The following is a 45,437-nucleotide window of genomic DNA, read 5'->3' as shown; positions in this document are numbered from 1 at the left end:
TTACGCGGATCGACCGGTTCGGCAGGTTCGCTTCCGGCCTGCTGCTCCTGCTTACGGGCTTTGGCGCGGGCGATGGCCGCTTCCACCGCGGCTTTACGCGGATCGACCGGTTCGGCAGGTTCGCTTCCGGCCTGCTGCTCCTGCTTACGGGCTTTGGCGCGGGCGATGGCTGCCTCCACTGCAGCTTTACGCGGGTCGTCGCCGGGTATCGCGCTGTCAGCCATCGGATGAGCGGCTTGTTTAGCGCGCGCTTGCGCTTTACGCGCTTCACGGGCCGCGATGACGGCGCTATTGTCTGGCAGACTACCCGCCTGAATAACCACCGGTTGCGTGGCCTGCGCCTGTTTCTCTTTTACCCGCGCCAGCGCAGCGGCAATGGCATCCTGATCTTTTGCCGCTGGTTGTACCGCTGCGCTCTTATGACGTGCAAGGCGGGCGGCTTTTTCGCGCTCCAGTCTTGCCTGACGAGCCTCAAAACGTGCTTTGGCTTCGGCGGCGCGTTTTTCTTCAAGCCTGATCGCATTAATCTCCGCTTTTTCCTGACGGAAATATTGGACGAGCGGAATATTACTCGGGCAGACCCAGGCGCAGGCGCCGCATTCTATACAATCAGCAATATGGTGAGCGGTAGCCTTGTCATGCTGCTGCCCTTTGCTGAACCAATAAAGCTGCTGCGGTAAAAGGTCGGCAGGGCAAGCGTCAGCGCAAGCGCTGCAACGAATACAGCTTTTCTCTTCCTGAGTCGCTCCCATTTCAGTCACGGATGGCGCCAGCAGGCAGTTGGTGATTTTTACGACCGGTACGTCAAGCCAGGGAAGGGTGAATCCCATCAACGGGCCGCCCATGATGACCATCTGGTCAGCAGAAGGGCAGAACCCGGCATCGTTAAGCAAATGACGAACGGGAGTGCCGAGCCGAGCCCAGACGTTACCCGGACGGCTTACCGCTTCACCCGTTAAGGTGACAACGCGTTCTGTGATCGGTTCGCCGTCAACCACGGCGCGTTTAACGGCATAAGCCGTACCGACGTTTTGCATCAGCACGCCAATATCAGAGGAGCGCCCGCCGTGGGGAACCTGTTTTCCCGTCAGTATTTGGGTGAGCTGTTTTGCGCCGCCGGAAGGGTATTTGGTTGGGATCACACGTAACGAAATATCGTGGGCGTCAGCCAGTACGGCGCGCAGCATGGAAATAGCCTGCGGTTTGTTATCTTCAATGCCGATTAATACCTCACGCGGTTGCAGAATATGCGCCAGGATGCGAATACCTTCCACAATCTGCGCGGCGCAGTCCTGCATCAGACGATCGTCCGCCGTAATGTAAGGTTCGCACTCTGCGGCATTGATAATAAGCGTAGTGATTTTATCGCCGCCGCCCTGCAATTTAACGCCGGTGGGAAAACCCGCGCCGCCAAGCCCGGCAACGCCATACTGATGAATGCGTTCAATGAGCGCTTCACGGCTGTGGGCGCGGTAATCAGACCAGCCCTCGCGTTCAATCCAGCGGTCCTCGCCGTCGGCATCAATGATGACGCTTAACTCCGCCAGCGCCGAAGGATGCGCCGTCGAGTGGGGGGCAATAGCGATAACCGTCCCGGAGGTGGGCGCGTGTACCGGCAGCATTCTCCCACGTCCACGGGTAAGCGCCTGGCCGCGTAGCACGCGATCGCCGACGCTAACGCACAGCTCGCCCTCAGCGCCAATGTGCTGTTTTAAAGGGATAACAAAGCGCGGCGCTAAAGGCACCTGGCGCAGCGGCGTGCCGTTTGACTGGGACTTCATTTCGGGCGGATGAATACCACCGTCGAAATCCCAGATTTTATCTTTTCTGAAAGCGGAAAATAGTTTAAGCATGTTGTTCCACGGGAATGATGCGAACGGGAATGGTGTTCAAATCCCATTTCCAACTGTCGGGCGTCTCATTCACCGGACGTAATTCGATGCAGTGCGTCGGACACGGATCGACGCACAGATTACAGCCAGTACAGAGATCGCTCATGACCGTGTGCATGGCGCGCGTTGCGCCAACGATGGCGTCAACCGGGCAGGCCTGAATGCATTTTGTGCAGCCAATGCAGTTATTTTCATCAATAACTGCCAGCATACGTACTGGCGCAGCCTGCTGTTCTTCACCATCGCATGGTTGCGGCTCTACGTTTAGCAACTCTGCCATTTTCAGCATGACGGCTTCGCCGCCGGGCGCGCAACGATTGATTTTCTCGCCCTGGAGACCCACGGCTTCGGCGTAGGGGCGACAGCCGGGATAGCCGCACTGGCCACACTGGCTCTGCGGCAAAATCGCATCGATTTTTTCAACAACCGGATCATCTTCAACCGCGAATCGGCGGGAGGCATAACCCAGAATGGCGCCGAACACCAGGCCCAGAAGGGTCAGGGCGCCAACGGCAATCCAGATAGTATTCATTACAACTTCACCAAACCACTAAAGCCCATAAAGGCCAAAGACATTAATCCTGCGGTAATCAATGCTATCGCGTTACCACGAAAAGGGGCGGGCACATCCGCCACGGCAAGGCGTTCGCGGATGGCGGCGAACAGAACCATCACTAATGAAAAACCGACGGCGGCGGAAAATCCGTACAGCGCCGACTGAAGAAAGTGATGACCGAGATTAATATTCAGTAACGCTACGCCCAGAACCGCACAGTTAGTGGTAATCAGTGGTAAGAAGATGCCTAACAAGCGGTATAACGCCGGGCTGGTTTTCCGCACAACCATTTCGGTAAATTGCACGACCACAGCAATGACGAGGATAAAGGCCAGCGTCCGCAGATAAATCAGATCCAGCGGAATAAGTATCCAGGTGTCGATAAGCCAGGCGCATATCGACGCCAGCGTCATGACAAAGGTCGTCGCGAGGCCCATCCCCATGGCGGTTTCCAGTTTTTTGGATACGCCCATAAAGGGACAAAGGCCCAGGAATTTGACCAGTACAAAGTTATTGACCAGTACAGTTCCGACAAAGAGCAGCAGGTAATCAGTCATGTTTCGGCCTGAAATAAAAAAGCCGCCTATTATCTGTCAAACTACCACAGGCGACAACAGGTTAACTGTAGGGTTATTACGGATTAACAAACGTTGTTTTGACGCGCGCTGAACGTTTGAGATAAGGCACAATGAGCGCCGTCGCCAACAGTGGGAAGAGTAACTGACGCACGGCAAAGGCATCTGAGACGGGCGAAAAGGCAAATGCTTTAACCGCCAGTAACACCGACACCAGCAGCCAGATAATGTAATGCTTCGGCACGCAGCGTCTGCGCTTGAAGAATGCGATCGTCAACCACAGGGTATAGTACCACATGGCGATAGCGGTAATAAATGAAATGCCCCATAGCAGTAAATTACCGGTTTCCTGTCCGCTAAGCGTCTTGAACGTTTGCGGTGTGGCAAGCGCCATAACGTAGAGTAATAACGCCAGCGAGGCGCTCAACAACGCGACTAACAGCCAGGCTAACGGGCCAAGAAGCCAGCCTCCAATTCGTTGTGGCGGTGTTGTAGTCATATCTTCTCCGGGGTTACGCGCATTAACGGTCATGCCGCTCATTTTGGGGCAAATATTATAAGGTTTTTGATGTTAAACGCTACTTTCTTTATTGCACATAGCGCCAGACGGATTGCGGAACCTGACCTACATCAAACAGGCGTCCTCCGGAAACCAGTTCGGCACGGCGGTGATCTGCAGCGCGATACATATTAACAATGTCCATGTCATCAGTAAGGGTATAGTTAAGGTGGTCGAACAGTTTTTCCAGACTTTCGAGCGAACTAATTTTGCGGAATTTTAATAGATAATCCTGAACAGTCATATAAAGTTGATCCATATTTAATATAATGCCAACGGAGTAGTCACTGATAAAAAATAAACAAAACCGCACCAGTGAGAGGTCAGGGGTGCAGGTAAAAAGGGAATATTCTTACCGGTAAAGAGTCAGGCGCCACAGGGCGCCTGGGGCGAAAGGTTAACGCGCTTTCCTACAACAGGCAATAAACGTCAGACCAGATAGGACATATTTCGTTTTTTTTGCCGGTTTTTGACTTTCTTTGCACGCCCCGGGGCGCCGCTGACCGTACCACGCGAAAATGCCTTTACATTATCTGACGCTTACTTCTTCTGAACGGAAGCCGTGGGCTCTGGTGGTTGGTAATTGTCAATATGGTTGGCAATACCTAAAAGAATGACTGAGATAACGAGAACTATCCACCCAGTTAATTCAATAAGACGATTCATTATTGACGACATTTGCTTTGATTTATCCATAAACACAGAGGGTAAATGTTACTTTCCTGGCGAACGGTCGGCAAGAGGGAGGGAAACGATTTCAGCCTCTGTTCTGTAACAAGTTAATCATTTGATGCTACGTTGATGGTCAGGACGCTATTGCGGCTAATCGCACGATGGTGTGGAATAGCGATATCTAAAACCGGAGGCAGTGAGATGAATGACAAAATCCGCGTTGGGTTAATCGGTTATGGCTACGCCAGTAAAACCTTTCATGCGCCCTTAATTATGGGAACGCCAGGGCTAGAGCTTGCGGCGGTATCCAGCAGCGATGAAACAAAAGTGAAAGCAGATTGGCCGGCGGTTTCCGTGGTCTCTGAGCCCCGACATTTATTTAACGATCCGCATATCGACCTGATCGTGATCCCGACGCCCAACGATACCCATTTCCCGCTGGCGAAAGCTGCGCTGGAAGCCGGTAAGCATGTGGTGGTTGATAAACCCTTTACCGTGACACTGTCACAGGCGCGAGAATTGGATGCGCTTGCGCGGAGCACTGGCCGGGTACTTTCCGTCTTCCACAACCGACGCTGGGACAGCGATTTTTTGACGCTGAAAGCCTTGCTGGCGGATGGCGTGCTCGGCGAGGTGTCCTTGTTTGAGTCCCACTTTGATCGCTTTCGTCCCCAGGTGCGCGACCGCTGGCGCGAGCAAGGCGGGCCGGGAAGTGGTATCTGGTACGATCTGGCGCCGCACTTGTTGGATCAGGCCATTCAACTTTTTGGCCTGCCGGTCAGCATGACGGTGGATTTAGCGCAGCTGCGTCCGGGCGCGCAATCTACAGATTATTTCCACGCGATTTTATCCTACCCCCAGCGCCGCGTGATTTTGCACGGTACGATGCTGGCCGCGGCGGAATCCGCGCGATACATCGTTCATGGTTCGCGCGGTAGCTATGTAAAATATGGCCTCGATCCCCAGGAAGAACGGTTAAAAAACGGCGAGCGTTTACCGCAGGAAGACTGGGGATATGACATGCGTGACGGCGTATTGACCCTGGTTGAGGGAGAGAAGCGCAAAGAAGAGAACTGGCTTACGTTGCCGGGTAACTATCCGGCATATTATGCCGCCATCCGCGATGCGTTAAACGGTAATGGTGAAAATCCCGTGCCGGCAAGCCAGGCGATTCAAATTATGGAGTTGATTGAACTGGGCATGGAATCGGCAAAACATCGTGCGACGCTGTGTCTTGCCTGAGATGTCGCATTTCTCCGCCTGTGATAGCATTAAACCGCAGGCGGAGAGAGGACGTTAGCATCAATAAAGCAATCTTACGCCGCGGCCACTTTTTCGCGCAGCGCACGTTTTTCGTCATCGCTCAGAAAGGCGATTTCCAGACCGTTAATCTGCGCCTGGCGAATCTGTTCGCGGCTCAATCCTGCCGCTGGCGCGGCGACGTGATATTCATGGATAATATCTACGCCCTGAACAGCCGGATCGTCCGTATTAAGACTGGCGAGAACGCCATGCTCAAGGAAGGTTTTGAGCGGATGATCTGCCAGCGATGCGACGGTACTGGTCTGAATATTCGAGGTCAGACAGGATTCAATACCGATACGCTGCTGTGCAAGAAAATCCATTAACGCGCGATCTTCGACAGCTTTTACGCCATGTCCGATACGTTCGGCCCCCAGTTCGCGAATCGCCTGCCAGATACTTTCCGGCCCTGCGGCTTCGCCAGCGTGAACGGTAATATGCCAGCCCGCATCGCGCGCCCGATTAAAGTGCGACAAAAACAGACTGCCGGGAAAGCCCAGCTCATCACCGGCTAAATCCAGCGCGGTGATTTTCTCTCTGTGCGCCAACAGCGCATCAAGCTCCTGTAAACATGCCGCCTCGCCGAAGGTACGGCTCATAATGCCAATGAGTCGCGCCTCGACGCCAAACGTGTTACAGCCGTCGCGTACTCCGTCGATAACGGCTTCAACCACGCCTGCGATCGGTAACTGATGCGCCATCGCCATATAGCCGGGCGAAAAGCGAAGCTCGACGTAATGCAGGCCGTTACGTGCGGCATCTTCAATATTTTCAAAGGCCACACGGCGGCAGGCGTCAAGCGATGCCAGGACTTTTACCCCCCAATCGAGCTTCGTGAGAAAGCTTACTAAATCGGGTTCGGTTGAGGTGACCTGGACATGCGGAATCAGCGTTTCCAGCGTTTGGGCGGGAAGGGCGATGTTGAACTGCCGACTAAGATCCAGAATTGTTTGGGCGCGAATGTTGCCATCAAGGTGGCGGTGGATGTCAGTCAAAGGAAGCGTAATATCAATCATGGGCGCACTCAATTTTTAATAAAAGTGCGCACCATTATACTACAGATTGATAATGCTCTGGAAATTTTGCAAAAACGGAGCCATTACGTTGCAACTTCGCGAGAGCGCGGGAGAAATTTTGTATCATTCTCTTTAACGCGCCCCGGTTAGCTCACGGGGGGCTCTGTTATCGCATCTTAGGATAAAGGGTCAACACCCCGTTTGTAGACGGTATCAGCGAACGGTGCGGATAGCGTTAATCAATCCGTTGACGCCTTTTTCAAGTTTCAGGCGAGGGCATCCGGCATTCAGACGCACAAATCCCCGGCCTTCTGCGCCATAGGTATCGCCGGGCATAATGGCGACTTTCTCCTGATGAATGAGCGTGTGCTGTAATTTTTGATCGTCAATGCCGAGTGAACGGAGATCAATCCAGGCCAGATAGGTCGATGGCGGCGCTTGCCAGTTCAACGTCGGAAAGGCGCCATTCAGCGCCTGCTCAATATAGTGCATATTAGCCGCCAGCGAGGCGCGTAACGCATCCAGCCACGGCGCGCCGTGCTGATACGCGGCAATATGCGCCGTGAGCGAGAGCACCGCTGGCGAAGAGAGGCCGTCGCGCCCTTTTAAGGCGGCCAGGTAGCGTTCACGGCTTTCACTATTTTCAATGATTCCATAAGCGCCGGTTAATGCCGGAATGTTGAAGCTTTTCGAGCCGGAGGAGAGCAGCGCCCAGTCTCCGCGCGCGACATTGCTCCAGGGAATATGCGGCTGGTTTCCCCATACCATATCCATGTGAATTTCATCGGAAATCACCCGTACGCCATGGCGCTCGCATAGCGTTGACATCGTTTCCAGCTCGTCACGCGTCCACACTTTACCGGTGGGATTTTGCGGGCTGCACAGCAGCAGGATTTTGCTTTCCGGACGCACCAGCGCCGCCTCCAGTTTGGCCATATCGCAATACCAGGCGTTGCCTTCTTTCTCCAGCGGGACGGGAGTGACGATGCGATGGTTGCCTTCAATCGCTTTATAAAAAGCATCGTAAGCGGGGGTATGAACTACCACGCCATCGCCTTCGTTGGACCACTGGCGGATAAGCTCGGACGCCATATAGATAACGGAGGGGCCGTATACGAGGGAGTGGGCATCTATCGTGGTCTGATGGCGTGTCGCAAACCAGTGGGTAATCGCCCCTAAAAACGCCTCATTTTTTCAGCGGCTATAGCCCAGCACACCGTGGGAAAGGCGCTGGTTTAGCGCCTCCAGGATACACGGCGCGGTGGCAAAATCCATATCCGAAATCGTAAAGGGGAGCAGATCGGCTTCGCCAAAACGATCGGCGACATAATCCCACTGCGTACACCATGTCCCGCGACGGTCAACTTCCTGTGAAAAATCGAACATATCTCTTCCTTATGCCTGAACGGTATTCATCAGACCAACCATTTCATCTTTTACCGACTGAACCTGCGGGCCGATAACCACCTGCAAATTATGCTGATTGAGCTGTACGACGCCTATCGCACGATTGTCCTTCAATGCCTGGACATCGACAAGCGACATATCTTTCACGGACAGACGTAGGCGGGTGATGCAGTTGTCCAGACTCACGATGTTTTCCGTGCCGCCTAATGCCGCCAGGATAGCAGGCACGTTGTAGCCGGATTTTCCTGGCGCGCCAGCGATCGCTTTTTCAATGCTGGTGGCGATCTCCGCTTCGCGCCCCGGTGTTTTGAGGTTAAAGCGTGTAATGGCGAAGCGGAAAATGAGGTAGTAAACCGCAAACCAAATCGCCGCCACTACCGGAACCAGATACCATTTTGTTGACAGACCATGCAGGATGCCAAACACCACAAAGTCAATAATATTGCCATCCGTATTGCCGATAGTGACGCCGAGAATAGCCATGATGGTGAAGCCCAGCCCGGTCAGCAGAGCATGAATAACGTACAGCACTGGCGCTACGAACAGGAACAGGAATTCCAGCGGCTCCGTTGTACCGCCGACAACGCAGGCGATTAAACCGGAAATCAATAATCCTTTAATTTTAGGGCGGTTTTCTGGACGGGCACAGTGGTACATTGCCAGCGCGGCGCCCGGCAACCCACCGAGAAACGCCGGCATTTTGCCTTGCGATAAGAAACGAGTGGCGCTTTCAGAGAAGCCGTGCGTCGTTGGGCAACTGAGTTGGGCCTGGAAAATAGTCAATGCGCCGCTCACGGTATGCCCGCATACCTCTTGCGTACCCCCCGCCTCGGTGAAGCGAATCAGCGCTACCAGAATATGGTGCAGACCAAAAGGCAACAGCAGGCGCTCGCCGGTGCCGAAAATCATCGGTCCAAAGTCGCCGGCGCTATTGATGATATGACCCAGTCCACTAATTCCCATCGCAAAAACCGGCCAGACGAGCGGGATAACCAGGCCGACAAGCCCCATCACAACGGCGGAAACGATAGGTACAAAACGCGTACCGCCGAAAAAAGCCAGCGCATCCGGCAAACGAATGGTATGAAACCGTTCATGCAGCATCCAGACAATAATACCAGCGATAACGGCGCCGAGGATGCCGGTATCGATAGAGGGGATGCCCAGAATATTTTGTACGTTATTGGCTTTCAGCACCGCCGCATCGGTGGTCGGCAGAATGCCTTTTGCCGTGAGCCAGAAGTTGACTGCAAGGTTCATGACCGCATAACCGACAAACCCGGCAAACGCGGCGACGCCTTTGTTTTCCCGCGCCAGACCGAGCGGAATCGCGATACAAAACATCACCGGCAGGAAGCTAAAGGCAAAAGAACCTACTTTACTCATCCAGGTGAAGATAGCCTGTAGCAAGGGATTACCCAGCACGGGGAGCAGGGTGATAACGTCGTGGCTACTGAGCGAGCTGCCGATACCGAGCATAATGCCGCAGAACGAGAGCAAGGCGACGGGCAACATAAACGTTTTGCCCAGTTGCTGGAAAAATTCCCATAGCGTTATTTTTGGCGTGGTTTTCGTCGTCATCTAACGACTCCTTGTTAATAAAGGCCGGTGTCAGGTTATGATGGCGAAAAGATAAAACGTTTTATCAAATTTTAGTGCGGCATTAATCACATTACTGACCGATAATAACGCGTATAAAGATAACGGATAGGTAAAACGTTTTATCTGTCAGATTCTGGAGCGATTTGTTGACATGGCTATCGCCAAAAAAATCACTATCCACGATGTTGCGCTGGCGGCTGGTGTGTCGGTGAGCACCGTTTCCTTAGTGCTGAGCGGCAAGGGGCGAATATCGGCCGCGACCGGCGAGCGCGTGAACGCGGCAATTGAACAACTGGGTTTTGTGCGTAACCGCCAGGCGTCCGCGCTGCGTGGCGGGCAAAGCGGCGTTATCGGTTTGATCGTGCGTGATTTATCGGCACCCTTTTATGCCGAATTGACCGCCGGGTTAACGGAAGCGCTGGAAGCGCAAGGCCGTATGGTTTTTCTCCTGCACGGGGGGAAAGATGGCGAACAGCTAAATCAGCGTTTTACCATGTTGCTCAATCAGGGTGTGGATGGCATGGTGATCGCCGGTGCGGCGGGCAGTAGCGAAGCGCTGAGAGCGCAGGCCGACGCACAAGGAATTCCGGTCGTGTTTGCGTCACGCGCCAGCTATCTTGATGATGCCGATACCGTTCGGCCTGACAACATGCAGGCGGCGCAGCTCCTGACGGAGTACCTTATTCGTCAGGGCCATCAGCGCATCGCCTGGCTGGGTGGACAAAGCGCATCTTTAACCCGCGCGGAGCGCGTGGGCGGCTATTGCGCGACGTTGTTAAAATACGGTCTACCGTTTCACAGCGAGTGGGTCGTGGAATGCGCTTCCAGTCAGAAGCAGGCAGCAGAAAGCATTACCGCGCTGTTGCGATACAATCCGACCATTAGCGCTGTCGTTTGTTACAACGAAACCATTGCGATGGGGGCGTGGTTTGGCCTGCTGAGAGCCGGACGACAGAGTGGCGAGAGCGGTGTCGATCGTTATTTCGAGCAGCAGGTGTCGCTGGCGGCGTTTGCTGATGTGGCGGAGAACGCCCTCGACGACCTGCCGATTATCTGGGCCAGTACGCCGGCGCGAGAAATAGGCTATACCCTGGCCGAACGAATATTGCAGCGTATTGCTCACGACGAGCACCATGTGCGGAGTCAAACGATAGCCGCTCGCCTGGTAACGCAAAAGTAGAGGCTGCGCGTCGTTCGGCGCAGACCGGGTGCAGCGTCGCGACACCCGGCAAGGCGATTATTGTTGAGGCAGCGCCGGAACGTCCGGTACGGAAAGCGCTGGCATTCCAAACAGGCCGACAAAGTCTTCCAACGGCATTTTTTGTCCGTTGAGCGTGATCTGGCCATTGGCGTACTGCAAACTGGAGGCGATAGTATTATCCTTCAGCGTTGTCAGTCGGAACATCTGACCCATTGCGGACAGCCCCTGCACCTGTTGTTTTGCCAGTTTTTCCGCATCATCCTGCTGATAGCCTTCCAGCTTTGCTATCTGCGTCATAAACTCGACCGCCATGTCCATCGGAATTGCCAGTTTCGCATCCAACGATTTCACGGAGCGGTCGACTTCCTGCGCCAGCGTTTGCGGTTGTGCCGTTGTGGTTGCCGGATCTTTGAGGAACAGCGACAGATTCAGCGTGGTTTCCCCTTTGGCGTTTTTCCAGCTAAGCGGCGCCAGAGTCAGTACCGGATCGCCTTTTAACAGCACGGGGAGAGCGCTAAAGAACGCTTCAGTGACTTTTTGCTGATAAAGCTCAGGATTCTGCGCCACGTCCGGCTGATTCAACAGCGCCTGCGTTTGCGCATGATATTGCTGACTAAACTGGTGCCAGGCTTCGCCGTCGATTTGACCGACTTTCAGCGTTAATTTACCGCTGCCTAAATCCTGATTCTGCACTTTCAGGCTGTTAAGCGAGTAATCCAACTGGCTGTTAATGGTTTTTCCGTCGTTGACGAGATCGGACTTGCCGGCAATTTCCATCCCTTCCAGCACCGCCATCTCTTTACCCTCAATGGCGATGGACAGTTTATCCAGCGTTAACTTTTGGTCGCCTACACGCTCGCCAAAGCTTGCCAGCTTACTGGTACCGTCTGTTTTCAAATTATTAAAGGTGAGTTGGACCTTCTGATTATATTCGTTAACGGCATCGACCAGGCCGCTCTGCGCTTCGCCCGACAGCGAAACCACATTACCGTCTTTATCGGCGTTAAGCTGGAACTCGCCGCCGCTAAAGGCGACCTTTTCACCGGCATTCTCGTAGTTTAACGGCTTGAGAGAGATATCGGAGCGGGTATCGCCGCCATAACCAATGCGGGTATTGATAACAAAGGGCGTGTCGCCTTTCGCGATATCAAAGAGGGGTTTTGCCGCATCGTTATTCACCAGGGTGGTTTTTACCGACGCCATAGAAGGGATCAGATTGAGCGTTTTGAGCTGGGCGAGCGGGAAGGGACCATGTGAAACGGACTCGTCCAGCACAATGCTTTGCCCGGGTTTCAACCAGGTAGTGTCTGCGCCGGCAACCGGTTTGACAACCAGTTGCAGATGGCTACTGAACACGCCACGCTGGTAGTTTTGATAACTTAATTCGACACCGGCCTCCGGCGCAGTACGCTTGAGCTGTTCATTGGCCTGAGTCACCATTTCTGAAAGATGGTTCTCCAGCTTTTTCCCCGTATACCAGGCGCCGCCTGTCCAGACGATGCCAAGTGCAATCACTACACCTGCAGCTACCAGTGTTTTTTTCATATCAATTGTCCATAAAAATGAAACCAGGCGGATTAAACCGCCTGGAGGAGTTTTACGTCTGTTATAAGCTTAGCAAGAGTTGTTAAAAAATTCAGTACGTTGCTACAGCTTGTTATAAACACGCGCTAAACGGCCTGTGCCGCTGGCGTTAACCGGAGACTCATCCGCGCCGATAAAGGCAGATTCACCCGGCTTCAGTACCAGACGCTGTTCATCTTTACGTAACACCGCCTCACCCTCAACGCAGAACAGAATCGCGGCGCTGTGTTGGCCGATGCTCGTCTCCTGAAGCGCCAGGTCGTGCAGTGAAAAAGCAAAATCGTCAACCGGAATTGGGAAGTCCAGCTCCGCGCCGCTTTTTACCGGGGCAGTCAGCAACTCGCCGGCAGGCTTAGGTTCGAACTTCACGTTCGCGACCAGCTCAGGGATGTCGATATATTTTGGCGTAAGGCCAGCGCGCAGAACGTTATCGGAGTTCGCCATGACTTCCAGCGCAACGCCCTGCAGATAAGCGTGAGGCGTTTCGGCAAACAGGAACATCGCTTCGCCGGGATTCAGTTTGACCACATTCAGCAACAAAGGAGAGAAAAGCCCGCTGTCGTCAGGATAATACTCTGAAATCACGCGGATCGTTTGCCACGGTTCGCCTTGCTGGCTGTTAAGCGCCGCTTTGAGTACGGCTAACGCGCGGGATTTTTCTTCGCCTTGCATATTCAACAGGCTGGCGAAAAGCTGGCTCAGACGTTCAGCGTTCGGCACCTGCAAAAAGTGGGCGATAGCGGAATGCGCGCCGGCGATAGGTTGCAGTAAAGAGACAATGTCAGAAAATTCGCGGAACGCGTTCATCGCCAGGAAAGGCGTCAGGGCAAAAACCAGCTCTGGTTTATGGTTAGGATCTTTATAGTTCCGCTCTGCGGCATCCATGGGGATACCCGCCGCATTTTCTTTCGCGAAACCGATTTCGGAGTTGCGTTTATTCGGGTGCACCTGAATAGAGAGCGGTTGTGCGGCGCACAGTACTTTAAACAGAAACGGCAGTTCGCCGAAACGGTTGGCTACCGCTTCGCCCAGCATGGCGGTTTTATTCTTTTCGATGGCGTCACGCAGGGAGACGGTTTCGCCGTTGGCGGTGGTGATTCGCGAGCTGCTTTTGGGATGCGCGCCCATCCAGAGTTCAGCCATTGGCTGCTGCTGCGGATTGGCGATGCCATAAAGTTCCGTTAACGCAGTTTTACTTCCCCAGGCATAGTTTTGCACTGAGTTAATGAGTTTTTGCATTATCAAGCCCTGTTTCAATGTGGAGATTAATGGGAGGTATTAAACCAAGAAACCCGCATGAAGTAACCTCCGGGCGTAAAAAGTCGTACTTGTCTCAGTTTTTGTTAAAAAATTGTGTAGGATAGTGTTACTCGCTTTGAGTCGGGCAATGGAACACCTGCCCAGAGAATAACCATACCGAGCGGTAAGTGAGAGCACAATGTCAAACAAACCCTTCTTTTATCAAGACCCTTTTCCCCTCAAAAAGGACGATACCGAGTACTACTTGTTGACCAGCGAACATGTTTCCGTCGCCGAATTTGAAGGACAAGAGATCCTGAAAGTCGCGCCGGAAGCGCTAACGCTGTTGGCGCGTCAGGCCTTCCACGATGCGTCTTTTATGCTACGTCCCGCGCATCAGCAGCAGGTGGCGGATATTCTGCGCGATCCGCAGGCCAGTGAAAACGACAAATATGTCGCGCTGCAATTCCTGCGAAACTCCGATATCGCGGCCAAGGGCGTGTTGCCCACCTGCCAGGATACCGGTACGGCCATTATTGTCGGCAAAAAAGGCCAACGCGTCTGGACTGGCGGAGGTGATGAAGCGGCGCTGGCTCGCGGCGTATATAACACCTATATCGAAGATAACCTGCGCTATTCGCAAAACGCGGCGCTGGATATGTACAAAGAGGTCAATACCGGTACTAACCTGCCGGCGCAGATCGATCTCTACAACGTCGATGGCGATGAATATAAATTCCTCTGTATCGCTAAAGGCGGCGGATCGGCGAATAAAACCTACCTCTATCAGGAGACAAAAGCGCTTCTGACGCCGGGTAAGCTCAAAAATTATCTCGTTGATAAGATGCGTACGCTGGGCACCGCCGCCTGTCCGCCGTATCACATTGCGTTTGTCATTGGCGGCACCTCGGCGGAAGCGAACCTGAAGACCGTTAAGCTGGCCTCGGCAAAATACTATGATGCGCTACCGACCGAAGGCAATGAACACGGGCAGGCCTTCCGCGATATTGAGCTGGAAAAAGAATTGTTGCTTGAGGCGCAAAATCTTGGCTTGGGCGCGCAGTTCGGCGGCAAATATTTCGCTCACGATATTCGTGTCATCCGATTGCCGCGCCACGGGGCATCGTGTCCGGTAGGTATGGGCGTGTCCTGCTCCGCGGATCGAAATATTAAAGCGAAGATCAACCGGGAAGGGATCTGGATCGAGAAGCTGGAGCGCAATCCCGGTAAATATATTCCCGAGGCGCTGCGCCAGGCGGGAGAGGGCGAGGCGGTGCGCGTTGATCTTAACCGTCCCATGAGCGAGATACTGCAACAACTGTCGCAGTATCCGGTATCAACGCGCCTGTCGCTGAACGGCACGATTATTGTGGGCCGCGATATCGCGCACGCTAAACTGAAAGAACGGATGGACAGAGGCGAAGGTTTGCCGCAGTACATCAAAGATCATCCTATCTATTATGCGGGGCCGGCAAAAACGCCGGAAGGGTACGCCTCCGGGTCGCTTGGGCCGACTACCGCAGGACGGATGGACTCTTATGTTGATCAGCTCCAGTCGCAGGGCGGCAGTATGATCATGCTGGCGAAAGGCAACCGCAGCCAGCAGGTGACCGATGCCTGTAAGAAACATGGCGGCTTCTACCTGGGCAGTATCGGCGGCCCGGCAGCCGTTCTGGCGCAGGGCAGTATCAAGCGCCTGGAGTGCGTGGAATATCCTGAACTGGGTATGGAGGCTATCTGGAAAATTGAAGTGGAAGATTTTCCGGCCTTTATTCTGGTGGATGATAAAGGCAACGATTTCTTCCAGCAGATTCAGTCATCGCAGTGCGCGCGCTGCGTTAAGTAATGTCGCCGCCCTGCGGGGCGGTAACATGATTCGCTATTTTGCCGGAGAACGGCGCAAGCGCCTTATCCGGTCTACACCGTTGTGTTGTTATCGTTAATACTCATAAGACCGCAAACATGTGAGCAATGTCGACACATGATCTCATCAACTTGAGTAAGGAGCAGGTAATGGTAACGGTACGCCGCGAGAAAGATTCAATGGGCGCGATTGAAGTCCCGGCAGATAAACTGTGGGGGGCACAGACTCAACGTTCGCTGGAGCATTTTCGGATTTCCACGGAGAAAATGCCCGTCTCGCTCATTCACGCTCTGGCGTTGACCAAGCGCGCCGCTGCGAAGGTCAACCAGGACTTAGGGTTGTTGGCGGCGGAAAAAGCCAGCGCGATTATCCAGGCGGCTGATGAAGTGCTGGCGGGAAAACATGCTGATGAGTTTCCGCTGGCGATTTGGCAGACCGGGTCCGGTACGCAAAGCAACATGAATATGAATGAGGTGTTAGCGAACCGCGCCAGTGAAATTTTAGGCGGCGTTCGCGGTATGGAACGCAAGGTGCATCCCAATGATGACGTCAATAAGAGTCAAAGCTCAAACGATGTGTTCCCAACCGCCATGCACGTGGCGGCGTTACTGGCGTTGCGCGAACACCTTATCCCGCAATTATCCGCATTAACGGATACGCTTCGCGATAAATCCCACGCTTTCGCCGATATTGTCAAAATTGGCCGTACTCACCTGCAGGACGCGACGCCGCTCACCTTAGGCCAGGAGATTTCCGGTTGGGTAGCCATGCTGGAACATAACCTCAGACACATTGAGCACAGTTTACCGCACGTCGCGGAACTGGCGCTCGGCGGAACCGCAGTAGGGACAGGGCTTAATACCCACCCGGAATATGCCCGGCGCGTGGCCGAGGAACTGGCGACGATTACCGCAGCGCCGTTTATTACCGCCCCGAATAAATTCGAAGCGCTGGCGACCTGTGACGCGTTGGTACAGGCGCATGGCGTATTAAAAGGACTGGCGGCCTCGCTGATGAAAATCGCCAACGATGTTCGCTGGCTGGCGTCCGGCCCGCGCTGCGGCATTGGCGAGATTGCTATCCCGGAGAATGAGCCAGGCAGTTCCATTATGCCTGGTAAAGTGAATCCGACCCAGTGTGAAGCGGTAACGATGCTATGTTGCCAGGTGATGGGTAACGATGTGGCCATCAATATGGGGGGCGCATCGGGCAACTTTGAGCTCAACGTCTATCGTCCGATGGTTATCCATAATTTTCTGCAAACGGTGCGCCTGCTGGCCGATGGCATGGCGAGCTTCAATCAACACTGTGCGTCAGGAATCGAGCCAAACCGCGAGCGTATTACGCAGTTGCTGAATGAGTCGCTGATGCTGGTCACTGCGCTGAATACGCACATCGGTTACGATAAAGCGGCGGAGATTGCGAAGAAGGCGCATAAAGAAGGGCTGACGCTCAAAGCCTCAGCCGTGGCATTAGGATACCTTAGCGACGAGGAGTTCGACGCCTGGGTACGTCCGGAATTGATGGTTGGCAGTATGACGCCGGGACGTTAATCCGCCACATACAGGTGCAGTCGCGGAATAATCAGTCGCAGCGGTTGCGCCTGTGGTTTAAAACGGTGCTGAATATTATCGGCGTCATAGTTTTCCAGCCCGCCAATATCTGGCACGCCAGCGCCGTTGTCCGTGTTAATTAATGCGATAATCGGCGTGGGGCAGGCGTGTTGCACCTGTTTCTGCTGGCCTTTATACCAGATGCGAGCGATCGGCTGTACTTTAACCGGACGCTTAATCTTGAGTCGGGCCTGCTGCGGTAAGGCAGCGATATCCTGATATTCCCGTTCCAGCTTGAATTGCCATTGTTCGCGCGTCCACGGCGGGACGCTGCGCGGCGACGCGAGGCTTTTTTTCAACTGGCTCAGAACCTCATCCCGGCTTAAATTTTTAATAATATGTTTATTTGCCCAGCCGAAACGTATGGTGGCGGGGTTATTGATAAGCGTCAGCGTGCGGTAAGCGTTCAGCGTAATTAAGCCGGGTAGATGCCGATGCACCCACTCAAAACGTGCCGCTGAGGGAAGACCGGACTCTACCGTAACCATCTGCTCGAAGGTGGTTTTCAACTGGTTAATGCGCTGTATCTGATTTTCCAGATCTAACTGTGTCGCATTATCCACTTGATAGCATAAGACGCCAGGCAGGCGGACGGCGGCTTTACTGCTGCGGTTTTCGGACTGCTGTTGAATAAACAAATGGCGATAGTGACGTAGCGCCAGCGCTTCGGCCTCTTTCCCCAGATGTTGCGTTACCTCGATAGTATCCAGCGGCGCATGTTCCGCCTCTTTGGTCACCTGCGGCAGTGAAAAGACACGGGCGATAAGTAGCGAATGCTGCTGTAGATTATCCGTCAGCACCGCCAGGTGTTGTTCTATCTGGCGAAAAGTGCCATTCAGGCGTTCAACGAGATCGTAGCGGGACATGGTATCACTCACTTTAGTTACAACATACTATCTGTATAGCACAGTTCCCGCCGCTCAACCAGCGTGCAAAATACGTCAGGCAGCGGTCATGTCGGGCATCGCGTGCCAGACCGGCCAGTGAAAGCTAAATTTTGCGCCGCCCAGTTCGCTCTCGTCACAGACGACGCTACCGCCCATCGCCAGGGCGATAGAGTGTACGATGGCGAGTCCAAGCCCGCAGCCGCCTGTCGCCCGGTCTCTACTGGGGTCGAGTCTGACAAAAGGTTCAAATACGTGCTCTCGCGCATCCGCTTCAATGCCGGGGCCATCATCTTCGACTATCAACGTTGCCTGACTGCCGTCGAGTAACAGACTGACCTGAACGGTGGTACGACTGTAGCGCAACGCATTATTCAGCAGGTTATCCAGCACTCGCGACATTAACCGCATATCAAGCGCGCCATAATCGCCAATTACAGATGTGAGAAGGTTTACGGCACGTTCCGGGTTCACGCTCTGCACATCCTGCAAATGCGCTAGCAACCAGGCGGGGAGGTCGGGTTCGGTCAACATCAGTTCATTTTGTGGTCGGTCAAGGCGCGCATAGGTGAGCAGTTCTTCAATCAGCGCTTCCAGTTGACCAATATCGCGATTGAGCGCCTGTGATTCCGGCGGTGTCAGATTTTCACTCATTTCAAGCCGATAGCGTAAACGTACCAGCGGCGTGCGAAGCTCGTGGGCGATACCGTCAATCAGCTGTTTTTTACTGGCGATCAGAGCATTAATGTTATCCGCCATCTGGTTGAACGCGACACCCAGACGTTCGAAACTGGAGCCATTATCGAAGTGCAGGCGTTCAGTCAAGTGACCCTCGCCAAAGCGCTGCGCGGCGGATTCGAGCCTGAGCATTTCTTGCCAGTGCGGGCGCATCCAGATAAACACAGGAAAGGCGAGAGAAAAGGCAATGAGCGCCATTAAAGCGATATCCAGCAGTCGCATTTGATGCAGGAAATAGAGATAGGGAACCGGGCCAACCGCCAGGACGTAATGGCTGCGCGGGATACGCTGAATAAAGGTGTATTGATCGTCAAGCGCGACGATATCGCCTTCACGCAGTCGCTGCGTGGTGGTGGCATCAAGCTTATAGTGATTTAACGGTTCAACGCGTAAATCGAAAGAGAGGTTCAGGTCCATCTCTTTTAACGTTTTCCCCCATTCACGCGGCGGAATTTCCCGCAGTTCGCTGCGCATCAGATAGAGCGAACTTTTCATCAGATCGTCGAGCGATTGCCTGCCCGCGCGTTCGGCAGTGAATTTGTACACCAGTCCGACCAATAAGGTCATGACCAGAAAACAGACGAACAGCAAAAGGTAAAACTGCACAAACAGCTTTTTCATCAACGCCCACCGGATATCAATACATTAACTCTATCGCGGCGCTGGCGGAAAAGATTTCCCGTCAGCGCCGCTGGTGGGTTATAAAAGCAGGCTTTGCGTCAACTGACAACCTCATTGTCCGGCGTTAAGGTCCGGACTTTCGTGAACAATGCGTCCATCGACAAGCGTCAAAACAGCGCGAATGGTATCAATTCTGTCTTCCGGCATCGTCATAAATGGCTGATTGAGTACCGCCAGATCGGCCTGTTTTCCGACGCTAAGCTGGCCCCGGTGTTGTTCGGCAAAGGCGAGCCAGGCGGCATGACGTGTATATAACGCTAGCGCTTCCAGACGCGTGAGCCGCTCGCTGGCGGGTTTACGCACGGAACCGCCTGACGCTATACCGGTGATATGATATTCGATAGCGTGCCAGACACCGGCAATGCCAATACGCGTCGAATCGGTGCCGCCAGCTACGACAAGCCCTTTATCCAGCGCCAGTCGAACCGGCGGCGAATTGTCCGTCGCGCCGGGTGGATTGGCGTCACGGATGGCAAGCCCCTCAAAGTAAGGCCCCATTTGCACAGTGTATGCCAGACCCAGCTTACGCATTCGCTCAAGCGTCTGTGGCGAACCGGTATTCAGGTGCGCAATAGACCAGCGGAGAGGGCGCAGATCGTACTGCTGCGCTACCTGCTCAAAAATCGTCAATATCGCGTCGGCGCTGTCATCGGTATAGGCGTGGATCTCAAGCGGTATTCCCCGTTTTGCCGCAAACGTCGCGACCTGGCGAAGCGCGGTTTTGTCCTGCTCTGAGGAAGAAAATCCTGGGGCCATCCGCACGCCGTCATTCATTCCGGCCACCAGGCTTTCCCCCAGGCCAAGAAAAGCCAGTTGCCCGTCATCGGCACGCGCCGGGCGAAAGGCCATCAGGTTGCTGAACCACTGCGCTTCATGACCTTTCGCTTCTGGCTGTACCGGAATGCGATACCCCACGCGCAGCGGTAAATCCCCCTGGTTTCGCATTGCAAATAAAGGCTCATAAGCGGCGGCAGGCCCGGCAGAGGGGTCAATGATGCCGGTCACGCCGCGAGCGTTCATATCAGCGAAAAATTGCCGCAGACCACCCTCACGATCGGCGTTACTACTTATGCTGGCAAAAAGCTGATTGAACGCGGCGATGTCAGCAAATAATTTCCCCGTGGCGCTACCTTTTGCGTCGCGCTCTACGCGGATTCCCGCTAAATCAGGAGGAGGGGTGTCGTTAAGGCCAAGTACGTCTATACCGCGCTGATTCACTAACGCATAGTCGTACAGATACTGAATATAAGCCGGATGATCGGGAAGGGCGTGGCTCAATTCGGCTACCGTCGGCGCCCGGTTTTCTGCAAATTGCGCCGGTATCCACGATCCCACTACGGCTACCCATTGATCGTGGGGACGACGGTTAGCGTCGGCGCGTAATTTATCCAGCGCGTCTTTAAGCGAAGGGCTGTCGTACCAGTAGGTTTCGAATGTCCAGGTTTGTCCGCCGCGAATGGCGTGGATATGGGTATCGGTCAGGCCGGGTATCACGGTTTTACCCTGTAAATCGATGGTACGGGTATGGTCGCCGCGCCATTCATTTGTCGCCGTATCATCGCCAATCGCCACAATCCGCGAGCCGGAAATCGCCAGCGCGCTGGCCTGCGGCTGGGCATCATTCAGAGTGATGATATTACCGTTATGCAAAATAATATCCGCTGCCGGGCGGGCGGCGGTGGCTGCGCCTGTGGCCATGAGCAGAAAGAGAAGCGCGGTTCTGGAAAGCAGAGGCGGGATGATCATTAGCATGTTCCTTTTGTCGGGCGATAAGCAAACCATAGAGAGCGAACAAGAATTGTTCAATCTGTGCCCAGGGAACAGTGCGTTCTGTTTTTAGAACGGTGGTGATAGAAAAAGAAAAGCCCGCCGAAACGGCGGGCTTGGGAAGAATTAATGAATAATTAGAACTGGTAAACCATACCCAGCGCGACGATATCATCAGTGCTGATACCGGCATCTTTATAGAACTGGTCGTCATCATCCAGCAGGTTGATTTTATAATCAACATAGGTGGAGAAGTTTTTGTTGAAATAGTAGGTAGCACCTACATCAGCATATTTAACCAGGTCTTTATCATCGCCATTAACGTTGTTATAGGTCAGATCTTTACCTTTAGACATCAGGAAAGAAACCGCCGGGCGCAGACCGAAATCAAATTGATATTGGGCTGTAACTTCGAAGTTTTGCGTTTTGTTTGCTACGCCGCCAGCATAACCCGTGTCCGTTTTACCATAAGGCGTCATATTACGGGTTTCAGAATACATAGTCGCTAAATAGATGTTGTTGGCATCATATTTCAAACCAGCTGTCCATGCATCCGCTTTGTCGCCGCCAGCAATCGTGCCGCCAGCATTGACTTGCTCATTAGTACGATCGGAAGTGGTATACGCAGCGCCTGCGCTGAAGCCCATGCCAATATCATAGGTAGTAGAAATACCGAAGCCATCACCGTTATCGTAACGAATATCGTCGCCATTATTACGGTTATTGGTACCGATATTTACATCGTCAGCGCTTTGGCTTTCATTTTTACCCTGATATTGCAACGCGAAGTTCAGACCGTCTACCAGACCGAAGAAATCAGTGTTACGGTAGGTGGCCACGCCGTTAGCACGACCGGTCATGTAGTTGTCAGCGTAAGTATAGGAGTCGCCGCCGAACTCAGGCAGCATATCGGTCCAGCCTTCCACGTCGTACAGGACGCCGTAGTTACGACCATAGTCGAATGAGCCGTAGTCGCCGAATTTCAGGCCGGCGAATGCCAGACGAGTCCAGGAATTAGCGCCTTCGCCTTCGGTAGTGTTAGCCTGAACGTTATATTCCCACTGGCCGTAACCGGTCAGTTGGTCGTTAATCTGTGTTTCGCCTTTAAAGCCGAAACGCATATAGGTCTGATCGCCATCTTTAGAAGAGTCATCAGAGAAATAGTGCAGGCCGTCTACTTTCCCGTAAAGGTCCAGTTTGTTGCCGTCTTTGTTATAAATTTCAGCGGCGTGTGCTGCGCCAGCAGCCAGCAGAGCCGGGATGACAAGTGCCAATACTTTTCTTTTCATTTTTTATCCTTAAAAACTTAACTTATTTGCAAAAGATTGAACTTCTACAGATTCGTTGAATCAAAGGCATCCTAATCTGAATAATATTATTTCAGCAAATGCTAACTTTTCTTATATGTTATTAATTAATACAAAAGTTACTATCGGAAACGCACATATTTATGGTGAATATATTTGTTATTATATATTCATGATTATGATTTGTTTGGTTTCACAATTTGCGAAAAAAGACGGCAATATAGCGCCGGGCAGACATTCTGTTATCAATTTTGTGAACTGGCTTCGAGTTTTTTTAATTTAATTTTCTTGGACGAAAAAGACGTAATGAAGAACCGCAACGCAGAGAAAACGGTAATAAAGGGGCTGTTCTGACTAATAAAAATAGCATCCATGTATACAATGTCTGTTTTTTGAACAGTGGCGGTGATGAGCATCGCCACTATGACTTGATAAAGGCAGGTAAAATCTGTCGGCTAACTTATCCCGTCGTTTCGTCCCAGGCATGAGGGGCAAAAAGATAGCCTTTATTGCGAATGGTCTTTATACGATAGGGCTCAGCAGCGCTATCCAGCAGTTTCTTACGCAGGCGGGAAATCGCCACATCCACGCTGCGATCCAGACCATCATAATTGACGCCGCGCAGCGTTTTTAGCAACGCGTCGCGATCCATAATTTTTCCGGCGTGTGTCGCCAGTTCCCAGAGCAATTCAAAATCGGCGGTGGAGAGCGATATGAAATCGCCGTTGAGCTGGACCGCCCGGTTTAGGGGATCGATGGTTAACGCGCCAAAACGCAGCGCTTTATGCGGCGTAAGCGCGCTCTCCTGAAGGCTTTTTGCCTGTTGCGTTTGTTCGCTTTGCCGCAGGTGTAAGCGCAGACGCGCCAGCAAAACGGCCGGAGGCGTGGTTTTGAGGATGTAGTCGCAGGCACCCATCTCCAGCGCCAGAATATGATTCATATCACTGTCCAGCGAGGTGAGCAGGACAATCGGGCCTTGCCAGCGGTGGCGTAAATCGCGGCATATCGTCATGCCATCTTTACCTGGAAGCATAATATCCAGTAAAACCAGATCGGGCTGAGTGGTGAGGATAAGATCCTCCGCCCGGTCACCACGCGGCTCAACAATGACATCAATATCATGTTTCGCCAGATAAGCGGCAATGAGAGAACCCACTTCAGCGTCGTCTTCAACAAATACAATGCGGTTCATATTATAAATGGAGAATAGAAAACGCCAACATACACCGCCTCTGTTTTCCCTTCCATAAATCTTTTCTAAACGAGAGCGGTTCCGTTATGCTACACGCTGTTGTTATTAGCATGTTAAGGCAAGGTAATGGGACTCGTGATTAAAGCTGCCCTGGGGGCGCTGGTCGTCGTATTGATTGGTCTTCTGTCAAAAACGAAAAATTATTATATCGCCGGATTAATTCCTCTGTTTCCAACGTTTGCGCTTATCGCGCACTATATCGTGGCCAGCGAGCGGGGCATCGACGCGATGCGTACCACCATCGTCTTTAGCATGTGGTCGATCATTCCTTATTTCATTTATCTTGCAACGCTATGGTATTTCAGCGGCGTGATGCGCCTGCCCGTCGCGCTTGGCGGTGCGGTGGTCTGCTGGGGGCTAAGCGCGTGGCTGCTGATTTTTTGCTGGATTAAATGGCATTAATATTGGCAAAGACCGTGGTTTCCCCATCGTAATACAGACGGATATTACGATGGGGAGGTTGTTAACCCACCAGCATCCACGTAGCCGGAACCGCTGCGACCAGCAATAAACCAATCAGCACGACTTCCTGACGATTTAATACATTGTCATGCTTGTGCGTCCGACGCGCATACAGGAAAACCAGTAATCCAGGCGCGTACAGTACGACGGACAGCAGCAGGTGCATGGGACCCGACGCATATAATAACCATAAGCCATAAATACAGGCTCCGATACCGACCGCCCGATGGAGGGGACGCGTTGCAATCTTCAGCAGAAATGCGCCGACCAGAAAGTAGGGCACCAGAATCATTTCTGACGCAATCGTCAATAGCGTGTTGTAGTCTGAACCGGTAAGCCAGATCAGTACCAGACAGATTTGCACACAGATATTGGTGAGCCATAACGACGCAGAAGGCGCGCCTTGCGCATTTTGTCGCGCGAAGATGCCCGGGAAGGATTTATAGGCTGCCGCCAGAAACGGCACCTCCGCCGCCATGATAGTCCAGCTTAGATAAGCCCCGCAGACAGACACAATCAGTCCCGCCGCAATAATAATTTCTCCCCACGGCCCCATCATTTTTACCATCAGTCCGGCCATCGACGGGTTGCGCATCTCCGCCAGTTCCGGACGCGCAAGAACGCCAAGAGAAAGCAGAGTGACCAGGAGATATATTCCCAGCGCTGCGAGTACCGCCAGTAGCGTGGCGCGGCCTACATCGCGTTTATTTTTCGCTCGGGCCGAGACGACGACGGCGCCTTCAACGCCAATAAACACCCACAGCGTAATAAGCATGGTGTTCTTGACCTGTTCCCATACGGGAATACCGAGTTCAACACCGGTGAAGTCCAGTGTGAAGGTATCCAGTTTGAACATCATGATAGCCAGCACAATAAACGCGCCGAGCGGCAACAGTTTCGCCAGAGTCGCAACCAGATTGATGCTGGCTGCCGTTTGTACGCCGCGCAGGATGAGGAAATGGACAATCCAGAGCAGGACTGAAGCGCCGACAATAGCCTGCCAGGTATTACCGTCGCCAAACAGACGCAGGGCAGGCGTATCGGTAAAGAAACTCAGCGCTGAAAAGACGATAACCAAATAGGATACGTTGGCGATGACCGCGCACAGCCAATAGCCCCAGGCAGAACAAAAGCCAATCAGTTCGCCGAAGCCTTCGCGGGCGTAAGTAAAGATACCGCCGTCAAGCTCGGAGCGAATGCGCGTGAGGATTAACATGGCGAATGCCAGTAAGAGTATCCCCACGCCGGTAATGGCCCAGCCAATTAACAACGCAGCCGGACTGGCAACGGCGGCCATATTCTGGGGCAGACTGAAAACACCTGCGCCAAGCATTGAGCTTAAAACCAGCGCGGTCAGCGCGCTCAGTCCCAGTTTTTTTTCCATTGGTATCCAGCTATAAAAATGAAATTGGAAGAATAATTATTATGGCAAAACGCATAAAAATGGTGAAAGCCACTAAGGCGCGGGATTTTACGGAGAGAAGGGACCGCATGCAACGGCCTGGATAAGATTTATCGCCAAAAAATCGAAAAGTGAGATTCATCGCGATATTTGACGGAACTGGCATCCCGCGAGAAAGTGCCTGATGGTGGCTTATCAGGCCTGCCGTTGAACGATCGTGTAGGCCTGATAAGCTAGGTATGCCGCCATCCGGCGAGAAAGCCTGATGGCGACGCGCGCCTTATTTGTAGAGGTCGGCGCTGATGGTGATGTTATTGCCGCGCTCCTGCCACTGACGCGTAATATGATAATACTTAGCGCCTTTCTTCGCCGCGCGTTTGGCGACCTGGTAGGAGATTTCTGTCATATTGCCGTAGTTGCCGGTGAACTTAACGCTGTCGAAAGGCACCATCATCGCAGCCGTCGCTTTATTCAGCTCCTCAACTTTAGTGCCATCCGGAAGTGTGACAGTGTAACGCCCACCTTTGGTGGATTGCGTTTCGAAGAAACGGCCTACTTCGGCGCTCGGCGAGGCTGACGTAGCGACGCCTGGAATTTCGACTTTCTTCGCAGCTTCGCCGCCCTGAGCCAACGCGGCGCGGCCAGCTTCAGAGTCTGCCGGAATAGCGTCCGGGCTCTGGACGATGCGTTTTTTCGCATCTTGTTTATAGATAAATGCAGTGATGCGCTGGTTTCCGCCCTGATTCGCATCCACCTGACGAACAATATAGAAAGCGTATGCGTCTTTCTGTTTCGCCGCTTTCGTAATGGCATCGTTAACTTCCGGCTGGCTACGGTAGAAGCCCTGAACGGTGACGGTGTCATACGGTTCTAATTGTACGGCCTGGTCTTTCGGTAATTCCACGATGCCATTAATGACACGATTTTTGGGCGCGTCGGCTTTCGGCGCGTCGGCTTTATACACGTCCGCCACAACACGCCAGTTACCACTGTTGCCGAACTCCGAGGTGTCGACAACATAGAAGGAGGCTGCGCCTTCTTTATCTGCGCGGCGGGACACGGCGGAGACCGCATCGCCAATAGCATTAAAACGACCGGTAATAACGATGCGGTCATAAGGTTTTAGTGCAGCCGCTTGCTCCGGCGTCAGTTCTGTTGCTGCATGGACAGAAAAAGCAGCCGCAGAAAGCAGTGCCGACGCCAGGAGAGTGTTCTTAAGCTTCATAAAAATAATCCTTCGCCTTGCGCAAACCAGGTACTGGTATTGTTATTGACTAGAAACGTGGCTGATTATTGCATTTAAACCATATGGATGTCTGCGGGATTTTTCACGCATCGTGTCATGTATCCTATCTTTGATGATAACATTTACCGATATGTCGAAAAAAACGGCGTCCGGGCGGCTAAGCTAATGAAGCGCATGAATTTAATAAGTTAATTTAATGTTAATTTCTTGATATCGACAGAGGTTTAATGATGTTTTACTGTCAAATTTGAGCGAATTATCAGCCCTCGCAGGCCATTTTCAAGGCATTATGGCTGCTTAGCGGCTGAATCGTTCATGTTTTGCAAATTTGATAAAAAATTCTGTTTTTTGGCGCTAGATCACAGGCGTTATTTTCAGTAGGTTATAGAGAGTTTGTAACGGTTTTATTCTGCAGGGGTAACATTTACCTCAAACGCGGGCAGGCGTACGCTTCTCGCGCTTACTGACAAACCATCATCAAAAATACCGATGGAAGGGAACATTTATGCGAATTGGCATACCAAAAGAGCGGTTACCCAATGAAACCCGTGTCGCTGCGACGCCGAAAACGGTAGAGCAGCTACTGAAGCTGGGGTTTAGCGTCGCTATCGAAAGCGGGGCGGGTCAACTGGCAAGTTTTGACGACAAAGCGTTTGCGCAGGCTGGCGCGGATATTGTAGACGGCAATGCTATCTGGCAGTCGGAAATTATTCTCAAGGTTAATGCGCCTGAAGAAGAGGAAATCGCTTTACTGAACCCCGGGACTACGCTGGTCAGTTTTATATGGCCTGCGCAAAATCCTGGGTTAATGGAGAAACTTGCCGAACGTAAGGTCACGGTGATGGCGATGGACTCCGTGCCGCGTATTTCCCGCGCGCAGTCGCTCGACGCGTTAAGCTCAATGGCGAATATCGCGGGTTATCGCGCCATTGTAGAGGCCGCGCATGAATTTGGGCGCTTCTTTACCGGGCAAATCACCGCCGCCGGGAAAGTGCCGCCGGCGAAGGTGATGGTGATTGGCGCGGGTGTAGCTGGTCTTGCGGCTATCGGCGCGGCAAACAGCCTGGGGGCGATTGTCCGCGCGTTTGACACTCGTCCTGAAGTCAAAGAGCAGGTTCAGAGTATGGGGGCTGAGTTCCTCGAACTGGATTTTAAAGAGGAAGCCGGTAACGGCGATGGTTACGCCAAAGTCATGTCCGAGGCGTTTATCAAAGCGGAAATGGCGCTCTTTGCCGCCCAGGCCAAAGAGGTCGACATCATTGTTACCACCGCGTTGATTCCGGGCAAACCAGCGCCGAAGCTGATTACCCGCGATATGGTCGATTCTATGAAAGCCGGCAGCGTGATTGTCGACCTGGCCGCGCAGAATGGCGGTAACTGCGAATATACCGTCGCCAATCAGGTTGTGACGACGGACAATGGCGTGAAAGTGATTGGCTACACCGATTTACCGGGGCGTTTGCCGACGCAGTCATCCCAGCTTTATGGCACCAATCTGGTTAACCTGCTGAAGCTGCTGTGCAAAGAGAAAGACGGCAATATTGACGTGGATTTTGACGATGTTGTGATCCGTGGCGTGACGGTGATTCGCGACGGCGACATTACCTGGCCTGCGCCGCCAATCCAGGTTTCCGCGCAGCCACAGGCCGCGCCTAAAGCAGCACCTGCGCCAAAAGAGCCGGAAAAGCCCGCTTCACCCTGGCGGAAGTATGCGTTAATGGCGCTGGCGATCATTCTTTTTGGCTGGCTGGCCGATGTCGCGCCAAAAGAGTTCCTCGGCCATTTTACCGTGTTTGCGCTCGCCTGCGTGGTTGGTTATTACGTGGTGTGGAACGTGTCTCATGCGCTTCATACGCCATTAATGTCGGTGACCAACGCAATTTCAGGGATTATTGTTGTCGGGGCATTATTGCAAATTGGTCAGGGCGGCTGGGTCAGCTTCCTGAGCTTTATCGCGGTGCTTATCGCCAGCATTAATATTTTCGGTGGCTTCACCGTGACTCAGCGTATGCTGAAAATGTTCCGGAAAAACTAAGGGGTAACACATGTCTGGAGGATTAGTTACAGCTGCATACATTGTTGCCGCGATCCTGTTTATTTTCAGTCTTGCCGGGCTTTCAAAGCATGAAACGTCCCGCCAGGGGAATAACTTCGGTATTGCCGGGATGGCGATCGCGTTGCTGGCGACCATTTTCGGGCCGGATACCGGCAACGTGGCATGGATTCTGGTCGCCATGATTATTGGCGGCGCGATTGGCATCCGCATGGCGAAAAAAGTTGAGATGACCGAGATGCCGGAGCTGGTCGCGATTCTGCACAGTTTCGTGGGCCTGGCGGCGGTACTGGTTGGCTTTAACAGCTATCTGTACCATGACGCCAGTCTGGCGCCGGTGCTGGTGAATATCCATTTGACCGAAGTCTTCCTCGGTATCTTTATTGGCGCAGTCACTTTCACTGGATCGATCGTAGCGTTTGGTAAACTGCGCGGCAAAATTTCTTCTAAGCCGTTGATGTTGCCTAACCGTCACAAAATGAACCTGGCGGCGCTGGTTGTTTCTTTCCTGTTGCTGCTGGTTTTTGTTCGTACCGAAAGCGTGGGTCTACAGGTTCTGGCGCTGCTGCTGATGACCATTATCGCGCTGGCGTTTGGTTGGCATCTGGTCGCCTCTATCGGCGGGGCGGACATGCCGGTGGTTGTTTCAATGCTGAACTCCTATTCCGGTTGGGCTGCCGCGGCGGCTGGCTTCATGTTGAGCAACGATTTGCTGATTGTGACCGGCGCGCTGGTCGGTTCGTCAGGCGCGATCCTGTCTTACATTATGTGTAAAGCGATGAACCGCTCTTTCATCAGCGTTATTGCCGGTGGGTTCGGTACTGACGGCTCCTCAACAGGCGACGATCAGGAAGCTGGCGAACATCGCGAAATCACGGCGGAAGAGACCGCTGAGATGCTGAAAAACTCCCACTCCGTCATTATTACGCCGGGGTACGGGATGGCGGTGGCGCAGGCGCAGTATCCGGTGGCGGAAATCACCGAAAAACTGCGTGCGCGCGGTATCAACGTGCGTTTCGGCATTCATCCGGTGGCGGGGCGCTTGCCGGGGCATATGAACGTGCTGTTGGCGGAGGCGAAAGTGCCTTATGACATCGTGCTGGAAATGGACGAAATCAATGATGATTTCGCCGATACCGATACCGTGCTGGTGATTGGCGCGAACGATACGGTGAACCCGGCGGCGCAAGACGATCCCCGCAGCCCGATCGCCGGTATGCCGGTTCTCGAAGTGTGGAAAGCACAGAATGTCGTGGTCTTTAAGCGTTCAATGAATACTGGTTATGCTGGTGTGCAGAACCCGCTGTTCTTTAAAGAGAATACGCAAATGCTGTTTGGCGATGCCAAAGCCAGCGTGGATGCAATTCTGAAAGCGCTTTAATCTTTTAAACGTGCGGCGGCCTCTTCGGAGGCCGTTTTTATACACTTCATCCTTTAAGCTGCCTCTTTGTTGGCTGCGCTCAGAAACTCCGGTCACATCGTTATCTATGTTCCCGGGGATTTCTTCCCTTGCCGCCGCGATGCATCTTGAATGATTTGGTGTATATATTGCATTTTATCTTTTGTTTAAATCGCTAAGCAGAACGGCGATACTTTGCCCTCCGGTGGTCTGTTCGAGGGCGATTTTGACAATGATGGTTAACGGAACGGAGAGCAACATACCCACCGGACCTAATAGCCAGCCCCAGAAAATTAACGACAAAAATACCACTAAGGTTGAAAGGCCTAAACCACGTCCCATAATTCGTGGCTCAAGGATATTGCCGAAGACCAGATTAATCAGCAGATAGCCTGCCAGCACCAGCAGCGCATCATAAAACCCGTTAAATACCAGCACCTGAATAATGGGCGGCAGGGCAGCGAGCACCGATCCAATATTAGGAATATAGTTCAGCGCGAAGGCCAGTAGTCCCCAGACAAAGGCGAAGCGGACATCCAGCGCGGCCAGCATTCCCCATGCGACCAGCCCCGTCACGATACTGATCGCTGTTTTTAGCACCAGATAATGGGAAACGCTATCAAGCGCGCGTTGAATTGCCGCCATGCCCTCTACCGGACGGCTCATCATCTGCTGCAGTTTTTCAGGCAATTGTGGAACCTCCAGCAGCATAAATACCACGGTCAATAACAATAAAAAGATGGACGACATGGCATTGGACAGCTGGGTGAGCAGGTTCGTTACCAGAGTCATGGCGGCGTTTGGATCGATATATTTCGCCAGCTCATCAACCGACACGCCAATGCCTGCTCGCTGTAACCACGGTTCAATACGTTGCAACGGTATCACCAATGAGGAGCGATATTGTGGTAGGGTACGAGCCAGTTCATTTAATGATGTCCCCAAATAGGCCAGTAGCAGTACCATTAACATAACAATAATCACAATGAGCAATGATACGGCGATAACGCGCGGAATTCGGCATCGGGTCATCCGTTGTACAACGGGATTGAGAACGACTGCAATAAATAACGCCAAAATAAAGGGAACAATGATATCTGCGGCGAAGCGGATACCGCTCAGAATAACCACCAGCATTCCCAGCATAATGACGATTTTTAGACCATTGAGCGTGATGATCGGTTTTGCCATATCAGTCCCTGTTTTCTGATGCCGACTCGAATAATAATGTGATGTCGGTCGACCTGTTCTGGTTAAAATCAAACACTTCAGGTAAAGAAGTGAAAATATTTTGAGTTAATTCCTGGCTTATGATACAAATCAGGCGTGTTCAACTACCGAGGACAATTATCATCCGCGATGACGAGAAGCAACACTGCGGATAATTGTAATATTATGGACAATATGTTCAGCGCTTTTTTCTCCACGCAAACGCATCTTCACTCTACCTCCTTTTTCCTGCTTATTGGCGAGCAGCACTGGCGTAACGCACTTTAGTCTCTCACTTCTACCTGAGCTGGCGCAACGCGCTGTGCTAACTGATTTTATTTTTTAGTTTGCTGCGTGCAGCAGACTCGAAAGAGTATATTCTCATGCAGGAGAAGTGTCATGTTTTACTGGATTTTATTAGCTCTGGCTATCGCGACTGAAATTACCGGCACGCTCTCAATGAAATGGGCTAGCGTGGGTAATGGCAATGCGGGTTTTATTTTAATGCTGGTGATGATCACGCTGTCATATATATTTCTTTCTTTTGCGGTAAAAAAGATTGCCCTGGGTGTAGCGTATGCCTTATGGGAAGGGATCGGCATTTTATTTATTACCATTTTTAGCGTGCTGCTATTTGATGAAGCATTATCAACCATGAAGATTGCCGGCTTGCTGACGCTGGTCGCCGGCATAGTATTGATCAAATCAGGGACACGTAAACCCGGCAAACCAGTGAAGGAGGCGACTCGTGCAACAATTTGAATGGATACACGGCGCCTGGCTTGGGCTGGCAATAATGCTGGAAATCGCGGCTAACGTACTGTTGAAATTTTCGGACGGCTTTCGCCGTAAATGCTATGGCATCTTATCGCTTGCCGCTGTTCTGGCCGCCTTCAGCGCGCTTTCCCAGGCGGTTAAAGGGATAGACCTGTCGGTGGCGTATGCATTATGGGGCGGTTTTGGTATTGCCGCCACGTTGGCGGCGGGCTGGGTGCTCTTCGGTCAGCGCTTAAACCCCAAAGGCTGGGTTGGCGTGATATTGCTGCTCGCCGGAATGGTCATGATCAAATTTGCCTGAGACGATCGCTGCCTGTCGATTCAGGCAGCGATTCCCGCATTAATCCTGCGCCAGAGCTTTCAGCTTATCGCGAAAGCCGGTGACGGATATGGCGCGGTTATCGGCGCGCCAGCGATCTTTAGCCGCAGGGGCGGAGCTTTGTACGCCAATAAGCTGCCATCCGCTATCCGTGTGCAATAAGAGCGGCGAGCCGCTGTCGCCAGGTAAGGTGTCGCACTGGTGTGAGAGTACGGCATTCTGCGCCCAGCCGGTCACGACGCAATCCTGATGGGAATAGAGCGCATTCAGATGATCTTCCGGATAACCGGACTGCGTGACTTTTCGGTCTGCGGCTTTCAACGCCGCAGTGAGCGCCGCTTTATCGCCGGTAAATAAAGGCACTGGCGTGATACCGGAAGGTGGGTAGCGCAATATTACCAGACCAAAATCCCAGCTTGCCGCGGCAGGCGGCACAATCCAGCCATCGCCATCCGCTTTCAGACGTCGGCCCAGCGACGGTTCAACGCGGCCTTCAATGCCGTGGATTTCATAGCGCCATACACCTTTTCGCGCCACAAAACGCAGCGCAACCGCCTTGTCTGGTTTTCCTTTCGGTGGCGTTAGCAGGCAGTGACCTGCTGTCAGGGCGATATGCGGGGAGATAAGCGTTGCCGTACACAAATTACCGCTGGCGGTCTCTAGTTGCCCGATGGCATCCCACGGCGATTGGGTAGGATCGGCGACGGGCACCCGATCGTCATGGTTAAAAAAAAGCGTTTTGACGTCGCTGGCATCCGTGGCGTCTGTTTCAGCCCCCCTGGCTTTCGCCATAACCGGTAAAAAACACACTATGCCCAGTAATACAGCAATGGTTTTATGCATATCACACTCTGGTGGGTAATTATGATTATTAACAACAAACCCTCAGTACTACTATAGACGTGACGGTAAGAAAGTGGGAGTAAAATCAGATAACTACACTCAGGAAAGATAGAAATGCGTGGCAATAACGGCGCATAAAATAAGCACGATAAGAATGAGCTCAAAGCGGTAGCGAGACACTTTTTTGCCCTCCCGGAAGGCGGCGCTAAACCAGAACAATTTAGCGCCGTAAAAACGGGCGCGGGGGCGCGCCGCAGCATGTTACGACTTACGCAGCCGGTTGAGTAGTTGGTTTTGACGTGGTTTTGGCTGGCGCTTTACCACCTTTTTTCTGGTGTTTTTTAGCCGCCTGCGCTTTTTGCTCAACGGTTTTTTTATGCTGTTTTTTTGTGGTGCTGGGGGGTCTGGGTTGTTTTGGCAGGCGTTGCGGTTTTCGCAGGCGTTGCAGTCTCAGCCGCGAATGCTGCGGAAGAGAGACCCATTGCAGCGGCAACAACCAGAGCTAATACTTTTTTCATTTTGATACCCTCGATTTGGTTTTCATTCAACCCCACTGCGGGGCCGGTGAAATGACTATATCGCTGTTATCAAAAGGCTTCCGTGAGTGATTGGTTTCGGCATGTAACGCTATGTACAATCCCCCGGTAACGCGATGTCAGCCCCCACCATAATAGGTAGCTTTACGTTACCGGCCGTTATTTTTGGTCGCAGAGTCGGTAATATTCGCTCTCCAGAATAACAAGTACACCGTATATGAATCCGATAATCTGGGTGGTATTTACGCTTCTGGCGCTGGATGCAATCAGAGAAGTCATGGGCGTATCAAGCTTGACAGGTCTGTGGTAAACAGTGAGTCGTGGCGTGAAACCAGCCCGGCGATAGCGCACGTTGCTATCGCCGGATTATTTCTTTTCAGGCGTGAAGACGATGATGTAACCGCGTCCCGACCAGGATGGCCAGCACCAGCATTAGCGCGATAAAACCGCCTACGCCGTTCCAGCCGTAACTATGCCAGAATACGCCGCCTAGCGTCCCGGCGATACTGGACCCCAGATAATAGCTGAAAAGATAAAGTGACGAGGCCTGTCCCTTCGCCCGGCGCGCACGCGGGCCAATCCAACTACTGGCCACGGAGTGCGCGGCGAAAAAGCCGGCGGAAAAAAGCAGCATTCCGGCAAAAATCAGCCAAAGCGAGGTAAAAAGTGTCAGTAAAAGCCCGCCCAGCATTACTGCGATAGAGAACAGCATCACCGGCCCCCGGCCATAGCGTGAGGTCATTGCGCCAGCTTTCGGCGAGCTCCATGTGCCGGTGAGATAGGCTACGGATAACAGTCCGACCACGGCCTGGCTTAATTCCCAGGGGGAGAGCATCAGGCGATAGCCAATGTAGTTAAACAGGGTGACGAATGCGCCCATCAGTAAAAAGCCTTCCGCAAACAGCAGAGGTAACCCCCGATCGCGCCAGTGGAGACGGAAATTAATAAATAGCGTTTTAGGCCGTAGCGACGTGGGACGGAAATGTTGTGAGGCGGGTAAAATCTTCCAGAACATCAGCGCGGACGCCAGCGCAAAGCATCCGATGGCCGCCAGCGCGATGCGCCAGTTAAAAAAGTCGGTCATGACGCCGCTTAATAAACGCCCGCTCATCCCGCCGATGGAATTACCGCTAATATAGAGCCCCATGGAGAAAGCGACAAAGCTGGGATGGATTTCTTCGCTCAGGTAGGTCATTCCCACCGCGGCGACGCCGCTTAACGATAGACCGATCAGCGCACGCATAATCAGAATACCATGCCAGCTGGTCATCATGGTTGATAACAATGTGCAGCAGGAGGCTAATAACAAGGCGGTGACCATCACCGGTTTACGGCCTATCGCATCAGAAAGCGGGCCAGTAAAAAGTAAGCCGATAGCCAGCATGGCGGTAGAAATAGAAAGTGAAACGCTGCTGCTGGCGGGGGAGACGCCAAACTCCTGGGAAAGTACCGGTAATATAGGCTGAACGCAATAAAGGAGCGCGAAAGTCGCCAGACCCGCGGAAAAAAGGGCCAGCGTGACGCGCATGAAAGGTGCTGTACCGCGTTTTATAAATTGAACCGGCTGAGAATGGCGTTGTTCATCGATATCGCTCGCCGTGGCGTCATCGAGAATAGTTGTACGACTCACGTTAAATCCTTGCTTTACATCTCCGTCAACAGGAGACGGGTATAACTGACATGTAAAGCATAGAAAAAGCAAAATATTCTGTCTAATATATTAATTGTCTCAAATAAGACGTTAAACATATGAATATCGAATTACGTCATTTACGTTACTTTGTGGCGGTAGCAGAAGAGCTGCATTTTGGTCGCGCCGCCGCGCGCCTCAATATCTCGCAGCCGCCACTGAGTCAGCAGATACAAATTCTGGAGCAGCAGGTCGGCGCGCGATTACTGGCGCGGACCAACCGCAGCGTAGCGTTAACCGCCGCCGGGCGACAGTTTCTGGTGGATAGCCGACACATCCTGAGTCTGGTAAACGACGCCGCCGCTCGCGCCGAGCGGTTGCATCAGGGCGAAGCGGGTGAAATCCGTATTGGCTTTACGTCTTCAGCGCCTTTTATTCGGGCGGTATCGCATACCTTTTCGCTGTTCCGCCAGTCCTATCCGGGAGTGCATATGCAAACGCGTGAAATGAATACGCGTGAGCAAATCGCGCCGCTCAACGAAGGCGTACTGGATATTGGCTTGCTGCGGAATACGCCGCTGCCCGACACACTTAATCGCGAGGTGATTTTGCATGAGCCGCTTATGGCCATGATCCCGCGCGAACATCGGCTGGCGCAAAAGCCGGTCGTCAGTCTGACAGAACTGGCGGAAGAACCTTTCGTCTTTTTCGATCCGCATGTCGGGACGGGCCTCTACGACGATATTCTCGGCCTGATGCGGCGCTATAACCTGTCGCCGACCATCACGCAGGAGGTTGGCGAGGCAATGACCATTATCGGTCTGGTGGCGGCGGGGCTGGGTGTCTCGATTCTGCCGGCATCCTTTAAGCGTGTACAGATGAGCGAGATGCGCTGGGTTCCCCTGGCGGAAGAGGACGCCGTATCTGAAATGTGGCTGGTATGGCCAAAGCATCATGAACAGAGTCATGCCGTACAGCGGTTTTGCCAACTGCTATTACTGGCTGCCCGACGGGATTAATTACGCTTTAAAAGGGTGAAAATGTGCAGTTAATCACACGGCTAAGCAAAAAGTTGACGGCGAGTATTGAAGTGTTTCACCATAGCACACAGATTATTTCGGAGCGCGAAAATAAAGGGAGTGAGCGGTGGTTGCTGATAGTCAGCCTGGGCATATCGATCAAATTAAGCAGACCAATGCTGGCGCAGTGTATCGCCTGATTGATCAGCTCGGACCGGTATCGCGAATTGACCTGTCTCGTCTGGCGCAGTTGGCGCCTGCCAGTATTACGAAAATTGTTCGCGAAATGCTGGAAGCGCATTTGGTTCAGGAACTTGAAATTAAAGAGGCGGGCAGTCGTGGACGTCCCGCCGTCGGGCTGATGGTGGAAACAGAAGCCTGGCACTATTTATCTATTCGTATTAGCCGTGGCGAAATTTTCCTTGCGCTGCGCGATCTTAGCAGCAAACTGGTGGTAGAAGAGTGTCTGGCGCTGCCGTTAAACGAAGCCACGCCGTTGCTTGAGCGAATTATTACGCACGTTGATCGGTTTTTTACCCGCCATCAGCAGAAACTGGAGCGTCTGACCTCCATTGCCATTACGTTACCGGGCATTATCGATACCGAAAACGGCGTTGTGCACCGGATGCCGTATTACGAAGATGTCAAAGAGATGCCTTTGGGAGATGCGCTGGAGCGGCACACCGGCGTACCGGTTTACATCCAGCATGATATTAGCGCCTGGACGATGGCAGAGGCGCTTTTTGGCGCCTCACGCGGCGCGCGCGACGTTATCCAGGTGGTGATTGATCATAATGTGGGGGCGGGCGTTATCACCGACGGTCATTTGCTTCATGCGGGCAGTAGCAGTCTGGTAGAGATTGGGCATACCCAGGTCGATCCTTATGGTAAGCGCTGTTATTGCGGTAATCATGGCTGTCTGGAGACCATAGCCAGCGTCGATAGCGTGCTGGAACTTACGCAGCTTCGGCTTAATCAGTCGATGAGTTCAATGTTGCACGGCCAGCCGTTAACGGTAGATTCACTGTGTCAGGCGGCGATGCAGGGAGATCTATTAGCAAAAGATATTATTAGCGGCGTTGGCGCGCATGTCGGACGCATTCTGGCTATCATGGTGAATTTATTTAATCCGCAAAAAATTCTTATTGGTTCGCCGCTAAGTAAAGCGGCTGATATCCTTTTTCCGGCCATTGCTGACAGTATCCGTCAGCAGGCGCTGCCCGCCTACAGTAGGAATACGGTAGTGGAAAGCACGCAGTTTACCAACCAGGGCACGATGGCCGGGGCGGCGTTGGTAAAAGACGCGATGTATAACGGCTCTTTGTTGATTCGTCTATTACAGGGTTAACATTTTTTAACTGTTGTACAAAAATTTGCGCTAACTCAAGCTGATTGCCCTTGCCATATCTTAGACTTTCTCCACTGTATTATTTTCCTGGCTTATATTTTCGAAGCATAACGGTGGAGTTAGTGATGCTGAAGCGTTTCTTTATTACAGGTACAGACACTTCTGTTGGGAAGACGGTGGTTTCCCGCGCATTACTACAAGCGTTAGCGTCGGGTGGTAAGAGCGTCGCAGGGTATAAACCTGTCGCTAAAGGGAGCAAAGAGACTGCAGAAGGGATGCGCAACAAAGACGCGCTGGTATTGCAAAGCGTCTCTTCGCTGGAGTTGCCGTATGAGGCGATTAATCCGATCGCGTTAAGCGAAGAAGAAAGCAGCGTCGCGCATAGCTGTCCTATAAATTACACCTTGCTGTCCAACGGTCTGGCGAGTCTGAGCGATAAAGTGGACCACGTGGTTGTGGAGGGTACTGGCGGCTGGCGTAGTTTGATGAATGATTTACGTCCATTGTCCGAATGGGTGGTACAGGAACAGTTACCGGTATTGATGGTGGTAGGGATTCAGGAGGGGTGCATTAATCATGCGCTACTGACTGCGCAAGCTGTCGCTAACGATGGACTGCCATTAATTGGTTGGGTGGCGAATCGTATCAATCCTGGGCTGGCGCATTATGCTGAAATTATTGATGTGCTTGGGAAAAAACTGCCAGCGCCGCTGATTGGCGAGTTACCGTACCTGCCGCGCGCCGAGCAGCGTGAGCTGGGGCAGTATATTCGTTTATCAATGCTCGGCAGCGTGCTGGCGGTAGATAGAATCATGGCGTAACGTTCGCGAGAGCACTGACGCGACTACACAGGCAATCAGCAGACCGGGGAGTAACTGATACTCGCCGGTCATTTCACAAATCATCAGGGTGGACATTATCGGCGCATGGGTTGTCGCCGCCAGTAGCGTCGCCATACCCGCCAGCCCCAATAAAATTGCTATTTCATCCGAGCCTGGCAGCCAGAATCCCCATATCCGACCCAGAAACATTCCAATTGATAATCCGACAAATAATGTTGGCGTAAAGACGCCGCCCGGCGCGCCAGACCCGCTGCTGGCGAGCACCGCCAGGATTTTGCACACAAAAATTCCGCCAATCAGCGAGAATAGCGGCGGAGAGAGCAAAAATGATTGTACGACGCTATAGCCGTTTCCCCATACCGTGGGCGTGAGTAACGACAGTAATCCGACAATAAGCCCGCCCAGCGCCAGTTGCCAGGGCGGGGACAATTTTAAGCGTAAGAAACTATTATGGCTGGCCGTCATCAGCCACATCAGCAATGGGCCGCACAGACCGGCGACCAGACCGGTACTGACTATCATGACGTACTCCCGCGCGTGGAGATCAACGGTCAGATGTACGGTATAGAGTAGTGAATCGCTACCGTTTAATACATGGGTGGTTAGCAGGGCGACGACGGCGGAAACGACAACCGGGCCGAGGGAAGCCAGCATTAAGGTACCGAACAGGATTTCCGCGATAAACAGGCTGCCCGCCAGCGGCGCATGGTAAGCGCCCGCCATGCCCGCAGCGGCGCCGCTGGCGATCCATAATTTCCATTCCTCACGCGGCGTGAAGCGTCGGGCAAAGCTGGATGCCGCCAGCGAGGCGAGGAGGATCATTGCGCCTTCGCGACCAATTGCGCTGCCGCTGACCACGACCAGCAGCGAGGCCAGCGATTTTACCAGACTGGCGCCAACGTCAAATTGCCCGTCGGTTTGCAATGCTTCCATATAGTCAGTGGGCGCATGGGGGCGCTGTTGGTTCATTTTTTGCCACCCCCACAGCAACAGGCCAGCGGCCAGGCCGCCAAGCGCCGGCGTAATCAGCCGTCGCCAGGGCGAAAGCCCCTCAGCCGCATTCACCAGACTGCCGGTGTCATTACTCAGGAAAATCCACTCCAGCAATTGCATCGCATGACGGAAGGCGGCGACAGCCAGCGCCGCGAGAATACCGATGAGCGTAGCGATCAGCAGGCGACGAAACATCGTGCGCAGATCCGGGTAAGCGTGTAAACGATGCATGAGCGGGTAAACAGGGAGTTTCAGGATAGCCTATTCTGCGGGGAAATGGCGTCAGACGCAAAAGCACTATGTGCGATATAATATTGCGTACAATAATGATATTGCCGGATAGCGAGAGGCCATCCGGCGGCAACGTTAGCTGCTTTCGTGAATATTTAGCGCCCGACGCGTGCGGCCTGAGCTGAGATAGTCGGCGATGTAATCCTGAGAGATTTCACCGTTATAGCGTCCGTCTTCATCAACGATCGGCATCCAGCTGGTATTACTTTCGTACAATCTGGACAGCACAATACGCAGATTATCTTCCGCTTTGCCCGTAATACGGAAAGGATGGGTGATATCGGCGCAGATTCCGCTGGCGTTCCGCGCTTCCCGGCGCTTCACAAATCCCAGTGGCTTACCGTCGTTGTCAATGACGGTAATGGCGCGAATATCGTGATCATCCATGATGCCGAACGCCTCGCTTAACGGCGTGGAAGGCCGCGCGGTAATGGTTGGCTGTTGGTCGGTAACATCGCCTGCGGAGACCAGTAGCAAACGCTTTAACGTTCTGTCCTGACCGACAAACGACCCGACAAACTCGTTAGCCGGTTTGGCCAGCAGTTCATCAGGACTGGCGCACTGTACAATTCGCCCCTGACGGAACACGGCGATACGGTCGCCGAGTTTTAGCGCTTCGTCGATATCATGGCTGACCAGCATCACGGTCTTTTTTAGCTTACGCTGCATATCCAGAAACTGGTTCTGGATCACTTCGCGGTTAATTGGGTCCACCGCGCCGAAGGGCTCATCCATCAGCAGTACCGGCGGATCGGCGGCCAGAGCGCGGATCACGCCAATACGCTGCTGCTGTCCCCCGGACATCTCCTTTGGATAGCGATGCAGAAATTTTCTGGCATCCAGCGCCACCATGTCCATCAACTCTTCGGCGCGTTGCTTGCAGCGCGCTTTGTCCCAACCCAACATGCGCGGCACAACGGTAATATTTTCTTCAATCGTCATATTAGGAAACAGGCCGATCTGTTGGATAACATACCCAATATTGCGGCGTAGCGTTACCGTATCCATATCGTTGGTATTCTCGCCGTTGATAAGAATATTACCGCTGCTGGGCGCGATCAGCCGGTTGATCATCTTTAACGTGGTGGTTTTGCCGCAGCCGGAGGGACCGAGTAAGACGCACATTTCGCCTTCCGGCACGTTCAGGTTGACGTTGTCGACGGCTTTTAACGGCTGACCCTTTTTCTGTACAAATTGTTTGGTGAGTTTTTCCAGTTTTATCATTATCGTATCCCCTTAGGTGTCAGTACGACTTGCAGACGATGCAACAGCCAGTCAAGTACAATTGCCAGTAGACAGATCATCAGCGCGCCGGCAATTAACATGCGAATATCGCTGCCGCTAATGCCGTTTAACAGTAGCAGCCCCAGACCGCCGGCGCCGATCACCGCGGCAATCGCCATCACGCCGATATTCATCACTACCGCGGTGCGGATACCCCCGAAAATAACCGGTAGGGCCATTGGGATTTCGACCCAGCGCAGCCGTTGCCAGAAAGTCATACCGATGCCGCGTCCCGCTTCACGCAGACCGGGCGGCAAACTATCAAGCGCAGTATGGGTATTACGGACAATCGGCAGTAAAGAGTAGAGAAAAACAGCCGTCACGGCGGGCAGAACGCCAATACCATGCCCGATCAGCGAAAAGAGCGGGATCATTAATCCAAACAGCGCGATAGACGGAATGGTAAGAAGTAGCGTGGCTGCGCCCAATACCGGCGTTGCCAGCCATTTGTGGCGTACAATCAAAACGCCTAACGGTACGCCGATGATAATCGCCAGACCGACGGCCAGCGCGACCAGCCAGAGATGCTGAAAGGTAAGGCTGGCGAGATAGCCTGCGTTATCCAGCATATAATGTATCGTATCCATAGGCGCTCCTTACAGCAGACCTTTGTCCTGCAAAAATTGATGGGCTACCTGTTGCGGCGTGCGATGCTCGATATCGACCTGGGCGTTTAGGGTCGATATCACATCGTTATTGAGCAGGCCGGAAAGGGTGTTTAAGGCGTCATCAAGGCCAGGATTGGCTTCCAGCACCTCTTTACGCACTACGGGCGTGACAGCGTAACTTGGGAAGAAGCCTTTATCATCTTCCAGCACTTTCAGATCAAACCCTTTCACCCGTCCGTCGGTGGTATAGACCAGCCCGGCGTCAACCAGCCCATCCCGAACGGCGTTATAGACCAGCCCTGGGTCCATCTGTCGTATTTGCGGGCGATCGAGCTGCATCTGATAGGCTTGCTGAAGGGGCTTCATTCCGTCGCTGCGCCCGGCAAATTCCAGATCGAGGCCGAGCATCCAGTTGTGGTCAGGATCGTTCTGCCGGACCTGTTCGATTTTTGCCACCATTTGCGAGATGGTGGTGATATTTTCCGACTCGGCGCGTTTGCGCTGCATCGCGAACGCGTAAGTATTGTTCATGTCAGCCGGTTTGAGCCATACCAGGCCCAGCTTCGCATCCAGGCGTTTTACCGTGTCGTAGGTTTCCTGTGGACTCATGCGCTTATCGATACGGTTGAAAATAATCAGCGATGTACCGGTGTATTCCCAGGTAATATCAATTTGTTTATTCACCATCGCATTACGTGAAATCACCGCGGCGATATTGGTTTGCGGCTGAACCTGAAAGCCTTTCTTCTGCAAATACTGAACGGTCATAGCGGAAAGAATATGCTGCTCGGTAAAGCTTTTGGTGGCGAGAACCAGCGGCGCGGCCTGCGTCTGGCTACTGAACAACAGCGTTGCGGCAAGCCATCCTAACAGGTGTTTTTTGAATCTCATTTAACGCTCCTTATTGTTATTTATGCGTTCAAACGGTATGAGGGCTAAGGCGTCGCCCAAACCAGGCAAGCAGAGTGTCAAGAATCAGCGCGAATAACGCCGTGGCCGTTGCGCCGAGGATCAACGTCGGAAAATCGTTGAGATAAATTCCCGGGAAAATCAGCTCGCCGTAGCTGCTGGCGCCGATCAGAAAGGCCAGCGGCGCGGTGCCGACATTGATGGCGGTCGCGATGCGAATACCGGACAGCATCACTGGCCACGCATTAGGTAGCTCTACCTGGCGAAGCCGCTGCCATTTTGTCATCCCAATCCCGTTCGCCGCTTCAATCAGTGAGGCGGGAACGGAACAGAGGCCCGCATAGGTATTGCGGACGATAGGCAGAAGGGAGGCCAGAAATAGCGCGACAATGGCGGGCGTATCGCCGATCCCGATAATCACCATCGCTAAGGCCAGAACGGCCAGCGGCGGCAAGGTATTACCAACATTAAAGATTTGCATGACATATTCAGCAAATCCTTTTGCCGCAGGTCGGCTGAGTAAAATCCCACTCGGGATACCGACCAGTAAAGCAAAAAACATGGACGTAAAGACCAGCATCAAATGCCGTTGTCCGAGATACAGCAGATCGACCTGACGCGCTTTCAGCGTCTCCAGACCGATTCCCCAGATAAACAGCGCCAGTAACAGCAAAATGACGATAGTGAACCCAAGTACGCGTTTTAGGGTGAGGGTGTGCATTGCGGTGTGTCTCCCTGTTTGCATGTGTTATGGCGACGTTAAGAGTCGCGTGTTGTTATGCCATGTTCCGGCAGGGTACTTTGAGCTATAGCAACAGGTTGGGAAGGATTCCAGCGGAGCGTGATGTTTAACACTGTTAAACATCTATTAACAATTATGTTTTGCCCTTATGCGGCTTCGCGTGAACATTCACGATAAAGAATTATCTTAAAAATAGAAACGTAGTGTGACGTTGTCACTTTTTGTAGATAAAAATAGGCCGCAATGGGAGAAAAGGCAGGTAAAATCCTGCCTTTTGTGGGGATTAACGGAATAACGGTTTTACAGCGACGGGAATAATGAGTTGAGCTTGCCATTGCGCCAGAGTCAGACGCGCCAGTTGCCCCAACGCCTGATAAAACGGATGCCCGGCATGATCGATAAATACGTCCAGAAAGCGGGACGACCACGGAAACAGATGCCAGGCCAGGAGTTGTTCGCATTCATGATGACGGTCATTCTCGGCAAGCCAGGCCGCCAGCAGCAACAGCGACCCAAAATGATCTTCTGGCTCGTTTTGCTGCATTTCAAACTGAATTCCGTTTTCGCGCATCCACTGACGTAGCGCCAATGTAGAATCGCCAAATAATACGCTCTCACGATCCAGCCAGACGGAACCCCACGGCGGAGACGGCAGAGCGTAAGGGCCGATAAACAGACGCTGCCAGGCCTGTGGCAACGACTCTTCGCTGTGGGTCTTAAACATAGCCGCCACAGGCGCAAGCGCCTCGGCATCAAGCGGCCACTGCGCCTGCCAGTCGTCGGTTAATAGCGCCTGAACCAGAGGAGCGGTTTCGTGGCTTTCCGGCGAATAATAAAACAACGCGCCGAGAACACGCGCCGTTACTGCAAAATCATCACGTTGTAAAAAAGTGGTCATTCAAACAATCCCGAAAGGTGCGGGTCGCCCCGCACGCATAAATTAACCTGCGACGGCCATACCTACGGTCATATGCAGGCCATAAAAAAGTCCGCGGCCAATAATTTCGCCCGCCAGCACCAGCACGACACCGAGCAGCAAACCAACGGTATGCGGTTCGCGGCGACGGATTAGCGGACATAGCCAGCAGCCTAATCCGGCAGCAAGCAAGACAATGCGCCAGACCTGTAGCATACCGTAATCCGGTGCGAGATGGCTGGCCTGTTGCACGGAACTGTGAATGGTTGAGAGAGACAGCCCTTGTAGTACGATGACCGCCACGCACACCACCAACGCCAGGCCGCTAATACTGGCAAACGTCACGCTGCAAAATGGGACGCGCGCGATGCGTAGCAGTAGCGCCGCAAACACCGGGCCGCACAGGAATGCCGTGAGGAAAAAGGCCAGCGTGGTGTAGCCATTATACCAGGTTGGCACGGTATCTATCTGATAAACGAGCGTCATTGCCCAGATGAATGCAACGCCGAGCGCCATACTGACCAGCAGCCACACTTTACCCAGCGCCGGGGGCATTTTACCGAGTACCGCCACCAGCCACCAGATGCCGCCTACGGCAAAGAACACCGATCCTGCGGCGATTTCATTACTCAGTGCGGAAGCGCCTACGCGGTTAAGCGAGTTAAACGCACGCATCGGCGAGCCGAGATGCATAATCGACGCGAGGAATCCCACTCCCATCACCAGCCACAGAAAAAACATGCTGCGCACGATGCGCTGACGGGCGATGGTATCGTCTTTTGCCGTCAGCCAGCCCAGTCCGCTAACGATTAACGCGCCGACCACGCACTGACCAAAGACCGTGAAGATCATCAACGGCCATTCATGCCATCCACTTCCCATCTTATACCTCCTTCGG

Annotated in this window: 41 protein-coding genes and 2 pseudogenes; 14 read left to right on the top strand and 29 right to left on the bottom strand. The window is 52.9% G+C overall.

The features are described 5' to 3' along the window. The 6 genes from rsxC to blr all read right to left on the bottom strand — a co-directional run. Nucleotides 1-1,853 (bottom strand): electron transport complex subunit RsxC (gene rsxC / locus NA389_RS09690; protein WP_410971579.1); only part of this gene is annotated, 1,853 nt, incomplete at its 3' end. Continuing rightward, a complete protein-coding gene (gene rsxB / locus NA389_RS09685; protein ID WP_001092600.1) occupies nucleotides 1,846-2,424 on the bottom strand; it encodes an electron transport complex subunit RsxB in 579 nt (192 codons plus the stop codon). The genes rsxC and rsxB, both read right to left, overlap by 8 nt. After that, on the bottom strand, nucleotides 2,424-3,005 hold the full coding sequence (gene rsxA, locus NA389_RS09680; protein ID WP_000133179.1) for an electron transport complex subunit RsxA: 582 nt from the start codon (nucleotides 3,003-3,005) through the stop codon (nucleotides 2,424-2,426). Before rsxA ends, rsxB begins: the two co-directional genes overlap by 1 nt. 76 nt (nucleotides 3,006-3,081) lie before the next feature. Beyond that, entirely contained in the window at nucleotides 3,082-3,522 is a 441-nt protein-coding gene (locus NA389_RS09675; protein ID WP_000214061.1) for a DUF2569 domain-containing protein, read from the bottom strand. An 88-nt stretch (nucleotides 3,523-3,610) separates the two neighbouring features. Continuing rightward, on the bottom strand, nucleotides 3,611-3,826 hold the full coding sequence (gene ydgT, locus NA389_RS09670; RefSeq protein WP_000217946.1) for a transcription modulator YdgT: 216 nt from the start codon (nucleotides 3,824-3,826) through the stop codon (nucleotides 3,611-3,613). Nucleotides 3,827-4,122: 296 nt separating this feature from the next. Next, complete coding sequence (gene blr, locus NA389_RS09665) at nucleotides 4,123-4,248, bottom strand: division septum protein Blr (RefSeq protein ID WP_001708800.1); 126 nt, start codon at nucleotides 4,246-4,248, stop codon at nucleotides 4,123-4,125. 207 nt (nucleotides 4,249-4,455) lie between these two features. Here blr and NA389_RS09660 point away from each other — a divergent pair, with 207 nt between their 5' ends. Next, complete coding sequence (locus NA389_RS09660) at nucleotides 4,456-5,496, top strand: oxidoreductase (protein WP_000998241.1); 1,041 nt, start codon at nucleotides 4,456-4,458, stop codon at nucleotides 5,494-5,496. Between the two features lie 74 nt (nucleotides 5,497-5,570). On the opposite strand, the gene add is transcribed toward NA389_RS09660, so the two are convergent. The 3 genes and pseudogenes from add to malX all read right to left on the bottom strand — a co-directional run bounded on the left by add (nucleotide 5,571) and on the right by malX (nucleotide 9,560). Then, the gene (add, locus tag NA389_RS09655; RefSeq protein ID WP_000565578.1) at nucleotides 5,571-6,572 is read right to left on the bottom strand and encodes an adenosine deaminase; all 1,002 of its coding nucleotides are present in this window, start codon (nucleotides 6,570-6,572) and stop codon (nucleotides 5,571-5,573) included. 213 nt (nucleotides 6,573-6,785) lie between these two features. After that, nucleotides 6,786-7,958, bottom strand: a pseudogene (locus NA389_RS09650) (MalY/PatB family protein). A 9-nt stretch (nucleotides 7,959-7,967) separates the two neighbouring features. After that, nucleotides 7,968-9,560: a maltose/glucose-specific PTS transporter subunit IIBC gene (malX, locus tag NA389_RS09645; RefSeq protein ID WP_000208903.1), complete on the bottom strand. Its 1,593-nt coding sequence runs from the start codon at nucleotides 9,558-9,560 to the stop codon at nucleotides 7,968-7,970. A 172-nt stretch (nucleotides 9,561-9,732) separates the two neighbouring features. On the opposite strand from malX, the gene NA389_RS09640 reads away from it, so the two are divergent. After that, complete coding sequence (locus NA389_RS09640; protein ID WP_000951918.1) at nucleotides 9,733-10,761, top strand: Mal regulon transcriptional regulator MalI; 1,029 nt, start codon at nucleotides 9,733-9,735, stop codon at nucleotides 10,759-10,761. Between the two features lie 57 nt (nucleotides 10,762-10,818). On the opposite strand, the gene NA389_RS09635 is transcribed toward NA389_RS09640, so the two are convergent. Together NA389_RS09635 and manA are read right to left on the bottom strand one after the other, a co-directional pair. Then, nucleotides 10,819-12,327: a YdgA family protein gene (locus tag NA389_RS09635; RefSeq protein WP_000753341.1), complete on the bottom strand. Its 1,509-nt coding sequence runs from the start codon at nucleotides 12,325-12,327 to the stop codon at nucleotides 10,819-10,821. A 102-nt stretch (nucleotides 12,328-12,429) separates the two neighbouring features. Beyond that, the gene (gene manA, locus NA389_RS09630) at nucleotides 12,430-13,605 is read right to left on the bottom strand and encodes a mannose-6-phosphate isomerase (protein ID WP_001170620.1); all 1,176 of its coding nucleotides are present in this window, start codon (nucleotides 13,603-13,605) and stop codon (nucleotides 12,430-12,432) included. Between the two features lie 199 nt (nucleotides 13,606-13,804). Here manA and fumB point away from each other — a divergent pair, with 199 nt between their 5' ends. Together fumB and fumC are read left to right on the top strand one after the other, a co-directional pair. Further along, complete coding sequence (gene fumB, locus NA389_RS09625; protein WP_000066595.1) at nucleotides 13,805-15,451, top strand: class I fumarate hydratase; 1,647 nt, start codon at nucleotides 13,805-13,807, stop codon at nucleotides 15,449-15,451. Between the two features lie 167 nt (nucleotides 15,452-15,618). Next, nucleotides 15,619-17,022 carry a class II fumarate hydratase gene (gene fumC / locus NA389_RS09620; protein ID WP_061377756.1) on the top strand — a complete coding sequence of 468 codons (1,404 nt, stop codon included), beginning with the start codon at nucleotides 15,619-15,621 and terminating at the stop codon, nucleotides 17,020-17,022. Here fumC and tus read toward each other — a convergent pair. The 5 genes from tus to rstA form a co-directional block, all read right to left on the bottom strand. Continuing rightward, nucleotides 17,019-17,948, bottom strand: coding sequence for a DNA replication terminus site-binding protein (gene tus, locus NA389_RS09615; protein WP_000092502.1), 930 nt, complete (start codon nucleotides 17,946-17,948; stop codon nucleotides 17,019-17,021). The two genes, fumC and tus, sit on opposite strands and share 4 nt — an antisense overlap. Before the next feature lie 75 nt (nucleotides 17,949-18,023). After that, nucleotides 18,024-19,325, bottom strand: a complete 1,302-nt coding sequence (gene rstB / locus NA389_RS09610) for a two-component system sensor histidine kinase RstB (protein ID WP_001527854.1) — start codon at nucleotides 19,323-19,325, stop codon at nucleotides 18,024-18,026. A gap of 111 nt (nucleotides 19,326-19,436) precedes the next feature. After that, entirely contained in the window at nucleotides 19,437-21,137 is a 1,701-nt protein-coding gene (locus NA389_RS09605) for an amidohydrolase (protein WP_000928632.1), read from the bottom strand. A 152-nt stretch (nucleotides 21,138-21,289) separates the two neighbouring features. Next, nucleotides 21,290-22,441 (bottom strand): porin OmpS2, encoded by a 1,152-nt coding sequence (ompS2, locus tag NA389_RS09600; RefSeq protein WP_000824303.1) that lies wholly within the window; start codon nucleotides 22,439-22,441, stop codon nucleotides 21,290-21,292. A 478-nt stretch (nucleotides 22,442-22,919) separates the two neighbouring features. Next, nucleotides 22,920-23,651: a two-component system response regulator RstA gene (gene rstA, locus NA389_RS09595; RefSeq protein WP_001080047.1), complete on the bottom strand. Its 732-nt coding sequence runs from the start codon at nucleotides 23,649-23,651 to the stop codon at nucleotides 22,920-22,922. 126 nt (nucleotides 23,652-23,777) lie between these two features. Here rstA and NA389_RS09590 point away from each other — a divergent pair, with 126 nt between their 5' ends. Further along, complete coding sequence (locus NA389_RS09590) at nucleotides 23,778-24,113, top strand: GlpM family protein (protein WP_000524877.1); 336 nt, start codon at nucleotides 23,778-23,780, stop codon at nucleotides 24,111-24,113. 61 nt (nucleotides 24,114-24,174) lie between these two features. On the opposite strand, the gene NA389_RS09585 is transcribed toward NA389_RS09590, so the two are convergent. Then, nucleotides 24,175-25,557 (bottom strand): amino acid permease, encoded by a 1,383-nt coding sequence (locus NA389_RS09585; protein ID WP_000412353.1) that lies wholly within the window; start codon nucleotides 25,555-25,557, stop codon nucleotides 24,175-24,177. Nucleotides 25,558-25,855: 298 nt separating this feature from the next. Then, on the bottom strand, nucleotides 25,856-26,800 hold the full coding sequence (gene ydgH / locus NA389_RS09580) for a DUF1471 family protein YdgH (protein WP_000769292.1): 945 nt from the start codon (nucleotides 26,798-26,800) through the stop codon (nucleotides 25,856-25,858). A 526-nt stretch (nucleotides 26,801-27,326) separates the two neighbouring features. On the opposite strand from ydgH, the gene pntA reads away from it, so the two are divergent. Continuing rightward, a complete protein-coding gene (gene pntA / locus NA389_RS09575; RefSeq protein ID WP_079917118.1) occupies nucleotides 27,327-28,856 on the top strand; it encodes a Re/Si-specific NAD(P)(+) transhydrogenase subunit alpha in 1,530 nt (509 codons plus the stop codon). 10 nt (nucleotides 28,857-28,866) lie between these two features. Then, entirely contained in the window at nucleotides 28,867-30,255 is a 1,389-nt protein-coding gene (gene pntB, locus NA389_RS09570) for a Re/Si-specific NAD(P)(+) transhydrogenase subunit beta (RefSeq protein WP_000014056.1), read from the top strand. Between the two features lie 174 nt (nucleotides 30,256-30,429). Here the strand turns inward: pntB and NA389_RS09565 are convergent, their stop codons facing one another. After that, nucleotides 30,430-31,464, bottom strand: coding sequence for an AI-2E family transporter (locus NA389_RS09565; RefSeq protein ID WP_001118268.1), 1,035 nt, complete (start codon nucleotides 31,462-31,464; stop codon nucleotides 30,430-30,432). 135 nt (nucleotides 31,465-31,599) lie between these two features. Between NA389_RS09565 and NA389_RS09560 the strand changes: the two genes are divergently transcribed. The 3 genes from NA389_RS09560 to mdtI all read left to right on the top strand — a co-directional run bounded on the left by NA389_RS09560 (nucleotide 31,600) and on the right by mdtI (nucleotide 32,560). Next, the gene (locus tag NA389_RS09560; RefSeq protein ID WP_001539987.1) at nucleotides 31,600-31,770 is read left to right on the top strand and encodes a protein YdgV; all 171 of its coding nucleotides are present in this window, start codon (nucleotides 31,600-31,602) and stop codon (nucleotides 31,768-31,770) included. Nucleotides 31,771-31,881: 111 nt separating this feature from the next. Continuing rightward, nucleotides 31,882-32,244 (top strand): multidrug/spermidine efflux SMR transporter subunit MdtJ, encoded by a 363-nt coding sequence (gene mdtJ / locus NA389_RS09555; RefSeq protein ID WP_000500278.1) that lies wholly within the window; start codon nucleotides 31,882-31,884, stop codon nucleotides 32,242-32,244. Further along, nucleotides 32,231-32,560 carry a multidrug/spermidine efflux SMR transporter subunit MdtI gene (gene mdtI / locus NA389_RS09550; RefSeq protein ID WP_001183821.1) on the top strand — a complete coding sequence of 110 codons (330 nt, stop codon included), beginning with the start codon at nucleotides 32,231-32,233 and terminating at the stop codon, nucleotides 32,558-32,560. The genes mdtJ and mdtI overlap by 14 nt, the downstream gene beginning before the upstream one ends. Nucleotides 32,561-32,599: 39 nt before the next feature. Here the strand turns inward: mdtI and NA389_RS09545 are convergent, their stop codons facing one another. Then, nucleotides 32,600-33,421, bottom strand: coding sequence for a trypsin-like serine peptidase (locus NA389_RS09545; protein ID WP_000549649.1), 822 nt, complete (start codon nucleotides 33,419-33,421; stop codon nucleotides 32,600-32,602). 268 nt (nucleotides 33,422-33,689) lie between these two features. Next, nucleotides 33,690-33,939: pseudogene (asr, locus tag NA389_RS09540) on the bottom strand (acid resistance repetitive basic protein Asr). A 235-nt stretch (nucleotides 33,940-34,174) separates the two neighbouring features. Here asr and NA389_RS09535 point away from each other — a divergent pair. Continuing rightward, nucleotides 34,175-34,267, top strand: a complete 93-nt coding sequence (locus NA389_RS09535) for a KPN_01571 family protein (protein ID WP_001068154.1) — start codon at nucleotides 34,175-34,177, stop codon at nucleotides 34,265-34,267. 66 nt (nucleotides 34,268-34,333) lie between these two features. Here the strand turns inward: NA389_RS09535 and NA389_RS09530 are convergent, their stop codons facing one another. After that, nucleotides 34,334-35,587: an MFS transporter gene (locus NA389_RS09530; protein ID WP_000091792.1), complete on the bottom strand. Its 1,254-nt coding sequence runs from the start codon at nucleotides 35,585-35,587 to the stop codon at nucleotides 34,334-34,336. A gap of 119 nt (nucleotides 35,588-35,706) precedes the next feature. Here NA389_RS09530 and NA389_RS09525 point away from each other — a divergent pair, with 119 nt between their 5' ends. From NA389_RS09525 to bioD, 3 genes are all read left to right on the top strand, one after another. Then, nucleotides 35,707-36,606 (top strand): LysR family transcriptional regulator, encoded by a 900-nt coding sequence (locus tag NA389_RS09525; RefSeq protein ID WP_001019577.1) that lies wholly within the window; start codon nucleotides 35,707-35,709, stop codon nucleotides 36,604-36,606. A 127-nt stretch (nucleotides 36,607-36,733) separates the two neighbouring features. Then, entirely contained in the window at nucleotides 36,734-37,954 is a 1,221-nt protein-coding gene (gene mlc, locus NA389_RS09520; protein ID WP_000225087.1) for a sugar metabolism global transcriptional regulator Mlc, read from the top strand. Between the two features lie 125 nt (nucleotides 37,955-38,079). Beyond that, nucleotides 38,080-38,775, top strand: coding sequence for a dethiobiotin synthase (bioD, locus tag NA389_RS09515; RefSeq protein ID WP_000919206.1), 696 nt, complete (start codon nucleotides 38,080-38,082; stop codon nucleotides 38,773-38,775). On the opposite strand, the gene clcB is transcribed toward bioD, so the two are convergent. The 7 genes from clcB to NA389_RS09480 all read right to left on the bottom strand — a co-directional run bounded on the left by clcB (nucleotide 38,731) and on the right by NA389_RS09480 (nucleotide 45,421). Further along, nucleotides 38,731-40,020 carry a voltage-gated ClC-type chloride channel ClcB gene (clcB, locus tag NA389_RS09510; protein ID WP_000554920.1) on the bottom strand — a complete coding sequence of 430 codons (1,290 nt, stop codon included), beginning with the start codon at nucleotides 40,018-40,020 and terminating at the stop codon, nucleotides 38,731-38,733. The genes bioD and clcB overlap by 45 nt on opposite strands. A gap of 135 nt (nucleotides 40,021-40,155) precedes the next feature. Next, complete coding sequence (gene osmV / locus NA389_RS09505; RefSeq protein ID WP_000593078.1) at nucleotides 40,156-41,304, bottom strand: osmoprotectant ABC transporter ATP-binding protein OsmV; 1,149 nt, start codon at nucleotides 41,302-41,304, stop codon at nucleotides 40,156-40,158. After that, nucleotides 41,304-41,951: an osmoprotectant ABC transporter permease OsmW gene (osmW, locus tag NA389_RS09500; protein WP_000379677.1), complete on the bottom strand. Its 648-nt coding sequence runs from the start codon at nucleotides 41,949-41,951 to the stop codon at nucleotides 41,304-41,306. The genes osmV and osmW overlap by 1 nt, the downstream gene beginning before the upstream one ends. Nucleotides 41,952-41,960: 9 nt before the next feature. Further along, complete coding sequence (gene osmX, locus NA389_RS09495; RefSeq protein ID WP_001211193.1) at nucleotides 41,961-42,863, bottom strand: osmoprotectant ABC transporter substrate-binding protein OsmX; 903 nt, start codon at nucleotides 42,861-42,863, stop codon at nucleotides 41,961-41,963. Between the two features lie 28 nt (nucleotides 42,864-42,891). Beyond that, the gene (osmY, locus tag NA389_RS09490; protein ID WP_000557304.1) at nucleotides 42,892-43,602 is read right to left on the bottom strand and encodes an osmoprotectant ABC transporter permease OsmY; all 711 of its coding nucleotides are present in this window, start codon (nucleotides 43,600-43,602) and stop codon (nucleotides 42,892-42,894) included. A gap of 304 nt (nucleotides 43,603-43,906) precedes the next feature. Then, nucleotides 43,907-44,521: a Tat proofreading chaperone DmsD gene (gene dmsD, locus NA389_RS09485; protein ID WP_000206565.1), complete on the bottom strand. Its 615-nt coding sequence runs from the start codon at nucleotides 44,519-44,521 to the stop codon at nucleotides 43,907-43,909. Nucleotides 44,522-44,563: 42 nt separating this feature from the next. Next, nucleotides 44,564-45,421 carry a dimethyl sulfoxide reductase anchor subunit family protein gene (locus NA389_RS09480; RefSeq protein ID WP_000534706.1) on the bottom strand — a complete coding sequence of 286 codons (858 nt, stop codon included), beginning with the start codon at nucleotides 45,419-45,421 and terminating at the stop codon, nucleotides 44,564-44,566. Nucleotides 45,422-45,437 lie beyond the last annotated feature (16 nt).

The organism is Salmonella sp. NW645 (assembly GCF_051703725.1).
GTDB classification, from domain to species: Bacteria; Pseudomonadota; Gammaproteobacteria; order Enterobacterales; family Enterobacteriaceae; genus Salmonella; species Salmonella enterica.
Note: the sequence above shows the minus strand (reverse complement) of the source record. Positions and strands in the feature narration are given on the sequence as shown.

Coding starts and splice junctions, on each gene's coding strand:
- rsxB (WP_001092600.1), bottom strand. CDS start 2,424: ATGAATACTATCTGGATTGCCGTTGGCGCCCTGACCCTTCTGGGCCTG.
- rsxA (WP_000133179.1), bottom strand. CDS start 3,005: ATGACTGATTACCTGCTGCTCTTTGTCGGAACTGTACTGGTCAATAAC.
- NA389_RS09675 (WP_000214061.1), bottom strand. CDS start 3,522: ATGACTACAACACCGCCACAACGAATTGGAGGCTGGCTTCTTGGCCCG.
- ydgT (WP_000217946.1), bottom strand. CDS start 3,826: ATGACTGTTCAGGATTATCTATTAAAATTCCGCAAAATTAGTTCGCTC.
- blr (WP_001708800.1), bottom strand. CDS start 4,248: ATGAATCGTCTTATTGAATTAACTGGGTGGATAGTTCTCGTTATCTCA.
- NA389_RS09660 (WP_000998241.1), top strand. CDS start 4,456: ATGAATGACAAAATCCGCGTTGGGTTAATCGGTTATGGCTACGCCAGT.
- add (WP_000565578.1), bottom strand. CDS start 6,572: ATGATTGATATTACGCTTCCTTTGACTGACATCCACCGCCACCTTGAT.
- malX (WP_000208903.1), bottom strand. CDS start 9,560: ATGACGACGAAAACCACGCCAAAAATAACGCTATGGGAATTTTTCCAG.
- NA389_RS09640 (WP_000951918.1), top strand. CDS start 9,733: ATGGCTATCGCCAAAAAAATCACTATCCACGATGTTGCGCTGGCGGCT.
- NA389_RS09635 (WP_000753341.1), bottom strand. CDS start 12,327: ATGAAAAAAACACTGGTAGCTGCAGGTGTAGTGATTGCACTTGGCATC.
- manA (WP_001170620.1), bottom strand. CDS start 13,605: ATGCAAAAACTCATTAACTCAGTGCAAAACTATGCCTGGGGAAGTAAA.
- fumB (WP_000066595.1), top strand. CDS start 13,805: ATGTCAAACAAACCCTTCTTTTATCAAGACCCTTTTCCCCTCAAAAAG.
- fumC (WP_061377756.1), top strand. CDS start 15,619: ATGGTAACGGTACGCCGCGAGAAAGATTCAATGGGCGCGATTGAAGTC.
- tus (WP_000092502.1), bottom strand. CDS start 17,948: ATGTCCCGCTACGATCTCGTTGAACGCCTGAATGGCACTTTTCGCCAG.
- rstB (WP_001527854.1), bottom strand. CDS start 19,325: ATGAAAAAGCTGTTTGTGCAGTTTTACCTTTTGCTGTTCGTCTGTTTT.
- NA389_RS09605 (WP_000928632.1), bottom strand. CDS start 21,137: ATGCTAATGATCATCCCGCCTCTGCTTTCCAGAACCGCGCTTCTCTTT.
- ompS2 (WP_000824303.1), bottom strand. CDS start 22,441: ATGAAAAGAAAAGTATTGGCACTTGTCATCCCGGCTCTGCTGGCTGCT.
- rstA (WP_001080047.1), bottom strand. CDS start 23,651: ATGAACCGCATTGTATTTGTTGAAGACGACGCTGAAGTGGGTTCTCTC.
- NA389_RS09590 (WP_000524877.1), top strand. CDS start 23,778: ATGGGACTCGTGATTAAAGCTGCCCTGGGGGCGCTGGTCGTCGTATTG.
- NA389_RS09585 (WP_000412353.1), bottom strand. CDS start 25,557: ATGGAAAAAAAACTGGGACTGAGCGCGCTGACCGCGCTGGTTTTAAGC.
- ydgH (WP_000769292.1), bottom strand. CDS start 26,800: ATGAAGCTTAAGAACACTCTCCTGGCGTCGGCACTGCTTTCTGCGGCT.
- pntA (WP_079917118.1), top strand. CDS start 27,327: ATGCGAATTGGCATACCAAAAGAGCGGTTACCCAATGAAACCCGTGTC.
- pntB (WP_000014056.1), top strand. CDS start 28,867: ATGTCTGGAGGATTAGTTACAGCTGCATACATTGTTGCCGCGATCCTG.
- NA389_RS09565 (WP_001118268.1), bottom strand. CDS start 31,464: ATGGCAAAACCGATCATCACGCTCAATGGTCTAAAAATCGTCATTATG.
- mdtJ (WP_000500278.1), top strand. CDS start 31,882: ATGTTTTACTGGATTTTATTAGCTCTGGCTATCGCGACTGAAATTACC.
- NA389_RS09545 (WP_000549649.1), bottom strand. CDS start 33,421: ATGCATAAAACCATTGCTGTATTACTGGGCATAGTGTGTTTTTTACCG.
- NA389_RS09535 (WP_001068154.1), top strand. CDS start 34,175: ATGAATCCGATAATCTGGGTGGTATTTACGCTTCTGGCGCTGGATGCA.
- NA389_RS09525 (WP_001019577.1), top strand. CDS start 35,707: ATGAATATCGAATTACGTCATTTACGTTACTTTGTGGCGGTAGCAGAA.
- bioD (WP_000919206.1), top strand. CDS start 38,080: ATGCTGAAGCGTTTCTTTATTACAGGTACAGACACTTCTGTTGGGAAG.
- clcB (WP_000554920.1), bottom strand. CDS start 40,020: ATGCATCGTTTACACGCTTACCCGGATCTGCGCACGATGTTTCGTCGC.
- osmV (WP_000593078.1), bottom strand. CDS start 41,304: ATGATAAAACTGGAAAAACTCACCAAACAATTTGTACAGAAAAAGGGT.
- osmW (WP_000379677.1), bottom strand. CDS start 41,951: ATGGATACGATACATTATATGCTGGATAACGCAGGCTATCTCGCCAGC.
- osmX (WP_001211193.1), bottom strand. CDS start 42,863: ATGAGATTCAAAAAACACCTGTTAGGATGGCTTGCCGCAACGCTGTTG.
- osmY (WP_000557304.1), bottom strand. CDS start 43,602: ATGCACACCCTCACCCTAAAACGCGTACTTGGGTTCACTATCGTCATT.
- dmsD (WP_000206565.1), bottom strand. CDS start 44,521: ATGACCACTTTTTTACAACGTGATGATTTTGCAGTAACGGCGCGTGTT.
- NA389_RS09480 (WP_000534706.1), bottom strand. CDS start 45,421: ATGGGAAGTGGATGGCATGAATGGCCGTTGATGATCTTCACGGTCTTT.